Genomic DNA, 56998 nt, shown 5'->3' with positions numbered 1-56998 from the left:
GTGGTTCAGCGCCGCCTCGGACAGGTGCACCGCGAGCGGCGCGACGGCGCGGCGGTAGCGGCCGTCCAGGGGCCCGAGAGCGGGTTCACCCAGCCCCTCGTAGGTGGGGCCGGCAGCGGTCGGGGCAGCGACGTCGGTCACTGCCCCATGGTCCCACGGTCAGGTCTTGTCGACGGACCCCTCCTTGTGGGCGGCCTCCTTGCCGCTCTTGTCGCTCTCGACGACGACCTGCGGGTCGTCCTCGCTCGCCTTGCGCTTCTTGCCGTACATCTCGAAGTCGTCGGTCTTCTTGTCGACGACCTTCCCCTCCGTCTCGCCCTGCGACGTGTTCCAGCTGACGTGGTCACCCTTCTTCACCATCCGCCCACGGTCGCAGCGCTCCCGGGAGCCCGCACGTCGGCCGGCGGGTCGCCGGGGGGCCACGGTGCCGGGGTTCAGGGCAGCGGGGTGCGCCGCAGCACCGCCTCGCCCGCACGAGCCGGGTCGAGGGGGACGGGGGAGCGCAGGGTCGCGGGACCGGTGACGAGGCGGCCGTCGCTGAGCGGGGTGCAGCGCAGGCCGCCCCGCCCCCGCAGCGCCCGGTGCGCGCCCGCCGCGACCACGCGGTCCATCCACGCGCAGGGGTTCGCGGGGCGCCCGCCGTGGAAGCGGACGGTGCCGGCCGCGGTGACCAGCTCGAACTCGCCGCCGCGCAGCGGGTCCAGCTCGACGCCGCGCACCACGACGTTGCGGCGGGCCAGCAGCGGGTCGGGCACGGGCGAGAGCCCCAGGTCCGCGGCGACGGCCTCCCACGCCTCGGCCGCGAGGAACGTGACGGCCGCGTCCATGTGCGCGGCCTTGCCGAAGAACCGGTCGCCGCGCAGGCCCTTGCCGGCGACGACCTCCACCTCGGCCGCGTCGTGGGTCTCGACGTCCGCCGGGCCGTCCTTCGGGCGCCCGAAGTAGGCGTGCTCGGGGGAGACGAGCAGGCGCTCCACGGTCACCGCGTACTCGTGCACCGGCGCATCCTGCCCCGCGCCCGACGACGCGTCGAGCACCGGGTGCGCGCCGGCCGGGCCCTCGCCGGTGCTCACAGCGCGAGGCTCCGCCGGGCGGCGTCGACGGCCCGCGCGCCGTAGCTGCCGCCGAAGAGGACCGCGTGCACGAGCAGCGGGTGCAGCTGGTGCAGCGGGATGCGGGCGGCCCGGCCGGGTGCGGCGCCGGAGGCCTCCGCGTGGGCGGCGAGCACCACGTCGAGGTGCGGCAGGCCGAACAGGGCCAGCATCGCCAGGTCGGTCTCCGGGTGGCCGCCGTGGGCCGCGGGGTCGACGAGCACGGCCCCCTCCGCCGACCACAGGACGTTGCCCGACCAGAGGTCGCCGTGCAGGCGGGCCGGGACCTCGCCCCCGGCGACGAGGGCCTGGTCCTGCGCGGCCAGGCGCTCGCACACCCGCTCCACCGTGCGTGCCCCCGCGGCGTCGAGGGCCCCGGCGTCGCGGGCGGCGCACAGGAACGGGGCGAGGCGCTGCGCGGCGAACCAGGGACCCCAGGCCTGCGGTGCGTCCGACAGCGGCAGCGGCAGCGTCGCGATCCACGCGTCGCCCTCGACCCCCGGCGGGCCCGCGCCGTGGTGGGGCGCGCCCGCGGCGTGCGTGCGGGCGAGGTCGCGGCCGAAGCGCTCCGCGGCCGCGGCCGTGGGCGGTGCCGGCTCGATCCGCTCGAGGACCAGCGCGTCGGGCCGGACGTCGAGGACGTCGCAGACCTGGACGCCGCCCGCGGCCGCGAGCCAGCGCAGCCCGGCGGCCTCGACGGCGAGGGCGGACCCGGGCGCGCCCGGCTGCCGCTTCACGAACTCCCCGGTCGGCACGGCCCCATGGTCCTGCCCGGGCGGCCGGCGCGCAGCCCCCGGGCGGAGCGGGGTCCCGGGCGCGCAGGGTCCACAGCCGCCGCGGACGGCCGGTGTCCACAACCCGCGTCCGCGGCCCGGGCCGCGGGAGGGAGGCGACCTAGCGTCCGGATCCGGTCGTGGACGGTCGGCGTGGAGGAGGAGCGGGTGGGCGGGGACGAGCTGGGCGCCGGGGTGCAGGCCCTCGCGGGGGACCTCGCACGGGCGTCGTGGCAGGCGCGCGGGGCGGCGAGCCGCCTGACGGGGCTGGGGCACCTCGAGTGGCACTCGCCGTCGGCGGCGCGCTTCGCCGCCCGGCTGGGGGCCGAGGTGCGGGCGGTCGCCGCGGTGGTGGCGCGCTGCGAGGATGCCCAGGCGGCGCTGCAGGCGCACGCGAGGGTCTTGCAGTCGACGGCGCTGCAGTCGACGGCGGTGCGGGCCGGATGAGCGGTGACGCGATCAGCGTCGCGACGGGCGCCACGACCGTCGACCCGGCGGCGCTGGAGCGCGCCGCGGGGGTGCTGGCCGGGTGCGCGGCGGCCCTGGCCGAGGTGGGCCTGGTCGCCGCCCGGACCGCGGTGGACCCGCGGTTGCTGGGAACGCTGCCCGCGGCGGCCGGGACGGGGCTGCGGGCCGAGGCCGCGGTCGGCGCGGTCCTCGCGGACGGGGGCGGGGCGCTGCGGGTCGCGGCGCGCGTGAGCGCGCTGGCCGTGGCCCTGCGGACCGCGGCCCTGCGCTACCGCCTGGGCGAGGAGGCGGCGGCGGCCGTCGTTGCGCTGGCCCGGCGCGCCGCCGCGGAGGTGGTCGTGGCCGCGGCGCCCGTGGTGCTCGCGGGTGCCGCCACCGTGGTCGCGGCCGACGTCGTCCACCGCGCCCACCAGGCGCAGGACGAGGTCCTCCTCGGTGCCCTCGGGCTGGCGCTGGCCGGGGACCTCGACGCGACGTCGCTGCGCGCCACGGCCGCGGCGGCGACCCGGCGCGCGGGCGACCGCCTCACGGCCGACGCGGGCGCCGTCCTGCACCCCGTGGCGCGGGAGCTGGCGTCGCACCCCGAGGTGGTCCGGGAGCTGGCCGCGACCACGCCGGCCGTGCTGGACGCGGTCCTCGCGGACTCTCCTGCGCTGGCGCTCGCGGTCGCGGCGGTGGCGCCGGAGGCGCTGCCGCTGGACGACGTGGCCGCCGCCGGCGCGGTGCTGTCGGCGCTGGGCACGGTCACCCCGCTGTTCTGGGAGACCGCGGTCCGCGTCAGCCCGGCGACCGTCCCGCGCTCGGTGCCGACCCGGCCGCCGGGCGGGATCGCCGACGTCCTGGACGGCGTGGCCCGGCAGTCGACGGGGTGGACGAGCACGTCGCAGCCGCAGCCCGGCGGGCGGATGCCCGCGGCCGGCCCGCCGCCGCCGGGCACGGTGCGGCTCGAGCGGGTCCGCAGCGCCGCCGGTCGCGTCGCGTGGGTCGTGGAGGTCCCGGGGACCCAGACGTGGAGCCCCTTCCCGGGGGCGGGCTCCGCGGGCCGCAGCCCGATGGACCTCACGACGAACGTCCGCGCGGTGGCCGGGGAACCGACCGCGACCGCGGACGCCGTCGTGCAGGCCATGCGGCAGGCCGGCGTCCGGCCCGGCGAGCCGGTCATGGTCGCGGGGCACAGCCAGGGCGGGCTGACCGCCGCGGCGCTCGCCGCCGACCCCGCGGTGCGCGCGGAGTTCTCCATCACCCACGTGGTGACGGCCGGCTCCCCGGTCGACGGGATCGCCGTGCCCGCCGACGTCCGCGTCCTGTCGCTGGAGCACACCGGTGACCTCGTGCCCGCCCTCGACGGCACGGACGCCGAGGGCTCGGCGCACCGCACGGTCGTCACCCGCGACGTCGGCGCCTCCCCGGCGTGGGCGGCGGCGGTGGCGCGGGACCCGGTGGCCGCGCACGGCTGGGCCGGGTACGTCGACACCGCCCGCCTCGTCGACGCCAGCGACGACCCGACGCTGCGCGCCTTCACCGCCTCCGCGAGCCCCTTCCTCGACGCGCCGGGGTCCTCCGTCGAGGTGTTCGACTACCGCGCGGAGAGGGTGTCGTGACCGCGGGGCAGCGACGCCGTCGCGGTGAGCGCGGGCTTCCACCGCTCGGCGTAGGCGGCGAGGGCCGGGGAGTCGGCCCCCTCGGAGTCGATCAGGTACAGCCCCGGGGCGGGGCAGGTCGCGCCGAGCTCCACCAGCACGGGCTTCAGCAGCAGGTCCGCGGCCAGCGCGTGCGCCGGGCCGGCCCCGAGCATGAGGGGGACGACGGTGACGTCGCGCAGCCCCTCGCCGCCCGCGAACTGGTCGAGGAAGAGCTTCAGCAGGCCCGTGTAGGTCGCCTTGTAGGTGGGGCTCGCCACGACCACGAGGTCGGCGCCCGCGACGTCGGCCACCGCGGCCCGCACCGTCTCGTCGCCCCAGCCGAGCAGGCCCGGGCCGAGGGTCGTCACGTCGACGACCAGGTCGGGGCCGGCGCCGGTGAGCAGCTCGACCGCGCGCACGGCCGCGGCGAGCGTGCGCGAGGCCGGCTTGGGGTTGCCGACGACGACGGCGGTCCTCACGCGTCGACCTTGGGGGTCAGCGCGCGGAAGGACGAGGCGTGCCACACCAGCGGCTCGGTCTGCGCCTCGTGGCCCATGGCGTGCACGCGCAGCAGCACGACGTCGTGGTCACCCGCGGGGACCTCGGAGTGGATGCTGCACTCCAGCCACACGGGGGCGCCGAGGAGGAAGTGCGCGCCGGTCTCCGTGGTGTGGGTCTCGATGCCGGCGAAGCGGTCCGCGGCCTTCGACGCCATCTGGCGGGCGGCGGGCTCGTGCGCCTCGCCGAGGACGGAGACGCCGATGCGCTCCGCGCCGCGCAGCTTCGGCCAGCTGGTCGAGGTGTGCTGCACCGCGAAGAGGACCAGCGGCGGGTCGGCGGAGATGCCGACCTGGAAGGAGGACGCCACGAGGACGACGGGCGCGCCGTCGACGACCGCGGACAGGGCCGCGACGCCGGAGGGGAAGAGCGCGAACGTCGAGCGCAGCGCCATCGGGTCGCTGTCGAAGGGGATGAGGTCGGGCATGGCGGGGACCGTCCAGCGTCTCGGAGGGAGCGTGCTCGGCGTGCGGCGGCCGGCCGCGCCGTGACCACGGCGACCGGCGTTCCCGGAGCATCGTACGAGCGGCGTCCCGGGCGTGCGGATGACGTGCGCCACACGCGGGAGGCGCTCCGTAAGCTGGCGGGCATGTCCGCCGCCCCCGACGCCGCCCCCGACGCTCCGACCGTCGCCTCCACCGTCGCGTCCACCGTCGTCCCGCGGCTGCGGGCGAGCCTGGCGGGCGTGCCGGCCTACGTGGCGGGCAGGCCGGCCGTGGCGCGCGACGGCGTCGAGGTCTACAAGGTCTCCTCCAACGAGAACCCGTACCCGCCCCTGCCGAGCGTGCTGGCCGCCATCACCGAGGCCGCGGCGACGCTGAACCGCTACCCCGACATGGCGGCGACGGCCATGGTCGCGGCGATCGCGGAGCGCTTCGGCGTGGCTCCGGAGAACATCGCGACCGCGACGGGCAGCGTGCGGCTGCTGGCCCAGCTGGTCGAGATCACCTGCGAGCCGGGCGACGAGGTCGTCTACGCGTGGCGGTCCTTCGAGTCCTACCCGATCGTCGCGGGCGTCTCCGGCGCCCGCTCGGTGCGGGTGCCGCTGACCGCCGACGCCCGCCACGACCTGCCGGCCATGGCCGCGGCCGTCACGGACGCGACCCGCCTCGTCGTGCTGTGCTCGCCGAACAACCCCACCGGCCCGTCGCTGCGCTCGGGGGAGCTCGAGGAGTTCCTGGCCGCCGTCCCCGCCGACGTCCTCGTCGTCCTCGACGAGGCCTACCGCGAGTTCGTCACCGACCCGGACACCCCCGACGGCGTCGACGTGTTCCGCGCCCACCCGAACGTCGTGGTGCTGCGGACGTTCTCGAAGGCCTACGGGCTCGCGGGGCTGCGGGTCGGCTGCGCCGTCGCGCACCCCGAGGTCGCCGAGGCCCTCGCCAAGGCCGCGACACCGTTCGGGGTGTCCGGCATCGCCCAGGCCGCGGTGGTCGCCTCCCTCGAACCCGCCGCCGAGGCGGAGCTGATGGAGCGCGTGGCGGCGCTGGTGGCCGAGCGGGACCGCGTGGTCGCCGCGCTGCGCGCGCAGGGCTGGCCGGTGCCCGACGCGCAGGGGAACTTCTGCTGGCTGCCGACGGGGGAGCGCACGGCCGAGCTCGCCGTGGCCTTCGCGGCCGAGGGCCTCGTCGTGCGCCCCTTCGCCGGTGAGGGCCTGCGCCTGACGATCGCGGAGACGGCCGCCAACGAGCGGCTCGTCGCGGTCGCGGCGACGCTCCTCGGCTGAGCCGGCGGCCCACCCGGCGGTGGGGGGCGCGGGTCAGGACGCGGCGATGGCCGCGGCGTCCTTCTCCAGCGCGGCGAGGTCGACGAGCAGGCTGGCCGCGCCGTAGAGCCGGTCGCTGAGCGCGTCCATGCCGGGGGAGAGGACGGTCAGGTCCCCGCGGTCGGCGAGGTCGGCGAAGATGCCGTCGTTGGAGATGACGAGGACCTCCACCGGGTCGGCGACCCCGGCCGCGGCGGCGAGCAGCACGAGGTCGGCGACGTCCGCGCCGTCGGCCACGGGCTGGGCGCGCGCGGCGAACTCCGCGAGCCACGGCCGGGAGCGCTCGACCGCACCGGCCTGGCCGGCGAGGCAGACGACGTCGGCCTGCCGGGCCAGCTCGACGACGACGCCGAGGCGGGCGCGCAGCCGGCCGCGCGAGGCGCGCAGGTTGTCGAGGTCGACCAGGAGCACCCGGGTCGCGCCCGCGCCGGCCCACACGGGGTAGTCGCGCACCAGGGCGCGCAGCGCGTCACCGAGGGGGTCGGGGCCCTCGTCGACGACCTCGTCCTCGACGGGGTCCGGCCGCGAGCGGCGGCGCGTGGCGGGGCGCTCCACCACGCGCTCCGCGGGCAGGTCGGCGAGGCGGAACCACTCGTACTCGTCCCACTCGCTCGGTCCGCCACCCAGTCCCATGCCCCGATGCTCCCAGGTCCCGTGCCCGGCAGGCGCCGCAGGAGCCCCGCCGTGTCGCGGGGCCCCGGCTCAGAACGCCAGGACGTACATGAGGGCGACGTTCGCGGCCAGCAGCGGGACCGCGGTGGGCAGCTGGGCGCGGATGACGGCGTAGTCGTCGCGCAGGTCCAGCAGGGCGACCGGGACGATGTTGTAGTTCGCCGCCATCGGGGTGCACAGCGTGCCGCAGTAGCCGGACAGCATGCCGATCGCGAAGACGGCGGGCGCGTTGCCGCCGAACCCGGTGACCAGCAGCGGGTACCCGACGGCCGCGGTGAGGACGGGGAAGGCCGCGAAGGCGTTGCCCATGATGACCGTGAAGACGGCCATGCCGACGCAGTAGACGACGACGGCCGGCAGCAGCACGCCGCTCGGCAGGACGGCGGAGGCGCTGCGGCCGATCGCGTCCCCGACGCCGGCCGTGGCGAACACCAGGCCGAGCATCGCGAGCAGCTGCGGCAGGACCGACGCCCAGCCGATGTTCTCGGTCAGCCGCCGCCCCTCGGCGAGCGGGACCGCGAGGGAGTGGGTGCGCAGCAGCCACATCCCGAGGGCGAGCGCGACGACGGCCGAGACGCCCAGGCCGATGACGGTCTCGGACAAGGGTTGCAGCAGCGGCTGCCCACCGACCGAGATCTTCGGCCCGAGCGTCGCGAACAGCGCGGTGACCACGGGGATCGCCAGGACGGGGATGAAGACCCTGCCCCCGAAGCGCTCCGCGAGGCCCTGCCGCTCCTGGCGGCTCGTCGTGCCCGCGCCGCTGCCCTGGCCGAGCCGGCCGGTGCCGGCGATGAGGGCGATCGCGATGACGAGCAGGCCCAGCGGCCAGGCCGGGGCCGTCTCCGCGACGACGAAGGAGCTGTAGGGGAAGCTGATGCCGAGCAGCGCCCAGAACACCGCGCTCGGCACGCGGTGCGGGTTGGTGCGGTCGCGCACGGCGGAGGCCGCGACGGCCAGGAAGAACAGGCCGATGAGCCAGTAGAACCACTCGACGCGGATCACCCCTCCACCGCCCCGGTGCGGCCCTCGGCGGAAGCGGCGGCGCGGACCTCGCGCGCGACGACGCGGTCGACGTGCAGGCTCCGCGCCCCGTGCAGCAGGAACGCGACGACGGCGGTCGGGATCGACCACAGCGCCACGTCGAGCGGCCGCAGGGTCAGCCCGTAGGTGGTGTCGACGAAGGAGGTGATGAGCAGGACCGCGCCCACCGCCACGAAGATGTCCTCGCCGAAGAACGCGCCGACGTTGTCGGTGCCGGCGGCGAACGCGCGGATGCGGCGCGAGACCGCCTCGGGCAGCGCGCCGTGGCGCTTGACCGCGGCGGCCTCGGCCATGGGGGCGATGAGCGGTCGCACCGACTGCGCGTGCCCGCCGATGCTCAGCAGGCCGACGGCCGCGGTGATCTGGCGGACCACCAGGTAGGCGGCGAGCACCCGGCCGGTGGTGAGCCGCGCGAGGCGGCTGATGAGCCGCCTCGCCTGCTCCTGCAGGCCGTTGCGCTCCACGAGGCCGATCACCGGCAGCACGAGGAGGAACACGGCGATGGACCGGCTGCCGGCGAAACCGGTGCCGAACGCGTCGAGGATCTCGCGCAGGGACAACCCGCCGAGGAAGCCGGTGACGAGACCGGCGACGGTGACGACGAGCATCGCGTTCAGCCGCAGGGCGAAACCCACGACGACGACGAGCACTCCGAGGAGGACGAGCACGCTTCCGCCTTTCCTGGCGCAGAACAGGCACGGAGGGGGAGGGACGGGGAACGGCGGCCAGACCCGGAGATCCGGAGATCGGGGGGCGCCGAGGGGGTGCACGCCGACCGCTGCTCCGGGTAACGTATGGATCGTTCAACGATTGCGCAAGGGGTTCGGGCGCCGTTCCTGCGGTCCGGGCTCGACCGTCGTCCGACCTGCGAGGTGCGTCGTGGTCCCCCCTCCCGAGAACGTCTCCCCCCGTCCGGAGGACGTGGCCGCCCGTCCGGAGCACGTGCCCGCCCGGCCGGCACCGGGTTCCGCCCCGGTGCGCCCGGCGGTCCTCACCGTCGAGGAGAGCCGGCTGGAACTCCCCTTCGCGCCGGGCCGCCCGCCGGTCGCGCAGGAGTTCCTCGCGCTGTCCGGTTTCGACGCGCTCGTCGCGGAGTTCACGGCCGCGGTGGCCGCCGCCCCCACCCTGGGCGCGCTGGCCGACACCGTCACCCGGCGGGGGCAGGGGTTGTGGGAGGCCGCGATCGCGCGGGCCCAGGGCCCCGCCGACGGCACGCCGGCGCTCGACCTCGTCGACGACCGTCCCCTGTACTGGGCGCGCACCGCGATGTCCGCGCACCTGCGCACGCTCGACCCCCCGCTCCTCGAGGCCGGGGTGCAGCGCCAGGGCCTGCTGCGCCTGCTCGACCGGGCCTCGCGGGGGATCGGGACGCCCCGCTGGCCGGCGGGTCCCGCCACCCGCGTGCTCGTCAGCGGGTTCGACACCTTCGGCCTGGACGACAGCCTGCGCCACTCCAACCCCTCGGGGTGCGCTGCCCTGCAGCTGCACGGGCGGACGTTCGACACCCCCGGCGGCCCCGTCGCGGTGCGGGCGGTCGTGCTCCCGGTCAGCTGGTCGGCGTTCGACCAGGGCGTCGTCGAGGACGCCTTCGGCCCGGCCCTGGTCCCCGGGCCCGACCGCGCCGACCTCATCACGACGATCAGCCAGACGGCGCGCGGCCGGATGGACGTCGAGGAGTGGGCCGCGAACGCGCGCGGGGGTGCGCCCGACAACGAGCGGCAGCAGCACTTCGGCGCGGTCTCGCGCCCCTCGCACTGGCCGCAGCCGTTCGACTCACCGGACTGGATCCGCACGACGCTGCCGCACGCGGCGATGGTCGCGGCCGGGACGGGCCCGTGGCCCGTGGTGCTGCGCGACGGCGTCGCGGAGTGGCCGGCCGGGACGTTCCCCGACCCGACGGCCGTGCGGTCGGTGCCCCGGCCGTCGCCCGGCAGCACGGCCGCGGCGGGCACCGGCGGCGACTACCTGTCCAACGAGAGCATGTACCGCTCGAACCGGCTGCGGCAGGGGCTGCACGCGTGGGACGTCCCCGGCGGTCACCTGCACGTCTCGGCCCTGGCGTACCCGGAGGCGCCGGACGCTCTCACCGACCCGTCCTTCGAGGCGGACCGGCGGGCGATCGTGGAGCAGACGGTGGCCCTCGTCCTCGCCGCGGGTTCCGCCGTGGCGCAGCGTCAGGCGCCGGCGATCGAGCGCTGACGGTAGGTCTCGAGCGTGTGCTGCTCGGCGTCGTCGAGGTAGGCGTGCAGCGCCGCCTCGGCCGCCGCGGTGTCGCCGGCCGCGAGCGTCGCGGCGAGCGCGTGGTTGCGCGCGAGGTAGCTGCCGTGGAACTCGGCCGGTTCGCCCACGACGTGGAACACGAGCCGCATCTCGTTCCACACACCCGCGGTCATGCCCACGAGCCGCTCGTTGCGGCTCAGGGCGACGAGCGCGCGGTGGAACGCGATGTCCGCGGTGCCGACGCCGATCCAGTCGGCGGTCCCGGCCAGCGCGTCGGCCTGCGCGAGCGCCGCGTCGACGCCGTCCAGCTCGCCGGGTTCCCCGGTGCAGCAGCGCACCGCGGCGCACTCGACGATGCGGCGGCAGGCGTACAGCTCGGTGACGTCCTGCGCCGTCGGCACCCGGACGAAGACGCCGCGGTTCAGCTCGTGCACGACGAGGCGCTCCTGCGCCAGGGTGCGGAACGCCTCGCGCAGGGTGTTGCGGGAGACGTCCACCGCGGCGCAGATCTGGGGTTCGGACAACCGCGTGCCCCAGCGGAACGTGCCGTCGAGGATCGCCTCGCGGACGACGTCGGCGGCCCGGTCGGAGCGGCTGCCGCGCCCCGCGGAACCGTCGTCGCCGGTATCCCGGGCGGCGATCGCGGCGAGGCTCGGCGGTGGCATCCGGTGCTCCTCGGGACGCGCCGGCGGGGAGCGCCCGCGGCTGGTCGGCTGGGCCGCGACGTTACCAGCACGAGACCCCACCCCCTCTTGCGCGATCGTTGAACGATCGGCAGGCTGGCCGCGACCGAGGAGGTGCCGTGCAGCAGATCGACCTGAACTCCGACATGGGCGAGGGCTTCGGCCGCTGGAGCCTGGGCGACGACGAGACGATGCTCGAGACGGTCACGAGCGCGAACGTGGCCTGCGGCTTCCACGCCGGCGACCCCGAGACGATGACGCGCGTCGTGGCCGCCGCCGCCGCTCGGGGCGTGCAGGTCGGTGCGCACGTCGCCTACCGCGACCTGGCGGGTTTCGGCCGACGCTACGTCGACGCCACCGAACCCGAGCTGGTGGGCGACGTCGTCTACCAAATCGGTGCGCTGCAGGGCATCGCGCGCTCCGTCGGCGCCGAGGTGACCTACGTCAAGGCGCACGGGGCGCTCTACAACACCATCGCCTCCGACGAGCGGCACGCGCGGGCGGTGCTCACGGCGATCACGCGCTACGACCCCTCGCTCGCGGTGGTGGGCCTGGCGGGTTCGAGGTTCCTGGAGCAGGCCCGCGCGGCCGGGCTGCGGACCGTCGCGGAGGCGTTCGCCGACCGCGCCTACACCGCCGACGGCGCGCTGCTCTCGCGCCGCGAACCCGGTGCCGTGCTGCACGACCCGGACGAGGTCGCCGAGCGCATGGTGCAGCTGGTGCGGACCGGGACCGTCGAGGCGGTGGACGGGACCCGCGTCGACGTGCGCGCCGACTCCCTCTGCGTGCACAGCGACTCGCCCGGCGCGGTCGCGATGGCGCAGGCCGTCCGCACCGCCCTGGAGGGCGCGGGGATCGCCGTGCGCCCGTTCCTGCCCGCCGACCCCGGCGCCGGTTCCTAGGCGGTGGCCGTGCGCTTCCTGCCCGCCGGTTCCGGCGCGCTGCTGGTGGAGGTCGCCGACCTCGACCAGGCGCTGGCCCTGTTCGCCTCGCTGCGCGACGAGCCGGTCGAGGGCGTCGGGGAACTCGTGCCGGCCGCCCGCACGGTGCTCGTGCGCTTCGACCCCGACCGCACGGAACCCCGGCGGATCGCCGCGGCGGTGGCCGGGCGCTCCCTCGCCCGGGCCGCGGCCGCGGACGGCGAGCTGGTCGAGGTCCCCGTGCACTACGACGGCGAGGACCTCGACGAGGTCGCACGGCTCTGCGGGTTCAGCGCGGAGGAGGTGGTGCGGCGGCACACCGCGGCGACGTACTCCGTGGCGTTCACGGGTTTCGCGCCGGGTTTCGCCTACCTCGCCGGCGGCGACCCCGCGCTGCACGTCCCCCGCCGCCGCTCGCCCCGCACGTCGATCCCCGCGGGTTCCGTGGGCCTCGCGGGGGAGTTCAGCGGGGTCTACCCGCGGGCGAGCCCCGGCGGGTGGCAGCTCCTCGGCCGCACCGACGTCCCCGTCTGGGACCTGGGCCGCGAGGTGCCCGCCCTGCTGCAGCCCGGCGCGCGGGTCCGGTTCACGGACGCGGCCGGGACCCCCGCCCCGCCACCGCCGGCCGCGCGGGACGCCGTGGACGCCCCCGACGACGGGGGCCCGGCCCTGGTCGTGGTGGCGACCGCGCCCCTGATCCTGGTGCAGGACCTGGGCCGGCCGGGCCACGCCGGGCTCGGGGTGTCGGCCTCCGGCGCCGTCGACCGGGGTGCGCTGCGCCGCGCGAACCTGCTGGTGGGCAACGCCCCCGGCGCGGCGGCGCTCGAGGTGGCCGGCGGCGGGTTGCGGCTGCGGGCCCGCGGGAACCTCGTCGTCGGCCTCGCCGGCGCCCCCGCCGCCCTGACCCGGTCCACCCCGCGCGGGAACCGCTCCGTCCCTGCGGGGACGGCCCTGGCCCTCGACGACGGGGAGGAGCTCCTCGTCGGTCCGGCGCCGGCCGGCGTCTACTCCGTCCTGGCCGTGCGCGGCGGCCTCGCCGTCGACCTCGTGCTCGGCAGCGCCGCCACCGACGTCCTGGCCGGGATCGGGCCGCCGCCGCCCCGCGCGGGCGACGTCCTGCGGGTGCGAGACGGCGCGGCCCTCTCGGCGGTCGCGCTCGACGCGGGCGATCCCTCCCCGCTGCCCGCGGCGGGCGATGTCGTGACCCTCGACGTCGTGCCCGGGCCCCGCGCGGACTGGTTCACCCCGGCCGCGCTCGCGACGCTGACGGCGCAGGAGTGGACGGTGACGCCGCGCTCGAACCGCGTCGGCCTGCGGTTGCACGGGGAGGCGCCGCTGGAGCGCGCGCAGCCGGGGGAGCTGCCCAGCGAGGGCACCGTCGCCGGCGCCCTCCAGGTCCCGCCCGACGGGCAGCCCGTCCTGTTCACCGCCGACCACCCCCTGACCGGGGGCTACCCCGTGATCGCCTGCGTCGCCGCGCACCACCTGGGCCTCGCGGCGCAGGTCCCCGCCACCGGACGCCTGCGCTTCCGCGTCGTCCCGCAGACCCCCGGAGGAACCCCGTGACACCTGGAGGAACCCCGTGAAGAAGGTGCTCATCGCCAACCGCGGCGAGATCGCCGTCCGCATCGCCCGCGCGTGCGCCGACTACGGCGTGGGTTCCGTCGCCGTCCACAGCGACCCCGACGCCGACGCGCTGCACGTGCGGGTGGCCGACGAGGCGTGGGGGCTGGGCGGTGCGTCCCCGGCCGAGACCTACCTCGACGCGGGGAAGCTGCTGGCCGCCGCCCGGGCCAGCGGCGCGGACGCCGTGCACCCCGGGTACGGGTTCCTCAGTGAGAGCGCGGAGTTCGCCCGGCGCGTGGAGGAGGCGGGCCTGTTCTGGATCGGGCCGAGCCCCGAGAGCATCGAGGCGCTGGGGGACAAGACGACCGCCCGGCGCATCGCGACGTCGGTCGGTGCGCCGCTCGTCGCGGGAACCCCCGGGCCGGTGGCGGGCGTGGAGGAGGTCCTCGCGTTCGCGGACGAGCACGGGCTGCCGATCGCCATCAAGGCCGCGTTCGGCGGCGGTGGCCGGGGCCTGCGCGTGGTGCACCGCCGGGAGGACGTGCGCGACGCGTTCGACGCCGCCGTGCGGGAGGCCGTGACCGCGTTCGGGCGCGGGGAGTGCTTCGTCGAGCAGTACCTCGAGCGCCCCCGCCACGTCGAGGCGCAGGTGCTCGGCGACGGCCGGGGCGGCGTCGTCGTGGTCGGCACCCGCGACTGCTCGCTGCAGCGGCGCCACCAGAAGCTCGTGGAGGAGGCGCCCGCGCCGTTCCTCACCGCCGAGCAGCACCACCTGGTCGTGACGGCCGCGCGCGACGTCTGCGCGGCCGTGTCCTACCGCGGGGCCGGGACGGTGGAGTTCCTCGTCGGCACCGCAGGCACCGTGTCGTTCCTGGAGGTGAACACCCGGCTGCAGGTGGAGCACCCCGTCACCGAGGAGACGACGGGCGTCGACCTCGTGCGCCAGCAGCTCCTCGTGGCCGACGGGCTGCCGCTGGAGGTGACCGGCACGCCGGAACCCCGCGGGCACGCGTTCGAGTTCCGCCTCAACGCCGAGGACCCCGGCCGGGGCTTCCTCCCCACCCCGGGCACGGTCACGCGCTTCGACGTGCCCGGAGGTCGCGGGGTCCGCGTGGACTCCGGCGTCGTCGCCGGCTCCGTCGTCCCCGGCCGCTACGACTCGCTGCTGGCCAAGCTCGTCGTCACCGGCCGCGACCGCCCCGAGGCCCTGCGCCGCGCGCGCCGGGCGCTGGCGGAACTGGCCGTCGAGGGCGTCTCGACCGTGCTGCCGTTCCACCGCCGCGTTGTCGAGGACCCCGCCTTCACCGCCGAGGGGTCCTTCGGCGTCCACACGCGCTGGATCGAGACGGAGTGCGCGTGGCTCGACGAGCTCGCCGCCCCGCGCCCGCCCGAGGGGGAGGCGGAGGAGGAGGTCGTCCGCACGTGGGTCGAGCTGGACGGCCGCCGGGTCCGCCTCGGCCTGCCCGCCGCCCTGCTGCGCGCGGGTTCCCCGGGGACCCCGCCGGCCGGGGCCGCGCCGGCCTCCGGACCCGGGAGCGACCCGGCCGTGCTGACCGCGCCGGTCGCCGGGACCCTCCTGCACTGGACGGCCCAGGACGGCGCGGAGGTCCGCGCGGGTGACCCGGTGGCCGTCGTGGAGGCCATGAAGATGGAGACCGTCGTCAGCGCGCACGCCGACGGTGTGCTGCGCGTGAGCGTCGCCGCGGGCGAGGCGTGCGCGGCCGGGGCGGAGCTGGCCCGCATCACCGCCGCCGGCTGACGCCCCTCAGCCGGTGACCCGCCGGGCGGCGGCCACCACGTCGCCGGTCAGGGCGCCCAGGCCGGTGTGCAGCCAGAGCCCGACGAGCGTGAGGACGGGGAACACGACGACCCGCAGCAGCCCCTCGGGGCCGTGCCCGGCGTCGAAGGCCCGCAGCCCGAACGAGCGGGGCCGCCCCACCCACGTCGTCAGCGGCACGGGGACACCGTCCGTGGTCAGCCAGTCGCCCGCGATGTGCACGAGGACGCCGCCCGCCACGGCCCACGGCAGCCACGCGACGCTCTGGTGGCCGTGGGAGGCCAGCAGGAACGCGCCGGCCGCGGACACCGCGAGGTTCACCAGCGGCCCGGCGGTGCGCGGCAGGCGCCGCTGCACGAGGCCGTGGAACGCGAGGCCGATGACCACGGCGAGCAGCAGCAGCGCCGACCACCGGGCCTGCGCGGCCGCCGCGGCGAGCAGGCCGAAGGCGAGCGGGGCGACCAGGGCGTCGTGGGTGCCCTTGCGGTGACCCCCGGCGGCCGTGCCGATCACCCCGGCCGCGGTCTGCGTCAGCGGTCCCCAGAGCGACCCCGCGGTGGAGCCCTTCTGGTCGAGGTCGGGCAGGTACGCGGCGCCGCCCCACGCGGCCACCCACGCGAGCTGCCAGAGGGCGGTGTCGACGCCGTGCGCGGCGGCGACCGGCAGGGTCAGGGCCCCCGCCGCGAGCCCCGAGGCGGTGTGCGCGGGACCCATCACCGGGCACGCCCCGGGGTCCGTGCTGCTGCGGTGGTGCGGGTCTCGGTCGGTGCGGGAGGCGGAGTCCGTGCTGGCTGTTCGAGCGGTGCTGGAGCGGTGGTGTCGTGGTGCACGCCGGCGAGCATGCCGGGCGGCGCCGACACCGCCCGGAGGCCGACACTGCCCGCACACCGAGGTCCGCGACGGATGTCGTGCCCGCCGTGGCTGCGGCGAGCGCGGCGCGCGGGACGGCTGACGGAGCACCCGGGCCGGGCGACGGCCTACGGTCGGCCCAGCCCCACCCGCCCGGAGCGCGACCCGCACGACGACCGGAGGACGCCATGAGCCCCTGGAGGACCACTGCCGCCGTCGTGGAGGCGACCGACGGGCCGTTCCGGCTGTGCGACGTCGAGGTCGACGACCCCGGGCCCGGCGAGGTGCTCGTGCGGGTCACCGCCACCGGCTTCTGCCACACCGACGCCATCGCGCGGCACGGCGACTTCCCGTTCCCGCTGCCCGGGGTGCTGGGCCACGAGGGCGCGGGCGTCGTGGTGGCCGTGGGGGACGGGGTGACCTCCGTCGCCGAGGGGCAGGGCGTCGTCCTCGGCTGGCCGTGGTGCGGGCAGTGCCGCAACTGCCTCGACGGCGAGCCCCGCTACTGCCTGCGCCTCGGCGAGCTGGTCGGCAGCGGCGCCCGGCCCGGTGGGGGCCGGTCGTCGATCCGGGCCGTCGGCGGCGAGCCGCTGGCGAGCCACTTCTTCGGCCAGTCCTCCTTCGCGGGCTACGCGATCACCGCCGCGACGTCGCTGGTGCCGGTGCCCGCCTCGGCGCCGCTGGACCTCGTGGGGCCGCTGGCGTGCGGGCTGGCCACCGGCGCGGGGGCCGTGCTCAACACCGTGCGCCCGGAGCCCGGGACCTCGCTCGTCGTGTTCGGCGCCGGGGCGGTGGGGCTGGCGGCGGTCATGGCGGCCCGCAGCTCGGCGGCCACGACGATCATCGCGGTGGACCGCACGCCCTCGCGGCTCGCTCTGGCCACCGAGTTCGGCGCGACGCACGTCGTCGACGCCCGCGAGGCCGACGCCGTCCGGGCCGTCGCCGACATCTGCGGCGGGCCGGCCGACGTCTCGCTGGAGTGCACCGGGGTCATCGCCGTGGTGCGCCAGGCCATCGACGCCGTGGGGATGCGCGGGCGGTGCCTGCTCATCGGGGGCGCTCCCGCCGGCGCGGAGTTCACGGCCGACCACCTGAGCACGCTGTGGGGCAAGACGGTCCAGGGCACGCTGGGCGGCAGCGGCCGCAGCCCCCGCCTGGTCGGCGCGCTGCTGGACCTGCACGCGCAGGGCCGCTTCCCGTTCGACCGGCTCGTGCAGCGCTTCGCGCTCGAGGACATCGCCGACGCGGAGGAGGCCTCGCGCTCCGGCGAGGTCGTCAAGCCCGTGATCGTGATGCCGGCCTGACCCTGCGGGCCGCCGGCCACCGCCCCCGGCGGTGGACACGGACGGCCCCCCTGCGGCGCGTGTCCTGGCGGTCCGGGCTACGGATGCGTAACGTACGCCTCCGTAAGGTACGGAACCGTAGGTTAGGACGCCGAGCAGGAGCCTCCCGCCCACGGCCCGACAGCCATGGAGGAGTGCACGTGACCGACGGAGCGGTCAGCCCCACGACCAGCGGGGCTCCCACGATGGTGCAGCTGCTCGACGCCTCGGGCGTCCGGCACGAGCACCCCGAGCACGACGCCCACCTCGAGCCCGACGAGCTGCTGGGGCTGCTGCGCGACCTCGTGCTGCTGCGCCGCTTCGACAGCGAGGCCGAGGCGCTCCAGCGGACCGGTGAGCTGGGCCTCTGGGTCGGCACCCGCGGCCAGGAGGCGGCCCAGATCGGCGCCGCCCGCGCCGTCCGCCCCCAGGACCACCTCTTCCCGACCTACCGCGACCACGGCGCGACGCTGTCGCGCGACGTCGACCCGCTGCACATCCTCAGCATCTACCGGGGCATCGACCACGGCGGCTGGGACCCGGTGCAGCACGGCGTGCACCCGTACACGCTGGTCATCGCCGCGCAGCTGCTGCCCGCCGTCGGCTACGCCATGGGCGTCCAGCGCGACGGCGCGATGGGCACGGGCGACCCGGCCCGCGACACCGCCGTGCTCGCCTACCTGGGCGACGGCGCCACCTCGCAGGGCGAGGCGTCGGAGGCCCTCAGCTGGGCCGCCGTCTACAACGCCCCCGTCGTCTTCCTCTGCCAGAACAACCAGTGGGCGATCTCCGAGCCCGTCGAGCGGCAGGCGCGCGTACCCCTGCACCGGCGCGCCGAGGGCGTCGGGATGCCCGGCGTGATGGTGGACGGCAACGACGTCCTCGCGATGTTCTCCGTGGTGCGCAGCGCGCTGGACCGCGCGCGCTCCGGCGGCGGGCCGACCTTCATCGAGGCGTGGACGTACCGCATGGGCGCGCACACGACGTCGGACGACCCGACCCGCTACCGCGACTCCGTCGAGGTCGAGCAGTGGCGCGAGAAGGACCCGATCGACCGGTTCCGCACCTACCTGCGCGCCGAGGGCGTCCTCGACGACGACTTCGAGGAGCAGCTGGCCGCGGAGTCCGAGGCCCTCGCCGAGCGCATCCGCGCGGGCGTGCGGGGCATGACCGACCCGGACCCGGTGGGCATGTTCGACCACGCCTACGCGGAACCCCACGCCCAGGTCGAGGAGGAGCGCGACGCGTTCCTCGCCGCGTGGGCCCAGCACGAGCAGGACCTCGAGCAGTCGCCGGCCGGAGGGGGACGTTGATGGAACGCGCAGGGATCCAGAGGATGGCGCTGGGCAAGGCGGTCAACGCGGGCCTGCGCGTCGCGATGGAGCGCGACCCCCGCGTCCTGCTCATGGGCGAGGACATCGGCAAGCTCGGCGGCGTCTTCCGCGTCACCGACGGCCTGCAGAAGGACTTCGGCGAGGACCGCGTCCTGGACACGCCGCTGGCCGAGGCCGGCATCGTCGGCACCGCGCTGGGGATGTCGCTGCGCGGCTACCGGCCGGTCTGCGAGATCCAGTTCAACGGGTTCGTGTTCCCGGCGTTCAACCAGATCGTCACCCAGCTCGCGAAGCTGCGCGCCCGCACCCGCGGCCGGCTCACCGTGCCCGTCGTCATCCGCATGCCCTTCGGCGGCGGCATCGGCTCGGTGGAGCACCACTCCGAGAGCCCCGAGGTGCTGTTCGCGCACACGGCCGGGCTGCGGGTCGTGGCCCCGTCCTCGGCGCACGACGCGTACTGGATGATCCAGCAGTCCATCGCCTCCGCCGACCCGGTGCTGTTCCTGGAACCCGAGCGCCGCTACTGGGAGAAGGGCGACGTCGACGTCGACCTGGGCCCCGGCGAGGTCGCCCCGCTGCACCGCGCGCGCGTGCTGCGCACGGGGAAGGACGCCACCCTCGTGGCCTACGGCCCCACCGTGCGGCTCGCGCTCGACACCGCCGCGGCGGCCGCCGAGGACGGCACCGACCTCGAGGTGATCGACCTGCGCTCGATCTCCCCGCTGGACGTGGACACCGTCGTGGAGTCGGTGCAGCGCACCGGCCGCCTCGTCGTCGTGCACGAGGCGCCGACGTTCCACGGGCCGGGGGCGGAGCTCGCCGCCCGCGTCCAGGAGCGCTGCTTCTACTCCCTCGAAGCCCCCGTGCAGCGGGTGGGCGGGTTCCACGTGCCCTACCCCGCGGCCCGCTACGAGGACCACTACCTGCCCGACGTCGACCGCGTCCTGGACGCGGTCGAGGCGGCGCTCGCGGCCTGACCGCGCTGCCTCCCCCCACCCCGACCCGAAACTCCGAGGAACTGTGCCCGGTCCCCAGCGCTTCTCCCTGCCCGACGTCGGTGAAGGCCTCACCGAGGCCGAGATCGTCTCCTGGAAGGTCCAGGTCGGCGACGTCGTCGCCGTGAACGACGTCCTCGTGGAGATCGAGACCGCGAAGTCGCTCGTCGAGCTCCCGAGCCCCTACGCGGGGACCGTGGAGCAGCTGCTGGCCGCGGAGGGGGAGACCGTCGAGGTCGGGGCCACGATCGTCGTCGTCGGCGACGGGACCGCCCCGGCGGCGCCCGCCGACGCCGCGCCGCAGGGCGAGGCGGAGGAGGGGTCCGGTGCGACGCTGGTCGGCTACGGCACCCGCGAGGCCCCGTCCCGCCGGCGCCGCCGCGGCAGCGCCCCAGCCGCCGAGCAGGCCCCCGCCACTCAGCAGGCTGCCGCCGCTGCCCAGGCCCCCGCCCCGCAGGCGCCAGCTCCGCAGGCACCGGCGTCCGACCTCACCCCGCTCGAGGTCAGCGAGCCCGAGCTCGTCCCGCGGCCGGGAGCGGACGCCGACGAGCTCGGTGCGCAGGCGCCCGGCGCCCGGGCCGCGGAACCGGTGGCCGCCGTGCACGTCCTCGCGAAGCCGCCCGTGCGCAAGCTCGCGCGCGACCTGGGCGTCGACCTCGGCCGCGCCCGGGCCAGCGGCCCCGGCGGGACGGTGACGCGCGCCGACGTCCTGGCCCTCGTCCCGGCCGCCCCCGCCGAACCCGAGCGCCGCGTCGAGCGCCACCCGCGCGAGCGCCACGTCCCGATCCGCGGGGTCCGCAAGGCCACGGCCGCGGCCATGGTCGAGAGCGCCTTCTCCGCCCCGCACGTCACGGTGTTCACGACCGTCGACGTCACGCGCACCATGCGGATGGTGCAGCTGCTCAAGCAGGACCGGGAGTTCGAGGGCGTGCGGGTCTCCCCGCTGCTGCTCGTGGCCAAGGCCCTCATCGTCGCGGTGCAGCGCAACCCCGACATCAACTCGACCTGGGACGAGCAGAACCAGGTCATCGTCGTGAAGAACTACGTCAACCTCGGCATCGCCGTCGCCACGCCCCGCGGCCTGCTCGTCCCGAACGTCAAGGACGCGGACGAGATGACGATGAAGGAGCTCGCGATCGCCCTCGGCGCCCTCACGGCGACCGCGCGGGACGGCCGCGCCACCCCGAAGGACCTGTCCGAGGGCACCATCACGATCACCAACGTCGGCACCTTCGGCATCGAGACGGGGACGCCGATCCTCAACCCGGGCGAGGCGGCGATCCTGGCCGTCGGGAAGATCGCCGAGCGGCCGTGGGTCCACAAAGGCAAGGTCAAGCCGCGCCTGACGGTCACCCTGGGGCTGTCCATCGACCACCGGATGCTGGACGGGGAGAGCGGTTCGCGCGCCCTCGCCGACATCGCGGCCGTCCTCGAGGATCCGGTCCGCGCGCTCGCCTGGACCTGAGCACCCCCTACGGTGTTCGTGCCCCGGGCAACTGCCCGGGGTGCAGGCGAGTCGAGAGGTACCGGCGTGTGCGCCTCCTGCGGTCCCGAGCCCGCCCCGTCGGCGGCGGGGGACCCCGCCGTCGCCCCGCCCGCCGCGGCGCCGCGGAAGTTCGCCGCGCTGCGCAACCGCGACTGCGGCCCCTACCTCGTCGGGGCGATGCTCGCGATGATGGCCGACAACCTCGAGCACGTGATCACGTACTGGGTGCTGTGGCAGACGTTCCACTCGCCGGCGCTCACGGGGTTCCAGGTGATCAGCCACTGGACGCCGTTCCTGCTGCTGTCCGTGACGTTCGGCGGGCTCGCCGACCGCTACGACTGCCGCCGCGTCGTCCAGGTCGCGCAGCTGCTGTTCATGGCCGTCTCGCTCGCGTGGGGCGTCCTGTTCGTCACCGGGACGCTGAGCATCCCCGCGGCCTGCGTGCTGCTCGTCCTGCACGGCACGGCCGGTGCGCTGTGGCGCCCGGCCGAGCAGCTGCTGCTGCAGGACTTCGTCGGGCGCGAGGAGATGCCCAGCGCGGTCCGGCTCAACTCGACGTTCCAGAGCCTCGGGGTGCTGTGCGGGCCCGTCGTCGGTTCCGCGCTGTTGCTCGGGATGGGCCCGACCGCGGGCATCTTCGCCAACGCCGCGATCTACCTGCCGCTGACGGTCCTCATGCTGCGCACGCGGTTCACGGGCCACACCCGCGAGGGCTTCCCCGCCCGGCAGCGCCTGGGCGCGCTGGCCGCGCTGCGCTCGATCGGGACGGTCACGCGCGACCCGGCGATCGCGGGCGCCGTGGTGGTGGCGGGCCTGACGTCGTTCTTCGTAGGCTCGGCGCTGCAGACGGTCATGCCGGAGTTCGCGGAGTCCCTCGGCCGCGCCGGCGCGGACTCCACCTACGGCCTCCTGCTGTTCGCCAACGGGCTCGGCGGTGTCGTCGGGGGCCTCGTCCTGGAGGCCACCGGCTGGCTGCGGCCCAGCATCGGCGTGGGGGTCGTCTCGACGCTGGTGTTCGCGGGGGCGATCGCCGGGTTCGCCGTCACCGGCAGCCTGGCGCTGGCCGTGGCCCTGCTGGTCGTGGGCGGGGTCGCGAACCTCGTCTCCACGTCGGTGACCCAGACCGTCGTCCAGCTGCGGGCCGACCCCGCCACCCGCGGCCAGGCCGTCGGCGTCTACTCGATGGCCTCGGGCGGGCTGAAGGTCGGCAGCGGCGTGACCATCGGCCTGTTCGGGGCCCTCGTGGGGATCCACGTCTCGGTCGTGCTGAGCGCGGCCGGGCTGGCTCTCGGGACCCTCGCGGCCGGGGCCTACCTGCTGCGGCGCCGCGCACTCGTCGCGACGGGCTGACCGGACGCGGGCGGCCTTGAGGCGTCCCCCCACCCTGTGGGCCGAGGACGCCACCTGGGTGATCGGCGGCAGCGAGGGCCAGCCCTTCGAGCGGCGAGCCGAGGGCGTGCAGGAGATCACCGCCCTGTTCCGCGGCCTCCGCGAGGAGCGCGAGCACTTCGTGCAGTTCATCTTCCCGGGCGTCGTCGAGGTCGACGGGGACACCGCCACCGCCCGGTCCCTGTGCCAGGAGGCCGCCAGCGGCGGGGGGAAGTTCTACCGGACCCACGGCGTCTGGACGGACACGTTCCGGCGCACCGACGCCGGGTGGGTCTTCAGCAGCCGCGCCTACCGGTACCTGTGGCTGGACTTCTCCACGTTCTCCGGGGACGTCTCCTGGGCGGGTGGGAACGCCGCCTGACCACCGCCGGGCGCTGGTCACGAGCGGCTCCCGTGGGGGTGCGCTGCGTGACGAGGTGGGGGTACGTTGCGGCCACCGACCAGCGTCGCGACGGTGTCGTCGCGACCTACCCGTAGGTGGTTCCCGTGTTCCCAGCCCTGTCCCGTCCCGCCGCCGCACGCCGCGGCGCCTCCCTGCTCTCGGCGGTCGTCCTCGCCGGTGCCCTCACCTCGGTCGCCGCGGCGCCCGCGCTCGGCGCCGCGGACGCCGGCCGGCCCCCGGTCCGCCCCGCGGCGGCCCCCGACCTCGGCCCGAACACCATCGTCTTCGACCCGAGCATGACCACGGCCCAGATCCAGGCCCGCGTCGACGCGATCGCGGCGCAGCAGGTCGGCAACCAGTTCGGGCGCGAGCGCTACGCGCTGCTGTTCAAGCCGGGCACCTACGGCACACCCGCCGAGCCCCTGCGCTTCCAGGTGGGCTACTACACGGAGGTCGCGGGCCTCGGGCGCGACCCCGGTGACGTCACGATCAACGGCTCCATCGACGTGTACAACCAGTGCGAGACCACCCCGGAGGGCGAGCAGAGCTGCACCGCGCTGAACAACTTCTGGCGCTCGCTGTCCAACCTGCGCATCGCCCTGCCGCCGAAGGGGAACCCGGAGTTCTGGGCCGCGTCGCAGGCGGCGCCCATGCGCCGGGTCGACCTGACCGGCGGTGACGTCTTCCTGTTCGACTACAACTCTCAGCCCTCCTACGCCAGCGGCGGCTTCATCGCCGACTCCGCGTTCAGCGGGGGCAGCGTCATCAACGGGGGGCAGCAGCAGTACTACACGCGCAACTCCTCGCTCGACGGCTGGAGCAACGGCGTCTGGAACCAGGTCTTCTCCGGCGACGTCGGGGCCGTGCCGCCGCAGTCCTTCGGTGTCCCGGGCGTCCCGGGCCCGTACACGACCCTGGCCACCACGCCCGTGTCGAAGGAGAAGCCCTACCTCTACGTCGACGGGGCGGGGGCCTGGAACCTGTTCGTCCCGAGCGCGCGGACGAACACCAAGGGCACCAGCTGGCAGGGCGGCCACACCCCCGGCCGCTCGGTCCCGATGCGCGACGTGTTCGTCGCGCGCCCCTCCAACAGCGTGGCGAGGATCAACGCCGCGCTCGCGCAGGGCAAGCACCTGCTGCTCACGCCCGGCGTGTACGACGTCGCCACGAGCCTCGCGGTCAAGCGGGCCGGCACCGTGGTGCTGGGCCTCGGCCTCGCGACCCTGACGGCGCAGAGCAGCGCGCCCGCCATGACCGTCGCCGACGTCCGGGGCGTCGACATCGCCGGGGTCACCTTCGACGCCGGGCCGGTGAACTCGCCCGTCCTGCTGCGCGTGGGGTCGAAGCACGGGAAGGGCGGCGAGCACCGGGGCAGCGCGGCCGACCCGACCGCGCTGCAGGACGTGTTCTTCCGCATCGGCGGGCCGCACGTCGGCAAGGCCGACGTGAGCCTCGAGGTGAACAGCGACCACGTCCTGCTGGACGACCTGTGGGTGTGGCGCGCCGACCACGGCGAGGGCGTCGGCTGGACGGTGAACACGGCCGACACCGGCGTGGTGGTCAACGGGAACGACGTCACGGCCACGGGCCTGTTCGTCGAGCACTTCCAGCGCTACAACACCGTCTGGAACGGTGAGCGCGGGCGCACGGTGTTCTACCAGAACGAACTGCCCTACGACGCGCCGAACCAGGCCGCGTGGCGGCACGACGGGGTGGACGGCTGGGCCGCGTACAAGGTGGGCGACCGGGTCCGGACCCACGAGGCGTGGGGGCTGGGCAGCTACATCTTCACGAACGTGGACCCGACGCTGCACGCCACGAACGCCTTCGAGGTCCCGGTCAGGCCCGGCGTGCGCCTGCACGACCTGACGACGATCTCGCTGAACAAGGCGGGGACGATCGACCACGTGGTCAACGGCGTGGGCGCGGCGGTGACCCCGGAGTTCCAGGGGCCGAGCATCGTCGTCGACTACCCGACGCCCTGACCGGCGACGGGAGCGGCCGGGGCACCGTCCCGGCCGCTCCCGTCAGACCCGCTTCAGCAGCCGCTTCCGGGCGGCGACCAGGTCGGTGACCGCCTGCTGCTCCGACGTCGTGCGCAGCTCGCCGTCCTCCACGACGACCCGGCCCTCCACCGTCGACAGCCGCAGCGGCGGCGTGGGGCCGATGACGAGGGCGACGACGGGGTCGTCGAGGTCGGCGTGGCCGAGGCCGGTCAGGTCCCACACGGCGACGTCGGCGCGCTTGCCGACCTCGAGCGAGCCGATCTCGTCGGAGCGGCCCAGGCAGGCCGCACCCCCGGACGTCCCGGCGCGCAGCGCATCGCGAGCCGCCATGGCGGTCGGCCCGCCGCGCAGGCGTGCCGTGTAGACCATCTGCCGCAGCTCGTCGGCCAGGCCGCCCTGCTCGCTGGAGGCCGCGCCGTCCACCCCGAGCCCGACGGGGACCCCCGCGTCGAGCAGGTCCCGGGCCCGGGCCATCCCGGCGCCGAGGCGCGCGTTGGAGCTGGGGCAGTGGGCGACGGAGCTCCCCGTCCGCGCGAGCGTGGCGATGTCCGCGTCGGACAGGTGGACGCAGTGCGCGAGCCACACGTCGGGGCCCAGCCAGCCGAGGTCCTCGAGGACCTCCACCGGGCGCCGGCCGAACGTCCGGGCGCAGAACTCCTCCTCGTCGGCGGTCTCGGCGAGGTGGGTGTGCCGGCGGATCCCGAGCTCCGCGGCCTGCGCCGCGGTCTGGCGCAGCAGGTCCGGGGTCACCGAGAAGGGTGAGCACGGCGCGGCGCCGATGCGCACCATCGACCCCGGTGAGGCGTCGTGGTGGCGCCGCACGGCGTCGGCCGTCGCCGCCAGGACGGTGTCGACGTCCTCCACCACCGAGTCCGGAGGCAGCCCGCCCGCCGACGTCCCGAGGTCCATCGACCCGCGGGTGGGCGAGAAGCGCAGCCCCACCGTCGCGGCCGCGGCGATGCTCGCCGCGAGCTGGTCGCCCCCGTCGCGCGGGTGCAGGTAGTGGTGGTCGGTGGTGGTCGTGCACCCCGTCAGCGCGAGCCGGGCCAGACCCGCGCGCGCCGCGGCCTCGACGTCGTCGGCCCGCAGGTGGGCCCAGATCGGGTACAGCGTCGTCAGCCAGGCGAACAGCCCCTCGTCGACCGCGAAACCCCGCGTGGCCCACTGGTAGAGGTGGTGGTGGGTGTTCACGAGCCCCGGGGTCACGAGGCACCCGGTGGCGTCGACGATCCGGACGTCGCCGGCCCGCAGCTCGCGCGGCGCCTCGCCCGCGCCGACGGTGGCCACCACACCGTCGCGCAGCAGCACGTGGCCCACGGCGTGCTCCGTGCCGGCGGCGTCGACGGTGGCGATCGCGGCGCCGGTCAGCAGGAGGTCGGGCATGCGGGCATCCTGCCGCAGGGCGCTCGTCCGGACCCGGGCGCCTAGCGGCGTCGCAGGAGGGCCACCGCCGCCCGCACGACCGAGAGCGCCCTCGCGGCGAGCCCGTCCGGTCCGCCGGCCGCCGTCGGCCGCGGCTCGGGTGCCGGCTCCGGCCGCGGTTCCGGTGCCGGCGCCGTGCGGACGGGCGTCGGGCCGTTCGCGTGCTCCGGTGATGCCGGGGCGATCTCCGGGGCGATCTCCGGGACGATCTCCGTGGCGACGTCCGGGGTGATCGTGGGAGCGACCGACGGGGCGGCACCGGTGGCCGCCGGACGGGACTCGTCGAGCGGCACCTCGTAGTGGCGAGCCAGCGCCTCCCGCGCCGCGGCGGTGAGGTCGGTCCCAGCGGGGTGGCGGGGAGACCGGTCGACCTGGGCGCTGCTGACGGCGACGACGAGCCCGCCCTCGTGGTAGCTCGCGCCCGACAGCGGCACGAGGCGCACGTCGGAGTCGGTGATCCCCGTCTGCACCCACGCCCACTCGGGCTCCTCCGCCCCCCGGGGCTGCAGGTCGACGACGGGTCCGAGCCGCTCCCCGGAACCGGTCATGGCGATCGCCTCGGCGAGGACCTCCGCGGCGGGTAGTGCTCCTGGCATGTCCTTCTCCTTCGTCGACGAGTTCGGGCACGTGGATGGTCTCGCACCCGCGCGACCGGGGAGCGTCGACGCGTCCTCGCCGCGACGCCCGCGGGCGGCCCATCGCCACGGACGACTCCCGGCACGCCCTGCGGTGCAACACCTTTGGCACTGAGCGCAGCAGCTCGGTGACGCACGGTCATGTGGCGCGATCTGGTTGCGCGTCTTAGCATTCTCCCAGCCGTGCAACAGCCCGCGGTGACCGCTGAGTCGTCACGCGGTCCACCGTCACCGGCTTCCTCGACATCACCGCCCCTGCCCCGCCGTCGCGGGCCGTGCCGAAGGGGCGGGTCCTTCCGCTCCGTCCTCCCGGGATCCTCCATGCCTGCTCGCCCGCCCGTGGCCGCCCCCGCGCTCACGGTCGCTCTGCCCGTCCCCCGTCCCGCCGCTCCCGTTCCCCCCGGCTCCGGGTCGGTGGCTCGATGAGCCGTCGCTTCGACCCCGCCTACCCCTACGAGGAGTACAGCCGGCTCACCGGCGACCAGCGCCGCTGGTCCGGTACCGGTGACCGCGTCACCTTCCGTCCGCTGACGCGGGGCTGGCGGGCGGGTGCCGGCCGCGCCCTCGTCCTGGCGGCCATCGCCTGCGAACTCGTGTTCCTGCTCTGGCTCCTGCACCCGAGCCACCTGCCCCAGGCCGACGGTTCCTGGCTGCACTGGGTCAGCCTCGCGTCGGTGGCCTCCATCGGGGTGATCGAGCTCCTGCGCCTGCTCAACGTCACGACCCTCGCCCTCGCGACCGTGAACGCCCGCGAGGTCGAGCCGGTGCGGCCGGCGGGCGACCTCCGCGTCGCGTTCATCACCACCATCGTCCCGAGCAAGGAGCCCCTCGACCTGGCCCGACGGACGCTGGTGGCCGCGCTCGAGGTCCGGCACGAGGGCCTGTACGACGTGTGGTTGCTCGACGAGGGGAACGACCCCGCCGTCCGGGCCATGTGCGCCGAGCTCGGGGTCCGCCACTTCTCGCGCGAGGGCGTCGAGCGGTGGAACCAGCCGTCGGGCACGTACAAGGCGAAGACCAAGCACGGCAACTACAACGCCTGGCTCGACGCCGAGGGCGACGGCTACGACGTGTGGGTCTCGGTCGACACCGACCACGTCCCGCTGCCGAACTTCGCCGAGCGCCTGGTGGGGTTCTTCGCCGACCCCGACGTCGCCTTCGTCGTGGGGCCGCAGGTCTACGGCAACTACGACAACTTCGTGACCCGCGGGGCGGAGAGCCAGCAGTACCTGTTCCACTCCGTGCTGCAGCGCGCCGCGAACCGCTTCGGGGCCGCGATGTTCGTCGGCACCAACAACGCGGTCCGGATCTCGGCGCTGCGCGCCATCGGCGGGTTGCAGGACTCGATCACCGAGGACGCCGCGACGAGCCTCGCGTGGCACGCGGACCGGAACCCGGCCACGGGTGCCCCGTGGCGCTCCGTCTACACCGCGGACGTCCTCGCGGTCGGGGAGGGCCCCACGTCGTGGGGCGACTACTTCACGCAGCAGCAGCGCTGGGCGCAGGGCACCGACGAGGTGCTCCTGCGCTCGTTCCCGCGCCTGGCCCGGCGCCTGCCGCTGCGGCGCCTGGTGCACTACGGCCTCCTGATGTCCTACTACCCGTCCGCGGCGATCTCCTGGGTCCTCGGGATGTTCAACATCGTCGCCTACCTCCTCACGGGGGCGGGTGGCGTCGTCGTCGCCACCCAGATGTGGCTGATGCTCTACGTCAACGCGGCCGCTCTGCAGGTCGGCATCTACTTCTGGAACCGCCACCACAACGTCAGCCCGCACGAGGAGGAGGGGTCCTCGGGCATCAGCGGCATGTTCATGTCCGTCCTCGCCGCCCCGCTCTACGTCAACGCGCTCGTCCGCGCGGTGACCGGCCGGCGCGGCGGGTTCACCATCACCCCGAAGGGCAGCCGCTCCTCGGTCGACGGACTGCACACGTTCCGGATGCACCTCGGCTGGGCGGCCCTGCTCACCGCGTCGCTGGCGGTCAGCCAGGTCCTCGGCCACGACCACCCGATGATGCGGTTCTGGGCCTACCTCGCCCTGCTCGTCTGCGTGCTGCCGCCGGTCCTGTCCGCCGCAGCCCGCCGGCAGCGTCCCCGGCAGCCGCGGACCGTCGCGCTGCCCGAGGTCCCCGCACCGCGGCACCGCCTCGACCGGGGAGCCCTCGTCGGCGCCACCAGCACCGCCCGGACCACCACCACCACCACCACCGCCCAGGAGAACCGCTCGTGAAGACCTCCCGCCGCGCCCCGCTGCGCCGCCGGATCCGCAACTCCGCCCTCGTCGGCGCGACGGCCGTCGCGCTGGTCGCGGTGAACGGCTCGTTCGTGGCCTCGACCGCGTCGAGCGCCGTCGCCGCCTACCAGGCGTCCCGCCCGGACTACCAGGCGACCCACGGGTCCTGGTCGGTCGTCGAGGTCCCCGACGAGTTCAAGGTCAACGCCATCCACGCCGCGATGCTCTACACCGGGAAGATGCTCATCATCGCCGGGTCGGGCAACGACACGAAGCAGTTCGCGGCGGGCACGTTCAAGAGCATCCTGTGGGACCCGGCGACCGACACCTACGAGGACGTCCCCACGCCGGAGGACATGTTCTGCGGCGGGCACGCCTTCCTGCCGAACGGCAACCTCCTCATCGCGGGCGGCACCCGGCGCTACGAGGTGCTGGCCGGCGAGGTCCGCAACGCGGCCGGTCCCGTCGTCCTGAAGAACGAGTCGCCGGACTCCCGGCCGGTGTCGCTGGCCAAGGGCACCGAGCTCGTCACCGCGACGGGCCTGCGCTACCGCACCACCGAGGACGCCGTCCTGCAGCCGGCCGAGAAGATGCGGATGGACGGGGCCACGATGGTGCACGCCTCCCAGACCGAGGTCTGGGCCGAGGCCGTGGAGGAGGGCCGGGGCTCGGTCCTGCCCCAGCCCACGCAGTTCACCGTGGCGGGCCAGCCGTCGACCGTCTACGGGGTCGCCGACAAGATGACCCTGGAGAAGCAGGAGTACCAGGGCCTCGACGCCTCCTACGAGTTCGACGTGCAGCAGGAGCGCTACGTCCCGACCGGCCGGCTGCAGGAGTCGCGCTGGTACCCGACGCTGATCTCCGTCGAGGGCGGCAACGTCATGGCCGTGTCGGGTCTCGACCAGCACGGGGTGGTCCTCGACGGCCAGAACGAGGTGTTCGAGCAGTCCGCCCGCCGGTGGTTCGACAAGCCCGAGCTGAACCGGTACTTCCCGACCTACCCGGCGCTGTTCCGCCTCGCCGACGACCGGTTGTTCTACAGCGGCTCCAACGCCGGGTACGGCTCGGCCACGGCCGGCCGCCAGCCGGGCGTCTGGGACCTGCACGACAACGGCTTCCAGCCCGTACCCGGTCTGCGCGACCCCGGCATGAACGAGACCAGCACCTCGGTGCTGCTGCCGCCCGCCCAGGACCAGAAGGTCATGATCATGGGGGGCGGCGGGGTGGGTGACTCGATGGACACCACGGCGCGCACCGACATCGTCGACCTCAGCCGCCCCGACCCCGCCTACACGCCCGGACCGGACCTGCCCTCGCCCACGCGGTACCTCAGCGCCGCCGTCCTCCCGGACGACACCGTGCTGACCACCGGCGGGTCGGAGAAGTACCGCGGCATGGACGACAGCGACCTGCACCTGGCGCAGATCTACCACCCCGACAGCGGCACCTTCAGCGCGGCCGCGAGCCCGCACGTCGGGCGGAACTACCACTCCGAAGCCCTGCTGCTGCCCGACGGGCGGGTGCTGACGCTGGGTTCGGACCCCCTGTACTCCGACGCGGACAACACGATGCCCGGGACGTTCGAGCAGCGGCTGGAGATCTACACGCCGCCGTACCTGCACCAGGGTGGCGGGCGGCCCGTGATCGACAGCGTGCCGGATGCGGCCGTGCAGCGCGGGACCACGTTCCACGTCGGCTCCTCCGACGCCGTCACCTCCGCGCGCCTCATCCGCCCGAGCGCCGTCACGCACGTCACCGACACCGAGCAGCGGTCCGTGGCGCTCGACGTCACGCCGTCGGCCGGGGGCTACGACCTGACGCTGGGGCCGCAGGAGGGCATCGCGCCGTCGGGCTGGTACATGCTGTTCCTCCTCGACGCGCGCGGGGTCCCCTCCGTGGCCCGCTGGGTCCAGGTGGCCTGACGTGGGTCCTCGCGGTGCCGGCCGCGCGCTGCTGAGCGCGGCCGTCGCGGTGCTGCTGCTGGCCGGGTGCTCGGACGGCAGCGGCACGGCCGGGGCACCGGCGGCGGAGCCGGGCCCGCTGGCCGGCGCGCGCCTGCACGTGAACCCGGCGAGCCACGCGGCCGAGCAGGTCGCGAGCTGGCGTGCGCAGGGCCGGGTGGACGACGCCGCGGTGCTGCAGCGCATCGCGGGGCAGCCGACGGCCGTGTGGTTCGCGGGGCAGCAGGCGGACCCGGGTGGGTCGGCGGCCGCCCTGGTGCAGGCCGCGGCCGCCGCGGACGCGGTGCCCGTCCTCGTGCTCTACAACCTGCCGGGCCGCGACTGCGGTCAGTTCTCGGCCGGCGGGGCCGCCGACGCCGACGCCTACCGCGCGTGGGTCGGCGCGGTCGCCGCGGGCCTCGGTGACGCGCGGGCCGTCGTCGTCCTGGAGCCCGACGCGGTGCCCCACCTGATCGAGGGGTGCGAGCAGGTCCCGGTCGACCGCGCCACGCGCCTGCAGCTGCTGAACGCGGCGGTCGACACGCTGGCCCGGCACCCGGGCGTCCGCACCTACCTGGACGCGGGGAACGCCTCCTGGGTGGGCGACCGCTCCGCCCTCGCCGACCAGCTCTCGGCGGCGGGGATCGCCCGCACGGCGGGGTTCTCGCTGAACGTCGCGAACTTCGAGACGACCGCCGCGAGCACGGCCTACGGGCACGGGCTGTCCGACCTGCTCGGCGGCGCGCACTTCGTCGTCGACACCGGGCGCAACGGGAACGGGCCCGGGGACACGTGGTGCAACCCGCCCGGCCGCGCGCTGGGCACCCCGCCCACCACCGACACGGGCGACGGGCGCGTCGACGCGCACCTGTGGGTCAAGCAGCCCGGCGACTCCGACGGCGCCTGCGGTCAGGGACAGCCCGCGGCCGGCGTGTGGTGGCCGGAGTACGCCCTCTCCCTGGCGAGGTCCGCGCCGGTCGTCAGCCCGCCGCCCGCAGGCTGAGCCCGATCGCGTAGTCCGGCCACCAGGTGCCCGCCGCGGGTTCGCCGCGGCCGCACTCGCCGTCGCTCTCCCCGACGCGCTTGACCCAGAGGTAGGCGTCGGCGTTCGCCCGGCCCGTGGAGCTCGTCGGGACGGGGCCGAGGGCGCGCCCGGCGGGGTTGCACCACGTGTCCCCGGGCCCGCGCCCGTTGCGGCTGGTGTCGACCACGTAGTGGCTGCCGGGCAGCCGCGCGACCAGCTGGTCGCCGTAGGCGGCCTCCGCGTCGGTCCAGCCGAAGTTCGACACGTTGAGCGAGAAGCCGCGGGCCTGCGCCACGCCCGCGTCGCGCAGCCGCTGCGCCATGGCGTCGGCGGCGATCCAGCGCGAGGTCCCCGCGTCGAGGTAGGTGACGGCACCCGGGGCGCCGGCGAGGACGCCGACGGCGTCCTTCAGGGCCGCGGTGCGCGCCCGCCGGTCGGCGTCGCTCGGCAGGCAGTCCAGCTGCGCCAGGGCGTCGGGTTCGACGACGACGACCGCGCGGCCCGTGCCCAGGCCGGCGCGCACCTGCCGCACCCAGGCGGCGTAGGCCGCGGTGTCGCGCAGGCCGCCGGCGGAGTAGCTGCCGCAGTCGCGGTGGGGGACCGCGTACAGCACGAGGACGGGCACCGTCCCTGCGCTGCGCCCGGCCGCCACGACCGAGGCGACGCGCGAGGCGACCGAGGACGTGGGCACCCAGTCGCCGATCCACTCGGCGTTCGGCTGGTCGGCGATGCGCAGCAGGGCCGTGCGCGCGGCCGCGTCATCGGAGCGGCGGGCCGCCTCCTGGCGGGCGTTGGAGCTCGGGTCGACCCAGAAGCGGGCACCGGCCAGCGGGCTGCCGGTCACGGGGGCGGTGGCGGGTGGCGGCACCGGTGCGGAGGCGGTCGCCGGCATGGACACCCGGTCCACGCGGAGGTTGCGGTCGCAGCCGGCGGCCTGCGCGTCGTTGCCGAAGGCGACGGAGACGCGGTGCGCCCCGGGACCCCAGCTGCCGGGCAGCGCGTAGCTCGTCCACGTGGTGGCGGCGACCGCGACGGTTCCCGCGGCGCGACCGTCGACGCTCACCGTCATGCTCGGGGCGCCCTGGCACTGGTCGCCGCGGGCGACGACGCTCAGCCCGGACGTCGCGGCGCTCGTCGTGAGGGGACCCGTGGCCGCGGCGTCCGACCAGATCAGCAGCCCGGCACCGCCGGAGGCCCCGGCCTCCTGAGTGACGAGCCCCGCCGAGGAGGGCAGCGCCAGGCGCTCGGCCTCGACGCCCGGCGTGGCCCGGGCGAGGCGCTGCACCTGGGGTGCCGCCGTCGCGCCCGCGGGCGCGAGGACGGCGGCGGCGGCGAGGACGGCGGGCGCCAGCAGCGCCGGGGTGAGGGAGGCGGACCGGTGCCGGCCGCGACGCCGCACCCGGGCCGGAGACGCTGCGGGAGAGGACGACGCGGTTCCGTGAAGCACGCGCAGTAGCAAAGCACATACGCATAGTGATCGCCACGATCCTGCGACGCCACGGAGACGACGACGGCCCCCGGGTTCCCCGGGGGCCGTCGTCGTGCGGAGTGCCGGACGTCAGCGCTGCACGCCCAGCGCGTCGCGCTGCGGGGCGGGGATCCGCTCCGCGGGGATGTCCCCGGTGGACGGCCGCGCGGCGGCCGGGGCCGGCGCGGGGTCGACGTGGCCGGCGTGGCGGCCGCGGACGGTCGCCGCGTCCTCACCGAGGGCGGCCTCGATGGAGGACTCGTCCAGGCCGAGGTGGCGCAGCTCCGCGACGGCCGCGTCGAACGCCGCCTCGCGGCGGGCGGTCTCCTCGGCCAGCTCGACGACGGCGCGCTGGGCGTCCTTCGCCCGCTGGACGCCGCGGCCCAGGCGCTCGGCGAGCTCCGCCGGGTCGGTGGGACCTGCGGTCGAGGTGGAGTCCGTCCCGGCGGTCGTGGTCCCGGACGGGGAGGTCACGCTCCCGGGGGAGGAGGCGGTGTCCGCCCGGCCGTCCACGGTCGGGGAGACGGGCGCCCCCGCGGCCGCGGTCGGGGCGGCACCGGCCTCGGCGGCCTGCGGGGCCGCGCCCTCGGGAGCGGAGCTCGCCGTGGTGCGGCGCAGCGGGATGCTGGGTAGGAAGAACATCGTGATGAGGCCGATGATCATGACGAGCGCGGCGACGAGGTAGATCAGGCTCGTGGAGTCGGTGAAGCCGAGCTTGAACGGGTAGCTCACCGCGTCCGGCAGGGTCGACAGCACCGAGGTGTTGTCGGTGGCGCGGGCCAGGACCTGCTGCAGCCCGGCTTGGTCGAGGTTCGCCGACTGCAGCCCCGCGGTGAACGCCGGGGTGCCCGCGGCGGCCTGGTACTGCGAGGAGATGTTGCCGCCGAGCGAGGAGAACAGGATCGACAGGAACACGGCGGTGCCGAGCGTCCCGCCCATCTGGCGGAAGAACGTGACCGACGACGTCGCCACCCCGATCTCGCGGGGGTTCGCGGCGTTCTGCACGGCCAGGATGATCGGCTGCATGTTGCCGCCGAGGCCCCAGCCCATGAGCAGCATGACGATCATCGTCTGCCAGATCGGGGTGTCGGCCTCGACGCGGCTGAACAGGAACAGCGCGAGGACCATGAGGCCGGTGCCGACGACGGGCAGCGGCTTGTACTTCCCGGTGCGGCTGATGATCTGACCGGAGGCGAAGCTCGCGCTCATGATGCCCAGGACGAGCGGGAGCATCTGCAGCCCGCCGACGGTCGGCGAGGAACCCTTGACGACCTGCAGGTACTGCGGCAGGACGGCGAGGGCGCCGAACATCCCCATGCCGAGGATCAGGCTGCCGAGGCTGCCGACGAAGAACGTGCGGCCCTTGAACATGCGCAGCGGCAGCAGGGCCTCGTCGCCGTAGGCGCGCTCGGCGAGGAGGAAGCCGATCAGGCCGACGGCCCCGATGGCGTAGCAGATCAGCGACTTGGTGTCGCCCCAGCCCCAGATGCGGCCCTGCTCGGCGACGATCAGCAGCGGCACCAGGGTCATGACGAGCGTGAGCGCGCCGGGCCAGTCGATGCGGTGCTTGGTGGAGCGCTTGGGCAGCTTGAGGTTGCGGACCACGACGAGCAGGGCGAGCGCGCCGAGCGGCACGTTGATCAGGAAGATCCAGCGCCAGCCGGTGAAGCCGAGGAGCGTGTCCTGGCCGGAGAAGAACCCGCCGGCGACGGGGCCGAGGACGCTCGAGGTGCCGAAGACGGCCATGAAGTACGCCTGGTAGCGGGCGCGCTCACGGGCCGGGACGATGTCCGCGATGATCGTCAGCGCGAGCGACATCAGGCCGCCGGCGCCGAGGCCCTGCAGGGCGCGGAAGGCCGCGAGCATGTACATCGAGGTCGACAGCGCGCACAGCGCGGAGCCGATGACGAAGATGACGATCGCCGCGATGAAGAACGGGCGGCGCCCGTACATGTCGGAGAGCTTGCCGTACAGCGGCGTCGAGATCGTCGAGGTGATGAGGAACGCCGTCGTCGCCCACGCCTGGAGGGAGAACCCGTCGAGGTCGTCGGCGATCGTGCGGATCGCGGTCGCGACGACGGTCTGGTCCAGGGCGGCCAGGAACATGCCCAGCAGCAGGCCGGAGAGGATCGCCAGGATCTGCCGGTGGGTGAACTGCGGGGCGGCGGTCGGCGCCGGCCCCGCGGTGGTGGTGCTCATGCGGTCTCCTCGACGTGGTCGGTGGCCGCGGGTCGGCCGGGGGTGGCGGGGCGGGTGCCGGTGGTCAGCTCGGTGCGGGTGCGCTCGAGGGAGTCCGCGAGGCGCCCGAGGTAGTCGCCCAGCGCCTCGACGTCGGAGTCCGACCAGTCGTGCAGCGCGTGGGCGAGGAGGTCGTGGCGGCGCTCGCGCATGGCGTGGGCGACGTCGAGACCCTCGCTCGTGACGGCGAGCAGCCCGGCGCGCCGGTCGTCGGGGTCGGGCAGGCGCTGCAGCAGCCCGCGCTTGACGAGCTCGGCCGCCTGCCGGCTGGTGGTGGACGGGTCGGTCGCGAGGCGCTCCGCGAGCGCGGTAACGCGCTGGGGCCCCGTGTCCGACAGCACGAGCAGGACCGTGTGCATGGCCCGCTCCGCATCTGTCTCGTCACGAGCCATCACGGCCTTGACCCCGTGGAGGGCACGGATCTGCCGGGTCAGCTGCACGGCGAGGCCCGCGACCGGACCACCCGCGAGGCGGCTGCCGGGCGGCAGGCAGGCGGCGGGGTCCGCCGGGTCGGTGTCGCGCGGGGCGTCGGTGGCCGTGGTCACCGGGTCGCCTGCGGGGAGGAGGCGGGGAGCATCAGGGGCTGGTCCTCGGGTCGGTCGGTGGTGCGGGAGGGAGCGCACCCGTCCGGGTGGCCCGGAGGAGTGCTGTGGTGTGTCGCGCGGTCGTGCGTCGCTCGCGTGGTGTAACGCTCAAGCTCGCGCTCGCGAAGTACCCCTCGGGCGCTGCTCCCCAGGGTCCTGTCATTGGATGCTACACGCAACAAGTTGCCAACGGGCACCGTTCCGGAGGGGTCGTCGATGTCAGCTCAGGTCACGCCACTCCGGGGCACCCGTCGCTCCGACGCCTGCGCTAGCGTGGCGAATGACCCTATGTACCGGGAGAGTCACTCTGTGTCATTCGAGGACTGGTCGCGCGTCACCACCCTGGCGCCCGAGCCCACGTCGTCGCGCGCTGCGCGCCACGTGGTCGCCGACTGGTGCATCGAGCAGGGGATCATCGGCGATGTCGTCGACACCCTCCTCCTCCTGACCGCCGAGCTCGTGACCAACGCCGTCCTGCACGGGCGCAGCGAGGTCGTCCTCCGCCTCGGCCGCGTCGGCTCCCGCGTCCGCGTGGGGGTGGGCGACGAGAACACCCGCCTGCCGCACCGCGGCGACCTGGACCCCGACGCGCTCACCGGCCGCGGGATGACCCTCGTCGAGGCGCTCGCCGACCGCCACGGCGTCGACCTGTCCCCGCTCGGCAAGACCGTCTGGTTCGACGTGCTCACGGGCCTCGCCCCGGTCCGCGCCGGCCGCGCCACCGCCTGAGCCACCGCTCCTCCCCGGGCCCCCGACCCGGCACCCGACCGGCCCGCGCCGGGGTGCGCAGGCCGACCTACCCTGGTGACGTGTCTGCCCCCCTGCGAGGAACGCGCGAGCGCTCCGGGACCCCCGCCACCACCAGCCCCCTGACGGCCGGTGCCGCGACGGCCGTCGCGAGCCTGTGCGCCGCCCTCGCCGTGCTCCTGCTCGCCCTCGCCTCCTCCGGCGGCCTCGACCGCTCGGTGCTGGGCGACCCGGGCGCGCTCGTGCGCTACGGCCTGCCGATCGCCCGCACCGTCCACGACCTCGCCGCGGCGCTGACCGTCGGCGGCTTCGTCGTCGCCGCCGTCGTCCTGCCCCACCCCAGCCCGGCGTGGACGCGCGCCGTGCGGGTCGGGGCGGTCGCCGCGGGCCTGTGGGCCGTGGCCGCCCTCTTCGTCCTCGTGCTCACCGCCATGGACGTGATCGGCGCGGCCCCGGGGGCCGCCGGGTTCGGGGCGCAGTTCGCGCAGTTCGCGCAGCAGATCGACCTCGGCCGCGCCCTGCTCGTCACCACCGTCCTGGCCGCGGTCGTCGCGACCATCGGCGCCGCCGTGACCAGCGCCGGCGGTGCCGCCGCCGGGGCCGTCGCCTCCGTCGTCGCGCTGCTGCCGCTGTCCCTGTCCGGGCACGCGTCGGGCTCCGCCTCCCACGAGACGGCCGTCAGCTCCCTCGCCATGCACCTCGTCGGCGTCAGCGTCTGGGTCGGCGGCCTCGCGGTGCTGCTGCTCGTCGTGCCGCTCACCGGCCGCGCCACCGCCAAGGGGGAGCGCAGCGTCGACCTCGTGACCGTGGCGGGCCGCTACTCGCTCATCGCGCTGTGGGCCTTCGCCGCCGTGGCCCTGTCCGGGGTGCTCAACGCGGCCGTCCGCCTCGGCAGCTTCTCGGCCCTGTCCTCCTCCTACGGCGTGCTCGTCGTCCTCAAGGTCGTCGCGCTCGTCGCCCTCGGGGCCTTCGGCGTCTGGCACCGCCGCCGGACCCTGCCCGTGCTGGCGACGTCGCGGCGGGCCTTCGCCCGCATCGCGGTCGCCGAGCTCCTGCTCATGTCCGCGGCGATGGGCCTGGGCGTCGCGCTGAGCCGCAGCCCCACCCCCGTGCCCGACGACGACCCGACCGCCTCGGCCGCCGAGAACCTGCTCGGCGAGGCCGTCCCGCCGCCGCTGACCGTGGGCCGCTGGTTCACGCAGCTGTCCCCGGATCTGCTGTGGATCTGCATCGCCGGCCTGTGCCTGGTCCTGTACCTGCTCGGGGTCGCCCGGCTGCACCGCCGCGGCGACGGCTGGCCCGTCGGGCGGACGATCTGGTGGGTCCTCGGCTGCCTGTCGCTGTTCTTCGTGACCAGCGGCGGGGCCGCCGCGTACGGCCGCGTCAGCTTCAGCACGCACATGCTCCAGCACATGCTGCTCGCGATGGTCGTGCCGCCCATGCTCGTCCTGGGCGCCCCCGTCACGCTGGCCATGCGGACGCTCAAGCGGCGCCACGACGGCTCCCGCGGGGCCCGGGAGTGGCTGCTCACGGTCGTGCACTCCCGCTACCTGGCGGTGCTCGGCCACCCGGTCGTGGCGGCCGTCCTCTTCGGCGGCAGCCTCATCGTCTTCTACTACTCGCCGCTGTTCGAGCTCGCCCTGCGCACCCACGTCGGGCACGAGCTGATGATGTTCCACTTCCTCGGGACGGGGTTCCTCTTCGCCTCCGTGCTCATCGGCGTCGACCCCGGGGCGCACCGCCCCGCCTACCCGATGCGCCTGATCCTGCTGCTCGCGACGATGGCCTTCCACGCCTTCTTCGGCGTCGCGCTCATGCAGGGCACCGACCTGCTGGCGCCCGACTGGTTCTCCGCGATCGACCCCACGGCCAACCTGCTCGCCGACCAGCAGCGCGGCGGCGACTTCGCCTGGGGCATCGGCGAGTTCCCGACGCTGGTCCTCGTCCTGGGCGTCGCCATCGGGTGGTCGCGCTCGGACACCCGCGAGAACCGCCGGGCCGACCGCGCCGCCGAGCGCGACGGCGGCCGCGAGCTGCAGGACTACAACGCCATGCTCGAGCGGCTGGCGCAGCACGACGGGCCGCGCGGGGCGGGGCAGCAGGCGGGTCGGCAGGCGGGGCAGCAGGTGGGGCGCGAGGCGCCGCAGGACGCACCGCGGCCGCCGGCCCAGGGGTGAGCGGGGTGGACCGCCTCGTCATCGACGGCGCCTCGCCGACCCCGCCCTACGAGCAGCTCAAGGCGGCCCTCGTGGAGGGCGTGCGGGCCGGGACGCTCGTCGCAGGCTCCCGGCTGCCGACGGTGCGCAGCCTCGCCGACGACCTCGGCATCGCCCCCAACACCGTCGCGCGCGCCTACCGGGAGCTGGAGGCCGACGGCTTCATCGAGACCCGCGGCCGCAACGGCTCCTTCGTCGCCCCGCAGGGCGACGCGACCGGGCGGCTGGCGCAGGAGGCCGCGGCGGCCTACGCGCACCGCGTCCGGCAGCTCGGCGTCCCCGCCGAGGACGCCCTGCGCTACGTCACGGCGGCGCTCCGCGGCTGACGCGGCCGGTGGGCGACCCCGTGGGCACCCGGAGCCCCGGCGTGCCCGATGATGGGCGCGACGCCCGCCCGGACAGGAAGAGACCGCCCCCATGGACAACGGCAGTGGCATCGACTTCACGGTGGAGACCCTGGGGGCCTGCACCGTGGACTCGCCCCTGGCGCCCCGGCTGGACGCCCGTCGCACGACGCAGCACTACGTCCAGGAGACGGACCGCATCCTCTTCGACGACACGCTGTCGAAGGTCAGCAGCCGCGACGGCGACGTCTCCGACCTGCCGAGCCTGGAGCCCACCGGCCCGCGCAAGAAGATCTTCTTCGACCCGTCCAAGGTGCGCGTCGGGATCGTCACGTGCGGCGGCCTGTGCCCCGGCATCAACAACGTCATCCGCGGCCTCGTCACGGAGCTGACGACCCACTACGGCGTGCGGCGCATCCACGGCTTCCGCAACGGCTACCAGGGGTTCATCCCGCGCTACGGCCACGACGTCGTCGACCTCACCCCCGAGGCCGTGCAGAACATCGACGGCGAGGGCGGGACGATCCTCGGCTCCTCGCGCGGCCAGCAGGACCCGGTGGAGATCGTCGACGCGCTCGAGCGGATGGGCATCTCCATCCTCTTCGTCATCGGCGGCGACGGCACCATGCGCGGCGCCCAGCGCATCGCGGCGGAGATCAAGTCCCGCCAGCAGCGCATCGCGGTCGTGGGCATCCCCAAGACCATCGACAACGACATCCCGTTCATCGACCAGAGCTTCGGGTTCCAGAGCGCCTTCTCCGAGGCGACGCGGTCGATCCGGTCGGCGAAGGTCGAGGCGCGCACGGCCCCCAACGGCGTCAGCGTCGTGAAGCTCATGGGCCGGCACTCGGGCTTCATCGCCTGCTACGCCGCGCTCGCGCAGAACGACGCGGACTACGTCCTCATCCCCGAGGTGCCGTTCCAGCTGCACGGCCCGGGTGGTTTCCTCGAGAACCTCCGCGCCAAGGTGCAGGCCCAGGGCCACGCGCTGATCGTCGCGGCCGAGGGGGCCGGGCAGGAGCTGTTCGACGACGACGGCGGCCGCGACGCGTCGGGCAACAAGAAGCTCCAGGACGTCGGACGCCTGCTGCGGCAGTGCATCAGCGACGACTTCGAGGCCCACGGCATGGACCTCAACCTGCGCTACATCGACCCCAGCTACGTCATCCGCAGCGTGCCCGCGAACCCCTACGACAGCGTCTACTGCATCCGCCTGGCGCACGCCGCGGTCCACGCCGCGATGGCCGGGCGGACGAACATGGTCGTGGGGCGCTGGCGCCGCCGGTTCGTGCACATCCCCATCGCGCTGGCCGTCTCGGCCCGCAACCAGGTCGACCCGCACGGCGACCTGTGGTGGTCGGTGCTGGAGGCGACGGGTCAGCCGTGGTCGTTCGGGGAGTTCACGGGCGACGACGTGACCGCCTTCGGCGGTCAGTGACCTGAGGCGGTTCGCGACCTGAGCCGCCCGTGTTCTGACGTGGCCCGGCGGCGGGTCCGCCGGGTCACTTCGCCTCCGACCAGCGCCGGACGACCGCGACCTCGGCGACGAACCGGACGCCGCTGCCCGCGGCCCAGCGGTGGGCGGTCTGGGCGAGGGCGGTGTGCAGCAGCGCGACCGCCGCGTCGGCGTCGTCCCGCGGGACGTGCAGGAGCAGCTCGTCGTGCAGGCACAGCACGATCCGGCCGCCGGTCCCCGCGAGCCCGGCGCGGACGGTGGCCGCCCACGCCTTGAACAGCTCCGCCGCCGCGCCCTGGACGACGGCGTTGCGCGCGAACCGGCCGCGGGACGCGAACGCCGCGTCGGGGCCGCTGGCCGCGGCGTCGGCCAGGCGCAGCAGCCGCCCGCCGTAGGTGCGCACGTCGCGGCCCTCCCGGCCCGCGGCCTCCGCGGCCCGCAGGTAGGCCAGCGCCGTCGGGTACGCCTTCTCCATGCGGCGCAGCGCTTCTCCGGCCGTCCCCGACGTCTGCCCGTACATCGCGGCGAGCACCGCGACCTTCGCGGTGGGGCGGTCCGCGGCGAGCGCCGCCGCGACGGGCGCGTACAGGTCGTCGTCGAGGGTCGCGGCGACCAGGCCCGGGTCGCGCGACACCGTGGCCAGCACCCGGGGTTCCACCTGGCCGAGGTCGGCGCGCACCAGGACGTGGCCCTCCTCGGCGGCGACGGCGGGCCGCAGCTCCGTGGGCAGGTTGTGCAGCCCGGCCTGCGCGGTCATCCGCCCGGCGGCCGCGTCGGCCGACGACCACGCCCCGCGCAGCCGCCCGTCGGCGGTGACGTGGCGGTCCAGCCACCCGTACCCGTAGGTGGTCGCGAGCCGCTCGGCCTTGCGCCAGCGCAGCAGCGCCTCGATCGCGGGGTGCGCGCCGGCGAGGCGCTCCAGCCGCCACGCGCGCGTGTCGGGCACGTCGAACCCGAGGCCGTGCAGGGCGTCCAGGACCTGGGCGGGGTTGCGCAGGTCGAGCGCCGACCCGCCGAACTGCGCCGTGACGGGGGCGTCGCGGGCCGCGCGCAGCCGCACGTCGTCGGCCGCGTCGCGCGGGCGCGGCCCCACGGCCGCCCCGACGATCTCCTCCGCGGTGCCGCGGTCCAGCGGCAGCCCGACCGCCTCCAGCTCGACGGCCAGCAGCGCGGCCGCCGACTCGGCCTGCGCGGTCTGCACGGCCAGCGGTGCCCCGACCGGGGAGACCCGGTGCTCGGGCAGCCCCGCGACCGCGGCGAGCTGGGCCGTCGCGGCGCGCAGCGCCAGGCCCGCCAGCTCGGCGGCGCGGGCGAGCAGCTGCGCGGGCGGGAGGTCGTCGTCCAGGGCCCGGCCGTCGGCCCAGGCGGGTGACAGCTGGCCCCGCTCGTCGAGCGCGTCGTCGCTGCCGCCGTCGAGGTCGAGCAGGCCCGTGCCGTGCAGGGGCTCGATCCCGCGCCGTCCCGCGGCGGGTTCGGGCAGCCCGGCCGCGGCGGCCCACACCGCCGCCGGGTCGTCCCGCGACCCGCCGTGCAGGAGCCGGTGCACCGCGGCGAGGTCGTGGCAGCGCGCGAGGTGCACGGGCGGGGCGCCGTCGCCGCCGAGCGCCCGCACCGCGCCGGCCGCCGACCACCACACCCACCGCGGGTGCAGCCGCTCCTCGAGGTCGGCCACGAGCCGGGCCGGGGGACCGGCGACGGACCAGGTGCCGCGGGCGGAGGCGAGGCCGACGCCGTGGCGCGCCAGGACGACCAGGGCGAGCGGTTCGCCGGGGGTCGGGGGACCGTCGGCGACCAGCAGGGCCGGAGCGGGCGCGGACGGGGACACCGCCGCATCATCGCCGACGTCAGTCGTCGCTCTCCGCGGAGTCGTCCGCGGCGACGTCGTCCGCGTGCGGGGAGAGCGGTCGGGGCGTCTGGCCGAGGGTCCCGAGCAGCTGGACCGTCGAGGTGGCGAGCAGGCTCGCAGAGGTCGACGCGATCGGCACCGGAGGGGTGGGGGCGTGTTCCGGGTGCCCCCCGGCGCGAGAGTGTGAGAGCGCGCTCACGCCTGGTCCCGTCACCGTGCGGGTCTCGTCCACCGATCTCGCCGTTCAGCGATGGCTGTCGAGCAGCGCGCTGTTGACTGGCGCCATGGGGCGTCGGGCGCTGGTGGTCGTGGTGGGTCTGCTGGGTGCGGTCCCCGTGGGGACGGGGTTGCTGGGCGTCGTGGGCGGCCTGACGATCGGGCCGGGCCCGGCGGACGCGGTGCGCTACTTCGACAGCGAGTACCGCTTCCTCAACGCCGTGTGGGTCCTCGTGGGGCTGCTGCTGTGGTGGTCCCTGCGACGTCCTGGAGAGCGTGCGCTCGTCACCCGCCTGGTCCTCGCCTCCTTCGTGCTGGGCGGGGTGGCACGCCTGGTGTCGGTGGTCGCCACGGGGTGGCCGGCGACCGTGTTCAGCGCTGCGCTGGCCGTCGAGCTGCTCCTCGTCCCGGTGGTCCTCGTCTGGCACCGCCGGGCGTTCCCCGCCGTCGGGCAGGTGGCGGACTGACCGCCGACGGCGGGGACGACCGGTCAGGACGGTGCGGCCGCCGACCGGGCACGGCGTTCCCCGAGGGCGCGCAGGTGGACGGCGGCCCAGGTGCGGTAGGGCCGCCAGGCCGCGGAGACCTCCGCGAGGGACCGGCCGGGCCCGTAGCGCCGGGCGACCTCGTCGTCGAGGCGACCTTCGTGCCGGGGCAGGCCGTCCGGGGCACCGGCACCGCGCAGGACGACGAGCTCGGCGCTGAAGGGCCCCAGGCCCGTGATCCGCTGCACCGCCTCGACGGCCCGGTCCGGGTCCTGCGACCTCAGCGCGGTGGTGTCGAGGGCGCCGTCGAGGGTGGCTCCGGCGACGGCGTGCAGGTACTCCGCCTTGCGACCCGGCAGGTCCAGGTCCGCGGCCAGCAGGACCGCGGGAGCGGGGAAGGCGCCCGCCTCGCCGCACCTCGCGACGACCGCGTCGCGCAACCGGGCGGCCTGCGTGAGGCGCAGGCGCTGCGAGAGCACCGCCCAGGAGGCGGCCTCGTAGGCCGAGTGGAACCCGCAGGGGCGCAGGCCGGGCAGCTGCTCCTGGGCGTCGGCGATGACGGGGTCGCGGTCGGCCACGTCCGGCCAGCCGCGGGCGTCGACGTCCAGGGACAGGAAGCGGCGCACCTGGGCGGCCGCCGAGCCCAGGTCGCCGTCGCCGGTCACGGTGACCGTGGCGACGGCGCCGTGCTGGGTCACCGCCGCCTCGGTGCGGGACCAGTCGGCCTCGACGCGGAACACCGTGCGCAACTGCTCGGCGCACGGGTTCCCCGGCGACGGCAGCGGGGCGGGGGCGAAACCCTCCCAGAACGCCCGGCTGGTGGCCAGGGACCACGGGCCGAGCACCTCGAACTCCGTCTCGTGCGACGTCATCTCCTGCTGCTCCTCGCCGGCCCGAAGGCCTGGTCGTGCGCGGTGGCGGCGGTGCCGCCCGGTGTGCGCGGGCGCCCCGTACGTGTCAGCAACCTGACACCCTCGAGTGTATGTCAGGTTGCTGACACACATCGAGCGGAGACCGTCGCAGGTCCCCGGCGCACGGGTCGCACCCGGGTGTGACACGAGGGCCGTGAGCGGACATGTGGGGGTGTGACGTTGCGGGGAGGACCGATGGGCGATGACGTGCCGGACGGCGCCGGGGCGGTGGTCGGGTGGCCGGCCGGCGGCTCAGCCGAGGAGCGGTTGCGATCGCTGCACACCGCGACCTACCCCGACCTGCTCCGCTTCGTGGAGCGGCGCCTGCCCGCGGACGAGGCCGAGGACGTCGTCGCGAAGGTGTTCCTCGTCGCGTGGCAGCGGCTGGACGACGTGCCCCGCGCGTCGGTGTCCGAGGCGCGCGCCTGGCTGTTCACGGTGGCGCGCAACACGATGGCCAACCACGCGCGGGCCTCGTCGCGGCGGGCCGGCCTGGACGTCCGGGTCGCGCTGGAGCACCGCGACCGCCAGGAGGACTGCACCGAGGCGGTGAGCACGCGCATCGACCTGGCGCGAGCCTGGTCGACGCTGAGCGCGCGTGACCGCGAGGTCCTGGCCCTGGTCGCCTTCGACGGGCTGGACGGCCGGGAGGCGGCGCTGGTGCTGGGGTGCCGGCGGTCCACGGTCGCCATGCGCCTGGCGCGGGCGCGGCACCGGCTGCGCCAGGCCCTCGGGGCGCAGCAGGACGCGGACGGGCCCGGTGCCGCTCGCGCGCACCGCAGACCCCCGGGCGAGGGCCTCGACGACCTGCGCGGTCCTCGCCCCGGTGCCGTGCGGGGGCCGACGGACCCCGCCTCCCGTGCAGGCGGGGCGGGGGGAGCTGCGGCAGGAGTCGCGGTGAGGGGGGACTCGACAGCAGGAGCAGGGGACGTGCAGGACGTGGCGTGGGACCGAGCAGGAGGAGTGTCAGCGTGAACGACGACGGGAACGAGCGCGTGGACGACGTCCACGTCGAGCCGGGCGGCACCTCCGCCGGTGGCGACGATCTGGACCTGGCGCGGTTGGTGGTGCTGGACCCGGCGCACGGCCGTGAACCGAGCGCGCAGGAGTGGGTGCGCGCCCGAGCGCAGCTGGAGGGGATCCTCGCCACCCCGGGCGGGGCCCTCGTCCCGGCCGCTCGGACGACCGCCTCCGCCCCGGGCAGAGCGCGGAGCACCCGGGTCGGCCGCCGGGTGCCTGCAGGGCCGGGGCACGGCCCGGGCCGCGCACCGACTCGTGCCCCTCGCGCGGCCGGCCGCCGCCGGTGGGTCGCGGCCGGTGTGGCGGTCGCCGGTGCGGTGGTGGCGCTGAACGTCGCCGGGAGCGTGGTGCCGAGCGCGCAGAAGTCGGCCTTCGCGTCGTGGACGGCCTCGCCGCAACCGCAGAGCGCCTCCCAGGAGCTCGACCGCGCCACGGCGTGCGCGACGGCCTGGGCCGCGGACGAACCGACGAGGCGACCTCGGCCCGTGACCGCCGACGACGTCCTGCTCAGCGACCGGCGCGGCCCCGGCGCGATCACCCTGGTGCGCATCGGTGTGGACGTCGTCGAGTGCCAGACGATGCGCGAGGGCGGCGGGGTCTCGAGCGCGACGCTGACGCCCACGGCGCAGACCAGGCGCCCGGCGCCCGGAGGGGCGGTCGTCGACTTCATCGGCTACGCCGGCGACGAGGACCCGGCCACCGTCTACTCCTTCGCCACCGGTCGCGTCGGCGCGGGCGTCGACGGTGTCGACGTGGTCACCGAGGACGGCAGGACCGTGCACGCCAGTCTGCGGCAGGGCTGGTGGGTCGCGTGGTGGCCCGGCGAGCAGCACGTGGGCCCGGTGCCCGTCCACGAGTCCGACATCGTCGTGCGCACGGCGGCCGGGGAGACGCGGCACGACTGGCGCGACCTGTTCGTGCTCGAGGACTACCGGTCGTGAGGGCGCCGAGGTCCGCGTGCTCCCCCGCGGCCCGCCTCCCCGCACCGGACGGGAGGTCGGTCGTCCGGTTCAGCCGCTGAGCGGTCGAGGCCGCAGGCGCAGGACGATCCGTTCGGTGCTCTCCCTGCGTCGTCGGCGGACGAGGGCTTCGACGGGCACGACGATGCGGTGCTCGAGGCCGTACTTGCTGCGGACGGCCGCCGCCTCCTCCGGGTGGTCGCGGTCGTGACCCAGGACCTCGGCCACGGCCTCGACGACGGGCGCGCCGGGGGTGACCTCGCCGAAGCGGCCGCAGGGGCTCAGCAGGACGCGGGTGTCGTGGCGCAGCCGCTTCAGCTTGCCGCTGCCGGCCGGTGTCGTGACGACCAGGTCCTCGCCGAGACGGGCGATCCACACCGGGGTGGCGACCGCACCGCCGTCGCGGCGGAACGTGGTGAGGGAGACGAAGCGCTCGGCCCCCAGGGCGGTGAAGGCCGCAGGCGGGCGGGCGCCGGACGGGGCGCTCACCACGGGACGGGCCCGTCGCTGTCGGTGAACGTGGCGGTGGGTCCGTCGGCGCCGATGAGGGCCATGGCCACGGCGGCCTGGACGCCCTCGGTGATGTCCTTGCCCATCCCGCCGGTCGCGTCGGTGGCGGTCAGGCCGGGGTCGACGGCGTTGATCCGGAGGGTGGGGAAGGCCTTGGCGTACTGCACGGTGAGCATGTTCACCGCGGCCTTGGAGGAGGCGTAGGCCAGGGAGGGCCAGCGCGACTCCATCGCGGTGGGGTCGCTGGTGCGTCCGAGGGAGCCCATGCCGCTGGAGACGTTGACGACCACGCCCGCGGGGGAGGTCTGCAGCAGGGGCAGGAACGCGTGGGTGACCCGGACCAGACCGAGCACGTTGGTCTCGTGCACGACGCGCAGGTCCTCGGCGTCGACCTGTTCGGTGGTCCGGTCCAGGGCGCCGACGACGGCGGCGTTGTTGACCAGCACGTCGAGGTGCCCGACCTCGCGCCGCACCTGCTCGGCGGCGGCGGTGACCGAGGCGTCGTCGGTGATGTCCAGCTGCAGTGCTCGCGCGCCGAGCTCGCCGGCGGCGACCCGTCCGCGCTCGGCGTCGCGGGAGGCGAGGTAGACGTCCAGGCCCGCGGCGAGCAGGCGGCGGACGGTCTCGCGGCCGAGGCCCTTGTTGGCGCCCGTGACGAGCGCCACGCGGGCGCCGGGGGAGTGGTCGGTCGCACGGGTCGTCGGCTCGGGCGGGGAAGGGGGCGGTGTCGCGGTGGTCACGGGGTCCTCCGGTGGTCGTGGTGGTGCGGCTGGCGGGGGTCGTGCACGGGAGCGGTGCGGGTGCGGGCGACTCAGGCGTGCGGCGCGTGCTCGGCGCGGGCGTCGATGCTGACGTGCAGCTCGGTGGCCGCCATCGCGGCAGGGACGGAGATCCCGTGGCGGGTGCGGTCGACGACGGCTGTGGCGGTGACGTGCTCGCCGCCGTCCGCCCCCGCGCGGTGGGCCACGAGCAGGTCGACCGGCGCCGCGACGCCCCTGACGGTGAGCTCACCGCGCACGAGCCACCCGCCGTCGCGACGCTCGACCCCGGAGGAGCGGTAGGTGGCCTCCGGGTGTGCGGTGGAGTCCAGGAAGCGGGGGGAGGCCACCACGCGGTCCCGGGCCGTGCTGGCTGAGGCGAAGCTGCGCGCGTCGAGCACGGCCTCCACCGCGACCAGCGAGCGGTCGCGGGGGTCCACCGTCGCCGAGCCCCGCACGAGACGCAGGGCACCGGTGACGGCGAGCAGGCCGAAGACGTGCCGGGTGCGGAACGTCACCGCCGTCTCCCCGGGCACGAGCGCGTAGTGCTCCATCAGGTGGTGCGTCGTCGTGGTGCTGGTGGGTCCGGTGTCCATCTCGGTTCCTCCGCGGGTGGGGTGTCGACCTGAGGAGAAGTTAACTGTCTTAGACAGGTATCACAAGAGCCGAGACGGTGTGGTTCGTCGGTCGACGTCCCACCTGTTGCCCGGCAGCGCTTCTCGAGCGGTGAGGACCCCCGACCGGACGTGGATCTCACCGACTGTCCCGGACAGGGGAGTAGGGTGGCGTCCCGCCCAGAGGAGGTCCCCATGTCCCACGACCCTGCGCCGACCCGTGCCGGCGCGGCGGAACCCGGCTCGTCGGGAACCGGCCCGTCGGTCGAGTTCGGCCCGCTCAGCTCGGCGGTCGTGCGACTGGGCCGGGCGCACCGGGCCCTGGCCAGCCAGCTCATGCGCGAGGTGGGGCTGCGTCCCGAGCAGGGGGCGCTGATGATGCACCTGTGGGCGGTCGGTCCCGTCCGCCAGAGCGCCCTGGCGCAGCACTTCGGCAAGGACTCCGCCGCCACCACGCGGACCGTGCAGCGGCTGGAGCACTCCGGCTACCTGCGCCGGCGCAGCGACCCCAGCGATGGTCGCGCCACCCTGGTGGAACCCACCCCCGCGGGCAACGCGCTGCGGGGACGCGTGGAGGAGGTGTGGGGGCGCCTCGAAGCGGTCCTCGAGGCCGCCGTGCCCGCTGCCGAGCGCGGGCCCGCGCTGACGATGCTGCAGCGGACCGCCGACGCGGTGCTGGCCGAGCTCGACGCCGAGGCGACCCGGTCCCTGACGGAGGTCTGACCGCCGGGTCCCGGGGGTGGTGCGGGCCGGCCGCCCGGGCGCTCGCGGTAGAACGGGGCATGGCCAGCTCCAGCGCACCCGTCCCCGCGAGCCCCGCCGTGCCGTTCGCCGACCTCGACGCCTTCGCGGCCCTGCCGCGCCTGTCGGGGCTGACGCTGTCGGCGGACGGCACCCGGCTCGTCACCTCGGTCGCGACGCTGTCGCCGGACGCGACGCGGTGGGTCGGCGCGCTGTGGGAGGTCGACCCCGCGGGGGAGGCCTCCGCGCGGCGGCTCACGCGCAGCGCCAAGGGGGAGTCGTCCCCGTGCTTCGCGCCGGACGGCACGCTCCTGTTCACCTCGGCGCGCCCCGACCCGGCGGCGTCGGCCGCCGACGGGGACGCCCCCGCGGCGCTGTGGGCGCTGCCGCCCGGCGGGGAGGCGGCCGTGCTCGGCACCCGGCCCGGCGGCGTCTCGGGCGTCCTGACCGCCCGCACCGGCGGCCGGGTCGTCGTGCAGTCGCCGACCATGCCCGGCGCGGACGCCACCGAGGAGGGACCCACGTCCGACGCGGCGCGGCGCGCGGCCCGCAAGGACCGCAAGGTGTCGGCGATCCTGCACGAGGGCTACCCCGTGCGGTACTGGGACTCCGACCTGGGGCCCGACGAGGACCGCTGGCTCGCCGCGACCCTGCCCGCGCAGGCGCCGCTCGCCGGTGAGCAGCCCGCGCTGACCTGGACCGACCTCACCCCGGCCCCCGGGCGCTCGCTGCACGAGGGGTCCGCCGCCCTCAGCCCGGACGGTTCCCTCCTCGTGCACACCGAGAAGGTGTTCACCGCCCACGGCGACCAGCGCGACCGGCTGGTCGTCGTCCGCGTCGAGGACGGCGTCCGTCGTGTCCTCGCGGACGACCCCGCCGCCGACCTGTTCACCCCGCAGGTCTCGCCCGACGGCCGCTGGGTCGCGGCGCTGCGGGAGTCGCGCAGCAGCCCGACGCAGCCGCCGACCGTGCGGCTCGTCGTCGTCGCCCTCGACGACGGCCCCGCCGACGCGGCACCCGGCGACCTCCGCGTCGTCGTCCCCGACTGGGAGGTCTGGGGGGCGAGCCCGCAGTGGGGGCCGGACTCGCGGACGCTGTTCCTGGCCGTCGACCACGAGGGTGGCGCGCCGGTGTTCCGCGTCGACGTCGCCTCCGGTGCGGTGCAGCGCCTCACGGGCGACCGCGGCGCCTACTCCGACGTGCAGGTGTCCCCCGGCGGGGAGTCCGTGTACGCGGTGCGCTCCGCGGTCGACGCGCCGCCCGCCGTCGTGCGCCTCGCGGCCTCCGGTGCGGACCAGCGGCCGGTGCCGCTGCGCGGGCCCGCCGCGGTGCCCGAGCTGCCCGGGACCCTCGACGAGGTGACCACCACGGCGGCCGACGGCAGCCCGCTGCGCGCGTGGCTCGCCGTCCCGCACGGCGCGGGACCGGAAGCGCCCGCCCCGCTGCTGCTGTGGATCCACGGTGGTCCGCTCGGCTCGTGGAACGCGTGGTCGTGGCGGTGGAACCCCTGGCTCGCCGTGGCGCGCGGGTACGCCGTGCTGCTGCCCGACTCGGGCTTGTCCACCGGCTACGGCGCGGAGTTCCTGGCCCGCGGGTGGGGGGCGTGGGGCGCGGAGCCGTACACCGACCTGCTCACGGTCACCGACGCGGCGCTCGAGCGCGACGACCTCGACGCCGGGCGGACGGCCGCGATGGGCGGGTCCTTCGGCGGGTACATGGCGAACTGGGTGGCCGGCCACACCGACCGGTTCCGCGCGATCGTGACGCACGCGAGCCTCTGGGCGCTGGACCAGTTCGGCCCGACGACGGACGGCGCGTACTACTGGACGCGGGAGATGACGCCCGAGATGCAGGCCGCCAACGACCCGGCCGCGCACGCGGCGGACATCGTCACGCCGATGCTGGTCATCCACGGCGACAAGGACTACCGGGTCCCGATCGGCGAGGGCCTGCGGCTGTGGTGGGCGCTGAACTCCGCGTGGGAGGGCGACCCCGCGGACCTGCCGCACAAGTTCCTCTACTACCCCGACGAGAACCACTGGGTGCTCACCCCGCAGCACGCGATCCTCTGGTACGAGACGGTGTTCGCGTTCCTCGCCACCCACGTGCACGGCGTCGAGTTCCAGGTGCCCGACCTGCTGCGCTGAGGAACCCCCGTGAGGGCTTGCTCCTGACGCGACGTCAGGTCGCATCGTGGTCCGGGCCACCGCGGAGCGCGGTGGTGGACGTCGGAGGAGGCGCGGCGCGGTGGACGAGTGGCGGATCGGGGAGCTGGCCGAGCGGACGGGGGTGACCGTCCGGGCCCTGCACCACTGGGACCACATCGGGCTCGTGTCCCCGTCGCGCCGCAGCGCGGCGGGGCACCGCCGCTACACCGCGGCCGACGCGGAGCGCCTCTACCGGGTGCTCGCGCTGCGCCAGCTCGGCCTCGGGCTGGAGGAGATCGGCGACGTGCTCGCCGGTGACCTGCCGCTGCCCGCGGTGCTGACCGCGCACCTGCGCCGGGTCGAGGAGCAGCTCGCGGCACTGCAGCGGCTGCAGACCCGGCTGCGCTCGGCGCTCGTGCCCGGGGGGAGCTCCGGCGACGTCCTGGACCTGGTGAGAGAGGTGAGTGCGGTGGAAGAGACGACGGGGAAGTACTTCACGCCCGAGCAGCTGGAGGTGCTGGCGCAGCGCAAGGCCGAGCTGGGCCCGGCGGTGGAGGCGGTGCAGGCGCGCTGGCCGCAGCTCATCGCGGAGGTCGAGGCCGCGATCGCCGACGGGACGGACCCCGCGTCGGCGCGGGGGCAGGAGCTCGCGGCCGAGTGGCGCGGGCTGCTGGAGCAGTTCCACGGCGGCGACCCCGGGCTGCGGGAGAGCCTGTACCGGATGCGGGAGGAGAACGCCGCCGAGATCGAGACCCGCTACGGCGGGCCGAGCCCCGCGACGATCGAGTTCATCACCCGCGCGAACGCAGGCTGAGGCGACTCGGGACGAGGGGTTGGCGACCACGCTGCGGCCGCCGACCCCTGGTCCCGGGTGGCGTCAGAGCGGCTCGACGCCGAACGCCTGCGCGAGGGTCTGGATGCGGCGGGCGCGCCCGATGCGGGGCAGGTCGCTGCCGTCGCGGACGACGCCGCCGTTCTCGTCGAAGGCGCGCAGGATGTCGCGGGCCCACGTCGCGTCGGTCTGCGTGGGGCTCATGACCTCGTTGATGACCGGCGAGTGGTCGATGTCGAGGCTGAGCTTGCCGGTCATGCCGAGCGAGACGGCCATGTGCGACTGCTCGCGCAGCGCGCCGTGGCCGCCCGCGACGGTCGGGCCGTCGATGGGGCCGGGCAGGTTCCCGATGCGGCTGGCCGTGACGAGGCGGCTGCGGGGGTAGGCCATCGCGAGGTCCTCGGCGCTGGCGCCGGTGTCGCGGCGGTAGTCGCCGCTGCCGAAGGCGAGCCGGAAGCAGCCGCGGGCGGTGGCGATGTGGCGGGCGTCCTCGATGCCGAGGGCCGACTCCACGAGGGCCAGGACGGGCGTCGTCCCGCCCAGCGCGGCGTAGGTGTCCTCGACGTGCTCGGCGGACTCCGTCTTGGCGAGCATGACACCCGTCAGGCCCGGGACGTCCTTGAGCTCGTCGACGTCGTCCTGCCAGTGCGTGGTGCCGCGGTCGTTGATGCGCACCCACGCCTCGCCGCCGCCGCGCAGCCAGCTGATGACGTCGGCGCGGGCCGACGGCTTGCGGCTGGGGTCGACCGCGTCCTCGATGTCGAGCACGATCTGGTCGGCGCGCGAGTTCAGCGAGGTGTCGAAGCGGTCCGGCCGGGTGGCCGGCACGAGCAACCACGTCCGGGCGTACCGCGATTCCACGGGATGGGTTCCTGGTGTCCGAGTCACGCCCGGCCTCCTCGAGTCAGCGGTTCGTCGGGATCGACGCGTCGGACCCTAGCCAACCCCGGCGGCCCGCCGGACCGCCCCGGCGCGCGGCGGAGCGCCTCGGCACCCGGCGGAGCGCCTCAGCCGTCGAGCAGCCCCGCGTCGTGGGCGACGATCGCCACCTGGACCCGGTTGTGGGCGCCGAGCTTCGTCAGCAGCCGCGACACGTGCGTCTTGACGGTCGCCTCGCTCATGAAGAGGGAGCGGCCGATCTCGGCGTTGGACATCCCCTGCCCCACGGCCCCGAGCACCTCGCGCTCGCGGTCGGTGAGCAGCTGCAGGCTCTGGGTGGCCTCGCGGCGGCGCGGGTTGGACGCGTCGGCCGCGAAGTGCCCGACGAGGCGCTTGGTGACGGTGGGCGACAGCATCGCCTCGCCGGCGGCGACGACGCGGACCGCGGCCAGCAGCTCGCGCGGCGGGGTGTCCTTGAGCAGGAAGCCCGTCGCCCCGGCCTGCAGCGCCTGGAAGACGTACTCGTCGAGGTCGAACGTCGTGAGCATGACGACCGCGGGGGCCGCGGGCCGCGAGGTGATCGCCTTGGCCGCGGACAGCCCGTCCATGACGGGCATCCGGACGTCCATGAGGACGACGTCGGGGCGGTGGGCGGCGACGGCCTCCACGGCCTGGGCGCCGTTCTCCGCCTCGCCGACGACCTGCAGGTCGTCCGCGCTGGACAGGATCATCTGCAGCCCCGCCCGCACGAGGGCGTCGTCGTCGACGAGCAGCACCCGCACGGGCTGGGTGCCGGCCGACGCCTGGGGGCCGCTGGTCTGTGGTCCCGGACCGGTCACGGCTGGGTCCTCCGTCCGTCGTCGAGACTGGGTGCCCCGGCCGGGGCGGTGACGATCCTCGCATCGGGCGGCGTCCACGTCGGACCCCCCGCCCGGGGGTGGCTGCCGTCCGGGCTCGCCCACGGCAGCCGAGCGCGGACCGCGAAGCCGCCGCCCGGCTCCGGGCCGCTGGTGATCGTGCCGGCGGCGATGCCCACGCGCTCGGACAGCCCGACGAGGCCCGACCCGGCGCCCGGCAGGCCCGAGCGCTCGCCCGTCGGCCGCGCGTTGACGACCTCCACGAGCAGGTGGCCGCCCGCCTCGCCGGCGATCGTCACGGTCGTCGCGGCCGAGGGCGCGTGCTTGTGGACGTTGGTCAGCGCCTCCTGCACGATCCGGTAGACCGTGCGGCCCAGCTCCGCGGGGACGTCCGCGTGGACGGGGACGTCGGTGCGGAACTCCGCCGCGACCCCCGCCTCGCGGGAGGACTCCACGAGGCGCCGGACGTCGACGAGGGTGGGCTGCGGGGTCAGCTCCGCGGCCGAGGCCGCCGCCCCCGACAGGCCCGGGGTGCGCAGGACGCCCAGCACGCGGCGCAGGTCCTCCAGCGCGCTGCGCGCGGTCTCGCGGATGGTCGCGGCGGTCGCCTCCACCTGCTCCGGGCCGACGTCGGGGCGCACCTCGAGGCCACCCGCGTGCAGGGCGACGAGGGAGATGCGGTGGGCCAGGACGTCGTGCATCTCGCGCGCGATGCGGGTCCGCTCCGCGAGCCGGGCCTGCTCGGCGCGCAGCGCCTGCTCGCCCTCGGCCCGCTCGGCGCGCTCGCGGAGGCTGCGGACCAGGTCGCGGCGGGCGCCGACGAAGGCGCCGACGAAGACGGCGAGCGCGACGGCCGCCGTCGCGGTGACCAGGGCCACCCACCAGACCTCGGTCGTCGTGCGCACGGCGGAGAGCGTCGAGGCGACGAGCGCGACGCCCGAGAGCAGCACGAGCAGCCGGTCGCGCCGGCGGATCGCGAGGGTGAGCAGGGCGAAGAGCAGGGCGCCGTCGAAGGCGAGCAGGAGCGCCACGACGAGGCTGACGAGGGTGACCGCCAGCGGGTGCGGGCGGCGCCACCACAGCAGCACGCAGTTGGCCAGCACGACGACGGCGGCGAGGACCCCCGTCACGCTGAGGGAGCCCGGGTCCAGGAAGGGGGTCCGGTCCTCGGGGCGGCCGGTCTGGCCGAGCACCGCCTGGGCGAACCACGCGCCCGCCGTGAGCAGCGCGCCGGCGAGCGCCACGAGGTCCCGCACGCGGGGACCGACCCGCGCCCACCACCCGTCCTCACCGTCGAGGGAGGACCAGAATGCTGCGCTCACCGCCTCAGGGTAGGGAGGCGGCCCCCGGGCGACGTCGCCCGATCGTCGGTCGGCGACTCCCGCTACCGGTGGGGGTCCGCACGCCCGGCCCCCGCCCCGGGGACCTCGCGGGGACCCGGGGCGGTGCGGACGTGTCGGGCGGTCGATCGCGTCGGGGTGGGCGGTCAGCTCCCGCTCTTCAGCGCGGCGAGCCGGGCCTCCACGTCGAGGTCGGTGCCGGCGTCCTCGAGGCTCGCGAACTGCGCCTCGAGGGAGTCGCCCTGCAGCTCGGCCTGACCCGCGACGCGGGCCTCCTCGCGGCGCACGCGCTCCTCGAAGCGCGACAGCTCCGACGTCGGGTCGAGCACGTTGATCGAGCCCAGGGTGTCCTGGACCTGCGCCTGGGCCTGGGCCGCCTTCGCCCGCGCGACGAGCTGGTCGCGCTTGGTCTTCAGCTCCTGCAGCTTCTCCTTCATCTGCGTGAGCCCGGACTTCAGGCGGTCGACGACCTCGGTCTGCGACGCGATCTGCGGGTCCGCGGCCGCGACCTCCTGCTCGAAGCCGATCTGGCGCTTGAGGGCGAGCTTGGCCAGCTCGTCGAAGCGGTCGGCCTCGGCCGTGCGGCCCTCGCCGCGCAGCGCGTCGGCCTTGGCGGAGGCCGCCGCGGCCTTCGTGCCCCACTCCTTGACGGCCGCGACGTCGTCCTCGCGGTCGGCCTCGGCCAAGCGCAGGTTGCCGATGGTCTGGGCGATCGCCCCCTCGGCCTCGGCGATGTTGCTCGTGTAGTCGCGCACCATCTGGTCCAGCATCTTCTGCGGGTCCTCGGCCTGGTCGATGAGCGCGTTGACGTTCGCCCGCGTCAGCTGCGCGATGCGTCCCAGGATCGACTGCTTCTCCGCCACCGGTTCCACCCTCCTCGCCGGGCTCCCGCCCGGCCTCGTCCGTGTCGTCACCCTAGGGATCTCCGTGCGTCCCCGCCCGGACACGACCCAGGTCGTCAGTCGCCGGTCCGCTCGCTCACCGGGGCCGGCCGGGACGGTCGGTGGGACGGGCCGCCCGTCAGAACCGGCCGCCCGCGCTGCGACCACCGCCGCCGCCCCCGCCGCCGAAGCCGCCGCCGCTGCTGCGACCGCCGCCGCCCCCGAAGCCCCCGCCGAACCCACCGCCGAAGCCGCCCCCGCCGAAGCCGCCGCCGCCCCAGCCGCCCTGGCGCCGGCCGCCGCTCCCGCCGCTGAGGATGCCGCCGAGCACGGCGCCGAGCAGGGCGTCGCCGCCCACGCTCCGGCCGCCGCCGTAGCCGCCGCCGTAGCCACCCCCGCCCAGTCCGCCGCCGCCGGTGAACTCCTCGACGTCGGCGCGGGCCGCGGCGCTCGCCCGCTCGGCGAGGGAGTCGGCGGTCCGCGCGTGCTCCAGCGCGGCCGCCGGGTCGCTCGCGCGCAGGGCCTCCGCCTGGTCGAGGTGCCGCTGCGCCTCGGCGAGCCGGGTGCGGGCGGTGCCGCCGACGGCGCCGCGGCGGGTGGCGATGAAGTCCTCGGCCGCGTCGACCTCGGCGCGCGCCCCGAGGAGGGTCTGCTCCAGCAGCGCCCGCAGCCGCTGCTGCTCGCGCGCGGCCGCCTGCCGGGCGTCGACGACGGCGTCCAGGGCGCGGTCGGCCTCGACGACCCGGTGCAGCGCCCGCGACCTGGCCCAGGCCGCCGC

At 75.8% G+C, this 56998-nt stretch carries 53 protein-coding genes and 1 pseudogene (1 of these 54 cut by a window edge); 27 read left to right on the top strand and 27 right to left on the bottom strand.

Going from position 1 to position 56998, the window contains the following annotated elements; all coding sequences use genetic code 11:
* The 4 genes from purB to F1544_RS12065 all read right to left on the bottom strand — a co-directional run.
* Positions 1-141, bottom strand: partial view of an adenylosuccinate lyase gene (gene purB / locus F1544_RS12080; protein WP_167585657.1) — the beginning only. The gene continues 1278 nt to the left of window position 1, outside the view; only the first 141 of its 1419 coding nucleotides appear in the window; the start codon lies at positions 139-141; its stop codon lies off the left edge, out of view.
* Between the two features lie 18 nt (positions 142-159).
* A complete protein-coding gene (locus tag F1544_RS12075; RefSeq protein WP_167585655.1) occupies positions 160-360 on the bottom strand; it encodes a hypervirulence associated TUDOR domain-containing protein in 201 nt (66 codons plus the stop codon).
* A 74-nt stretch (positions 361-434) separates the two neighbouring features.
* On the bottom strand, positions 435-998 hold the full coding sequence (locus F1544_RS12070) for a molybdenum cofactor biosysynthesis protein (protein WP_167585677.1): 564 nt from the start codon (positions 996-998) through the stop codon (positions 435-437).
* A gap of 71 nt (positions 999-1069) precedes the next feature.
* Positions 1070-1846 (bottom strand): fructosamine kinase family protein, encoded by a 777-nt coding sequence (locus F1544_RS12065; RefSeq protein WP_308470031.1) that lies wholly within the window; start codon positions 1844-1846, stop codon positions 1070-1072.
* A 186-nt stretch (positions 1847-2032) separates the two neighbouring features.
* On the opposite strand from F1544_RS12065, the gene F1544_RS12060 reads away from it, so the two are divergent.
* Both F1544_RS12060 and F1544_RS12055 read left to right on the top strand, forming a co-directional pair.
* Positions 2033-2311 (top strand): hypothetical protein, encoded by a 279-nt coding sequence (locus F1544_RS12060; RefSeq protein WP_167585651.1) that lies wholly within the window; start codon positions 2033-2035, stop codon positions 2309-2311.
* A complete protein-coding gene (locus F1544_RS12055; RefSeq protein WP_167585649.1) occupies positions 2308-3933 on the top strand; it encodes a hypothetical protein in 1626 nt (541 codons plus the stop codon). Before F1544_RS12060 ends, F1544_RS12055 begins: the two co-directional genes overlap by 4 nt.
* On the opposite strand, the gene F1544_RS12050 is transcribed toward F1544_RS12055, so the two are convergent.
* Positions 3909-4433, bottom strand: coding sequence for an NADPH-dependent FMN reductase (locus F1544_RS12050; RefSeq protein WP_167585647.1), 525 nt, complete (start codon positions 4431-4433; stop codon positions 3909-3911). The two genes, F1544_RS12055 and F1544_RS12050, sit on opposite strands and share 25 nt — an antisense overlap.
* Positions 4430-4939 carry a flavin reductase family protein gene (locus F1544_RS12045; protein WP_208971733.1) on the bottom strand — a complete coding sequence of 170 codons (510 nt, stop codon included), beginning with the start codon at positions 4937-4939 and terminating at the stop codon, positions 4430-4432. Before F1544_RS12045 ends, F1544_RS12050 begins: the two co-directional genes overlap by 4 nt.
* 162 nt (positions 4940-5101) lie before the next feature.
* Between F1544_RS12045 and hisC the strand changes: the two genes are divergently transcribed.
* Positions 5102-6238 (top strand): histidinol-phosphate transaminase, encoded by a 1137-nt coding sequence (hisC, locus tag F1544_RS12040; RefSeq protein ID WP_167585645.1) that lies wholly within the window; start codon positions 5102-5104, stop codon positions 6236-6238.
* A gap of 33 nt (positions 6239-6271) precedes the next feature.
* Here hisC and F1544_RS12035 read toward each other — a convergent pair whose 3' ends face one another.
* The 3 genes from F1544_RS12035 to F1544_RS12025 all read right to left on the bottom strand — a co-directional run bounded on the left by F1544_RS12035 (position 6272) and on the right by F1544_RS12025 (position 8658).
* Positions 6272-6910, bottom strand: coding sequence for a hypothetical protein (locus tag F1544_RS12035; RefSeq protein ID WP_167585643.1), 639 nt, complete (start codon positions 6908-6910; stop codon positions 6272-6274).
* 69 nt (positions 6911-6979) lie between these two features.
* The gene (locus tag F1544_RS12030; protein ID WP_167585641.1) at positions 6980-7951 is read right to left on the bottom strand and encodes a DUF979 domain-containing protein; all 972 of its coding nucleotides are present in this window, start codon (positions 7949-7951) and stop codon (positions 6980-6982) included.
* Positions 7948-8658, bottom strand: a complete 711-nt coding sequence (locus tag F1544_RS12025) for a DUF969 domain-containing protein (RefSeq protein ID WP_167585639.1) — start codon at positions 8656-8658, stop codon at positions 7948-7950. The genes F1544_RS12030 and F1544_RS12025 overlap by 4 nt, the downstream gene beginning before the upstream one ends.
* A 211-nt stretch (positions 8659-8869) precedes the next feature.
* Between F1544_RS12025 and F1544_RS12020 the strand changes: the two genes are divergently transcribed.
* Positions 8870-10189, top strand: coding sequence for a PA0049 C-terminal domain-containing protein (locus F1544_RS12020; RefSeq protein ID WP_167585637.1), 1320 nt, complete (start codon positions 8870-8872; stop codon positions 10187-10189).
* On the opposite strand, the gene F1544_RS12015 is transcribed toward F1544_RS12020, so the two are convergent.
* Positions 10165-10875, bottom strand: coding sequence for a GntR family transcriptional regulator (locus F1544_RS12015; protein WP_167585635.1), 711 nt, complete (start codon positions 10873-10875; stop codon positions 10165-10167). The genes F1544_RS12020 and F1544_RS12015 overlap by 25 nt on opposite strands.
* Before the next feature lie 137 nt (positions 10876-11012).
* Between F1544_RS12015 and F1544_RS12010 the strand changes: the two genes are divergently transcribed.
* From F1544_RS12010 to F1544_RS12000, 3 genes are read left to right on the top strand one after another with little or no spacing between them, the layout of a single operon-like run.
* On the top strand, positions 11013-11795 hold the full coding sequence (locus F1544_RS12010) for a LamB/YcsF family protein (protein WP_167585633.1): 783 nt from the start codon (positions 11013-11015) through the stop codon (positions 11793-11795).
* A 9-nt stretch (positions 11796-11804) separates the two neighbouring features.
* Positions 11805-13379 (top strand): 5-oxoprolinase subunit B/C family protein, encoded by a 1575-nt coding sequence (locus F1544_RS12005; RefSeq protein WP_167585631.1) that lies wholly within the window; start codon positions 11805-11807, stop codon positions 13377-13379.
* A 16-nt stretch (positions 13380-13395) separates the two neighbouring features.
* On the top strand, positions 13396-15138 hold the full coding sequence (locus F1544_RS12000; protein ID WP_167585629.1) for an acetyl/propionyl/methylcrotonyl-CoA carboxylase subunit alpha: 1743 nt from the start codon (positions 13396-13398) through the stop codon (positions 15136-15138).
* 6 nt (positions 15139-15144) lie between these two features.
* On the opposite strand, the gene F1544_RS11995 is transcribed toward F1544_RS12000, so the two are convergent.
* Complete coding sequence (locus F1544_RS11995) at positions 15145-15870, bottom strand: metal-dependent hydrolase (RefSeq protein ID WP_244308453.1); 726 nt, start codon at positions 15868-15870, stop codon at positions 15145-15147.
* A 323-nt stretch (positions 15871-16193) separates the two neighbouring features.
* Between F1544_RS11995 and F1544_RS11990 the strand changes: the two genes are divergently transcribed.
* The 7 genes from F1544_RS11990 (at position 16194) to F1544_RS11960 (ending at position 24898) form a co-directional block, all read left to right on the top strand.
* The gene (locus tag F1544_RS11990) at positions 16194-17309 is read left to right on the top strand and encodes an NAD(P)-dependent alcohol dehydrogenase (RefSeq protein WP_167585625.1); all 1116 of its coding nucleotides are present in this window, start codon (positions 16194-16196) and stop codon (positions 17307-17309) included.
* A 179-nt stretch (positions 17310-17488) separates the two neighbouring features.
* A complete protein-coding gene (gene pdhA / locus F1544_RS11985; protein ID WP_308470030.1) occupies positions 17489-18640 on the top strand; it encodes a pyruvate dehydrogenase (acetyl-transferring) E1 component subunit alpha in 1152 nt (383 codons plus the stop codon).
* Positions 18640-19638: an alpha-ketoacid dehydrogenase subunit beta gene (locus tag F1544_RS11980; protein WP_167585621.1), complete on the top strand. Its 999-nt coding sequence runs from the start codon at positions 18640-18642 to the stop codon at positions 19636-19638. The genes pdhA and F1544_RS11980 overlap by 1 nt, the downstream gene beginning before the upstream one ends.
* Positions 19639-19681: 43 nt before the next feature.
* Complete coding sequence (locus tag F1544_RS11975) at positions 19682-21121, top strand: dihydrolipoamide acetyltransferase family protein (protein ID WP_167585619.1); 1440 nt, start codon at positions 19682-19684, stop codon at positions 21119-21121.
* Positions 21122-21187: 66 nt separating this feature from the next.
* Positions 21188-22492 carry an MFS transporter gene (locus tag F1544_RS11970; RefSeq protein ID WP_308470029.1) on the top strand — a complete coding sequence of 435 codons (1305 nt, stop codon included), beginning with the start codon at positions 21188-21190 and terminating at the stop codon, positions 22490-22492.
* A 16-nt stretch (positions 22493-22508) separates the two neighbouring features.
* Entirely contained in the window at positions 22509-22892 is a 384-nt protein-coding gene (locus tag F1544_RS11965; protein WP_167585616.1) for a nuclear transport factor 2 family protein, read from the top strand.
* A 125-nt stretch (positions 22893-23017) separates the two neighbouring features.
* Positions 23018-24898, top strand: coding sequence for a pectate lyase-like domain-containing protein (locus tag F1544_RS11960; protein WP_208971732.1), 1881 nt, complete (start codon positions 23018-23020; stop codon positions 24896-24898).
* Positions 24899-24940: 42 nt separating this feature from the next.
* On the opposite strand, the gene F1544_RS11955 is transcribed toward F1544_RS11960, so the two are convergent.
* The gene (locus F1544_RS11955) at positions 24941-26302 is read right to left on the bottom strand and encodes an 8-oxoguanine deaminase (RefSeq protein WP_167585613.1); all 1362 of its coding nucleotides are present in this window, start codon (positions 26300-26302) and stop codon (positions 24941-24943) included.
* 41 nt (positions 26303-26343) lie between these two features.
* Positions 26344-26937 (bottom strand): hypothetical protein, encoded by a 594-nt coding sequence (locus tag F1544_RS11950; RefSeq protein WP_167585610.1) that lies wholly within the window; start codon positions 26935-26937, stop codon positions 26344-26346.
* Positions 26938-27398: 461 nt separating this feature from the next.
* On the opposite strand from F1544_RS11950, the gene F1544_RS11945 reads away from it, so the two are divergent.
* Genes F1544_RS11945 through F1544_RS11935 form a run of 3 tightly spaced genes read left to right on the top strand, consistent with a single transcriptional unit; the run spans position 27399 to position 32150 of the window.
* Positions 27399-29204, top strand: a complete 1806-nt coding sequence (locus F1544_RS11945; RefSeq protein ID WP_208971731.1) for a glycosyltransferase family 2 protein — start codon at positions 27399-27401, stop codon at positions 29202-29204.
* Complete coding sequence (gene glxA, locus F1544_RS25850) at positions 29201-31129, top strand: radical copper oxidase GlxA (protein WP_208971730.1); 1929 nt, start codon at positions 29201-29203, stop codon at positions 31127-31129. Before F1544_RS11945 ends, glxA begins: the two co-directional genes overlap by 4 nt.
* Position 31130: 1 nt before the next feature.
* Entirely contained in the window at positions 31131-32150 is a 1020-nt protein-coding gene (locus tag F1544_RS11935; RefSeq protein ID WP_167585607.1) for a glycoside hydrolase family 6 protein, read from the top strand.
* Here the strand turns inward: F1544_RS11935 and F1544_RS11930 are convergent.
* The 3 genes from F1544_RS11930 to F1544_RS11920 form a co-directional block, all read right to left on the bottom strand.
* Positions 32128-33570 (bottom strand): glycoside hydrolase family 6 protein, encoded by a 1443-nt coding sequence (locus F1544_RS11930; RefSeq protein ID WP_167585604.1) that lies wholly within the window; start codon positions 33568-33570, stop codon positions 32128-32130. The two genes, F1544_RS11935 and F1544_RS11930, sit on opposite strands and share 23 nt — an antisense overlap.
* A gap of 159 nt (positions 33571-33729) precedes the next feature.
* Complete coding sequence (locus tag F1544_RS11925; protein WP_167585601.1) at positions 33730-35838, bottom strand: MDR family MFS transporter; 2109 nt, start codon at positions 35836-35838, stop codon at positions 33730-33732.
* Entirely contained in the window at positions 35835-36422 is a 588-nt protein-coding gene (locus tag F1544_RS11920) for a MarR family winged helix-turn-helix transcriptional regulator (RefSeq protein ID WP_167585598.1), read from the bottom strand. The genes F1544_RS11925 and F1544_RS11920 overlap by 4 nt, the downstream gene beginning before the upstream one ends.
* Positions 36423-36770: 348 nt before the next feature.
* Here F1544_RS11920 and F1544_RS11915 point away from each other — a divergent pair, with 348 nt between their 5' ends.
* The 4 genes from F1544_RS11915 to F1544_RS11900 all read left to right on the top strand — a co-directional run bounded on the left by F1544_RS11915 (position 36771) and on the right by F1544_RS11900 (position 41206).
* Complete coding sequence (locus F1544_RS11915) at positions 36771-37190, top strand: ATP-binding protein (RefSeq protein WP_167585595.1); 420 nt, start codon at positions 36771-36773, stop codon at positions 37188-37190.
* 80 nt (positions 37191-37270) lie between these two features.
* On the top strand, positions 37271-39385 hold the full coding sequence (locus F1544_RS24420; RefSeq protein WP_167585592.1) for a bifunctional copper resistance protein CopD/cytochrome c oxidase assembly protein: 2115 nt from the start codon (positions 37271-37273) through the stop codon (positions 39383-39385).
* A 5-nt stretch (positions 39386-39390) separates the two neighbouring features.
* Positions 39391-39750, top strand: a complete 360-nt coding sequence (locus F1544_RS25845) for a GntR family transcriptional regulator (RefSeq protein WP_167585589.1) — start codon at positions 39391-39393, stop codon at positions 39748-39750.
* Positions 39751-39841: 91 nt separating this feature from the next.
* Complete coding sequence (locus F1544_RS11900; protein WP_167585586.1) at positions 39842-41206, top strand: ATP-dependent 6-phosphofructokinase; 1365 nt, start codon at positions 39842-39844, stop codon at positions 41204-41206.
* 64 nt (positions 41207-41270) lie between these two features.
* Here the strand turns inward: F1544_RS11900 and F1544_RS11895 are convergent, their stop codons facing one another.
* Positions 41271-43049: a DNA polymerase gene (locus F1544_RS11895; RefSeq protein ID WP_167585583.1), complete on the bottom strand. Its 1779-nt coding sequence runs from the start codon at positions 43047-43049 to the stop codon at positions 41271-41273.
* 19 nt (positions 43050-43068) lie between these two features.
* Positions 43069-43209 carry a hypothetical protein gene (locus F1544_RS11890; protein ID WP_167585580.1) on the bottom strand — a complete coding sequence of 47 codons (141 nt, stop codon included), beginning with the start codon at positions 43207-43209 and terminating at the stop codon, positions 43069-43071.
* A 145-nt stretch (positions 43210-43354) separates the two neighbouring features.
* Here F1544_RS11890 and F1544_RS11885 point away from each other — a divergent pair, with 145 nt between their 5' ends.
* Positions 43355-43753, top strand: a complete 399-nt coding sequence (locus tag F1544_RS11885) for a DUF4345 domain-containing protein (protein ID WP_167585577.1) — start codon at positions 43355-43357, stop codon at positions 43751-43753.
* A 23-nt stretch (positions 43754-43776) separates the two neighbouring features.
* On the opposite strand, the gene F1544_RS11880 is transcribed toward F1544_RS11885, so the two are convergent.
* Complete coding sequence (locus F1544_RS11880; protein WP_167585574.1) at positions 43777-44643, bottom strand: DNA-3-methyladenine glycosylase family protein; 867 nt, start codon at positions 44641-44643, stop codon at positions 43777-43779.
* Between the two features lie 234 nt (positions 44644-44877).
* On the opposite strand from F1544_RS11880, the gene F1544_RS11875 reads away from it, so the two are divergent.
* Positions 44878-45657 (top strand): RNA polymerase sigma factor, encoded by a 780-nt coding sequence (locus tag F1544_RS11875; RefSeq protein ID WP_167585571.1) that lies wholly within the window; start codon positions 44878-44880, stop codon positions 45655-45657.
* Entirely contained in the window at positions 45654-46643 is a 990-nt protein-coding gene (locus F1544_RS11870; protein ID WP_167585568.1) for a hypothetical protein, read from the top strand. Before F1544_RS11875 ends, F1544_RS11870 begins: the two co-directional genes overlap by 4 nt.
* 69 nt (positions 46644-46712) lie before the next feature.
* Here F1544_RS11870 and F1544_RS11865 read toward each other — a convergent pair whose 3' ends face one another.
* The 3 genes from F1544_RS11865 to F1544_RS11855 form a co-directional block, all read right to left on the bottom strand.
* The gene (locus F1544_RS11865; RefSeq protein ID WP_167585565.1) at positions 46713-47150 is read right to left on the bottom strand and encodes a PPOX class F420-dependent oxidoreductase; all 438 of its coding nucleotides are present in this window, start codon (positions 47148-47150) and stop codon (positions 46713-46715) included.
* A complete protein-coding gene (locus F1544_RS11860; protein ID WP_308470028.1) occupies positions 47147-47911 on the bottom strand; it encodes an SDR family NAD(P)-dependent oxidoreductase in 765 nt (254 codons plus the stop codon). The genes F1544_RS11865 and F1544_RS11860 overlap by 4 nt, the downstream gene beginning before the upstream one ends.
* 71 nt (positions 47912-47982) lie before the next feature.
* A complete protein-coding gene (locus F1544_RS11855; protein ID WP_167585562.1) occupies positions 47983-48525 on the bottom strand; it encodes a YceI family protein in 543 nt (180 codons plus the stop codon).
* 213 nt (positions 48526-48738) lie between these two features.
* Between F1544_RS11855 and F1544_RS11850 the strand changes: the two genes are divergently transcribed.
* The 3 genes from F1544_RS11850 to F1544_RS11840 all read left to right on the top strand — a co-directional run bounded on the left by F1544_RS11850 (position 48739) and on the right by F1544_RS11840 (position 52245).
* A complete protein-coding gene (locus F1544_RS11850; protein ID WP_167585559.1) occupies positions 48739-49266 on the top strand; it encodes a MarR family winged helix-turn-helix transcriptional regulator in 528 nt (175 codons plus the stop codon).
* 59 nt (positions 49267-49325) lie between these two features.
* Positions 49326-51431 carry a S9 family peptidase gene (locus F1544_RS11845; protein WP_167585556.1) on the top strand — a complete coding sequence of 702 codons (2106 nt, stop codon included), beginning with the start codon at positions 49326-49328 and terminating at the stop codon, positions 51429-51431.
* A 100-nt stretch (positions 51432-51531) separates the two neighbouring features.
* Positions 51532-52245: a MerR family transcriptional regulator gene (locus tag F1544_RS11840; protein ID WP_208971729.1), complete on the top strand. Its 714-nt coding sequence runs from the start codon at positions 51532-51534 to the stop codon at positions 52243-52245.
* Between the two features lie 63 nt (positions 52246-52308).
* Here F1544_RS11840 and F1544_RS11835 read toward each other — a convergent pair whose 3' ends face one another.
* The 5 genes and pseudogenes from F1544_RS11835 to F1544_RS11815 all read right to left on the bottom strand — a co-directional run.
* Complete coding sequence (locus F1544_RS11835; RefSeq protein ID WP_308470027.1) at positions 52309-53124, bottom strand: HpcH/HpaI aldolase/citrate lyase family protein; 816 nt, start codon at positions 53122-53124, stop codon at positions 52309-52311.
* 146 nt (positions 53125-53270) lie between these two features.
* On the bottom strand, positions 53271-53873 hold the full coding sequence (locus F1544_RS11830) for a response regulator (protein ID WP_208971738.1): 603 nt from the start codon (positions 53871-53873) through the stop codon (positions 53271-53273).
* A gap of 104 nt (positions 53874-53977) precedes the next feature.
* Positions 53978-55321, bottom strand: coding sequence for a sensor histidine kinase (locus F1544_RS26335; RefSeq protein WP_167585547.1), 1344 nt, complete (start codon positions 55319-55321; stop codon positions 53978-53980).
* A gap of 164 nt (positions 55322-55485) precedes the next feature.
* Positions 55486-56202, bottom strand: coding sequence for a PspA/IM30 family protein (locus F1544_RS11820; RefSeq protein ID WP_167585544.1), 717 nt, complete (start codon positions 56200-56202; stop codon positions 55486-55488).
* Between the two features lie 157 nt (positions 56203-56359).
* Positions 56360-56998: pseudogene (locus tag F1544_RS11815) on the bottom strand (TPM domain-containing protein); the annotation flags it as partial.

This window comes from Kineococcus rubinsiae (assembly GCF_011839805.1).
GTDB classification, from domain to species: Bacteria; Actinomycetota; Actinomycetes; order Actinomycetales; family Kineococcaceae; genus Kineococcus; species Kineococcus rubinsiae.
The sequence above is the reverse complement of the archived record's forward strand: the minus strand, read 5'-3'. Positions and strand labels throughout refer to the sequence as shown.

Coding starts and splice junctions, on each gene's coding strand:
- F1544_RS12075 (WP_167585655.1), bottom strand. CDS start 360: ATGGTGAAGAAGGGTGACCACGTCAGCTGGAACACGTCGCAGGGCGAG.
- F1544_RS12055 (WP_167585649.1), top strand. CDS start 2,308: ATGAGCGGTGACGCGATCAGCGTCGCGACGGGCGCCACGACCGTCGAC.
- F1544_RS12045 (WP_208971733.1), bottom strand. CDS start 4,939: ATGCCCGACCTCATCCCCTTCGACAGCGACCCGATGGCGCTGCGCTCG.
- hisC (WP_167585645.1), top strand. CDS start 5,102: ATGTCCGCCGCCCCCGACGCCGCCCCCGACGCTCCGACCGTCGCCTCC.
- F1544_RS12035 (WP_167585643.1), bottom strand. CDS start 6,910: ATGGGACTGGGTGGCGGACCGAGCGAGTGGGACGAGTACGAGTGGTTC.
- F1544_RS12015 (WP_167585635.1), bottom strand. CDS start 10,875: ATGCCACCGCCGAGCCTCGCCGCGATCGCCGCCCGGGATACCGGCGAC.
- F1544_RS11995 (WP_244308453.1), bottom strand. CDS start 15,870: ATGGGTCCCGCGCACACCGCCTCGGGGCTCGCGGCGGGGGCCCTGACC.
- F1544_RS11990 (WP_167585625.1), top strand. CDS start 16,194: ATGAGCCCCTGGAGGACCACTGCCGCCGTCGTGGAGGCGACCGACGGG.
- F1544_RS11980 (WP_167585621.1), top strand. CDS start 18,640: ATGGAACGCGCAGGGATCCAGAGGATGGCGCTGGGCAAGGCGGTCAAC.
- F1544_RS11955 (WP_167585613.1), bottom strand. CDS start 26,302: ATGCCCGACCTCCTGCTGACCGGCGCCGCGATCGCCACCGTCGACGCC.
- F1544_RS11950 (WP_167585610.1), bottom strand. CDS start 26,937: ATGCCAGGAGCACTACCCGCCGCGGAGGTCCTCGCCGAGGCGATCGCC.
- F1544_RS11945 (WP_208971731.1), top strand. CDS start 27,399: ATGAGCCGTCGCTTCGACCCCGCCTACCCCTACGAGGAGTACAGCCGG.
- F1544_RS11925 (WP_167585601.1), bottom strand. CDS start 35,838: ATGAGCACCACCACCGCGGGGCCGGCGCCGACCGCCGCCCCGCAGTTC.
- F1544_RS11900 (WP_167585586.1), top strand. CDS start 39,842: ATGGACAACGGCAGTGGCATCGACTTCACGGTGGAGACCCTGGGGGCC.
- F1544_RS11885 (WP_167585577.1), top strand. CDS start 43,355: ATGGGGCGTCGGGCGCTGGTGGTCGTGGTGGGTCTGCTGGGTGCGGTC.
- F1544_RS11880 (WP_167585574.1), bottom strand. CDS start 44,643: ATGACGTCGCACGAGACGGAGTTCGAGGTGCTCGGCCCGTGGTCCCTG.
- F1544_RS11875 (WP_167585571.1), top strand. CDS start 44,878: ATGGGCGATGACGTGCCGGACGGCGCCGGGGCGGTGGTCGGGTGGCCG.
- F1544_RS11855 (WP_167585562.1), bottom strand. CDS start 48,525: ATGGACACCGGACCCACCAGCACCACGACGACGCACCACCTGATGGAG.
- F1544_RS11850 (WP_167585559.1), top strand. CDS start 48,739: ATGTCCCACGACCCTGCGCCGACCCGTGCCGGCGCGGCGGAACCCGGC.
- F1544_RS11845 (WP_167585556.1), top strand. CDS start 49,326: ATGGCCAGCTCCAGCGCACCCGTCCCCGCGAGCCCCGCCGTGCCGTTC.
- F1544_RS11830 (WP_208971738.1), bottom strand. CDS start 53,873: ATGATCCTGTCCAGCGCGGACGACCTGCAGGTCGTCGGCGAGGCGGAG.